The 57,671-nt window shown below is 55.2% G+C and carries 51 protein-coding genes (1 of these 51 running past the window's edge); 18 read left to right on the top strand and 33 right to left on the bottom strand.

The features are described 5' to 3' along the window. Positions 1-117 precede the first annotated feature (117 nt). A complete protein-coding gene (gene gmhB, locus P2R09_RS16985) occupies positions 118-678 on the bottom strand; it encodes a D-glycero-beta-D-manno-heptose 1,7-bisphosphate 7-phosphatase (protein WP_275771451.1) in 561 nt (186 codons plus the stop codon). A 189-nt stretch (positions 679-867) separates the two neighbouring features. Between gmhB and metN the strand changes: the two genes are divergently transcribed. The 6 genes from metN (at position 868) to proS (ending at position 6,427) form a co-directional block, all read left to right on the top strand. Then, entirely contained in the window at positions 868-1,899 is a 1,032-nt protein-coding gene (gene metN, locus P2R09_RS16990; RefSeq protein ID WP_275771453.1) for a methionine ABC transporter ATP-binding protein MetN, read from the top strand. After that, the gene (locus P2R09_RS16995) at positions 1,892-2,545 is read left to right on the top strand and encodes a methionine ABC transporter permease MetI (RefSeq protein WP_003852613.1); all 654 of its coding nucleotides are present in this window, start codon (positions 1,892-1,894) and stop codon (positions 2,543-2,545) included. Before metN ends, P2R09_RS16995 begins: the two co-directional genes overlap by 8 nt. 30 nt (positions 2,546-2,575) lie before the next feature. Beyond that, complete coding sequence (locus P2R09_RS17000; protein WP_003852616.1) at positions 2,576-3,391, top strand: MetQ/NlpA family lipoprotein; 816 nt, start codon at positions 2,576-2,578, stop codon at positions 3,389-3,391. Positions 3,392-3,519: 128 nt separating this feature from the next. Continuing rightward, positions 3,520-3,918, top strand: a complete 399-nt coding sequence (gene rcsF, locus P2R09_RS17005) for an Rcs stress response system protein RcsF (RefSeq protein WP_003852619.1) — start codon at positions 3,520-3,522, stop codon at positions 3,916-3,918. Beyond that, positions 3,915-4,619 carry a tRNA (N6-threonylcarbamoyladenosine(37)-N6)-methyltransferase TrmO gene (tsaA, locus tag P2R09_RS17010; RefSeq protein WP_182629974.1) on the top strand — a complete coding sequence of 235 codons (705 nt, stop codon included), beginning with the start codon at positions 3,915-3,917 and terminating at the stop codon, positions 4,617-4,619. Before rcsF ends, tsaA begins: the two co-directional genes overlap by 4 nt. Before the next feature lie 89 nt (positions 4,620-4,708). Further along, complete coding sequence (proS, locus tag P2R09_RS17015) at positions 4,709-6,427, top strand: proline--tRNA ligase (protein ID WP_275771462.1); 1,719 nt, start codon at positions 4,709-4,711, stop codon at positions 6,425-6,427. Between the two features lie 272 nt (positions 6,428-6,699). Here the strand turns inward: proS and arfB are convergent, their stop codons facing one another. After that, a complete protein-coding gene (gene arfB, locus P2R09_RS17020) occupies positions 6,700-7,110 on the bottom strand; it encodes an alternative ribosome rescue aminoacyl-tRNA hydrolase ArfB (protein ID WP_003852622.1) in 411 nt (136 codons plus the stop codon). Positions 7,111-7,327: 217 nt separating this feature from the next. Here arfB and P2R09_RS17025 point away from each other — a divergent pair, with 217 nt between their 5' ends. Continuing rightward, positions 7,328-7,528 carry a YaeP family protein gene (locus P2R09_RS17025; protein WP_275771464.1) on the top strand — a complete coding sequence of 67 codons (201 nt, stop codon included), beginning with the start codon at positions 7,328-7,330 and terminating at the stop codon, positions 7,526-7,528. Beyond that, positions 7,515-7,775 (top strand): Rho-binding antiterminator, encoded by a 261-nt coding sequence (rof, locus tag P2R09_RS17030; protein WP_008925644.1) that lies wholly within the window; start codon positions 7,515-7,517, stop codon positions 7,773-7,775. The genes P2R09_RS17025 and rof overlap by 14 nt, the downstream gene beginning before the upstream one ends. 40 nt (positions 7,776-7,815) lie before the next feature. On the opposite strand, the gene P2R09_RS17035 is transcribed toward rof, so the two are convergent. The 21 genes from P2R09_RS17035 to rpsB all read right to left on the bottom strand — a co-directional run bounded on the left by P2R09_RS17035 (position 7,816) and on the right by rpsB (position 31,846). Beyond that, complete coding sequence (locus P2R09_RS17035; RefSeq protein WP_275771468.1) at positions 7,816-8,124, bottom strand: cytochrome c; 309 nt, start codon at positions 8,122-8,124, stop codon at positions 7,816-7,818. A 2-nt stretch (positions 8,125-8,126) separates the two neighbouring features. Continuing rightward, positions 8,127-9,443 (bottom strand): tRNA lysidine(34) synthetase TilS, encoded by a 1,317-nt coding sequence (gene tilS / locus P2R09_RS17040; protein ID WP_275771470.1) that lies wholly within the window; start codon positions 9,441-9,443, stop codon positions 8,127-8,129. A 52-nt stretch (positions 9,444-9,495) separates the two neighbouring features. Further along, positions 9,496-9,885 carry a VOC family protein gene (locus tag P2R09_RS17045; RefSeq protein WP_003852628.1) on the bottom strand — a complete coding sequence of 130 codons (390 nt, stop codon included), beginning with the start codon at positions 9,883-9,885 and terminating at the stop codon, positions 9,496-9,498. Between the two features lie 64 nt (positions 9,886-9,949). Beyond that, complete coding sequence (locus tag P2R09_RS17050) at positions 9,950-12,100, bottom strand: lysine decarboxylase LdcC (RefSeq protein ID WP_275771473.1); 2,151 nt, start codon at positions 12,098-12,100, stop codon at positions 9,950-9,952. Between the two features lie 171 nt (positions 12,101-12,271). After that, on the bottom strand, positions 12,272-13,228 hold the full coding sequence (gene accA / locus P2R09_RS17055) for an acetyl-CoA carboxylase carboxyl transferase subunit alpha (protein ID WP_003852630.1): 957 nt from the start codon (positions 13,226-13,228) through the stop codon (positions 12,272-12,274). A gap of 12 nt (positions 13,229-13,240) precedes the next feature. After that, entirely contained in the window at positions 13,241-16,723 is a 3,483-nt protein-coding gene (gene dnaE, locus P2R09_RS17060; RefSeq protein WP_003852631.1) for a DNA polymerase III subunit alpha, read from the bottom strand. 31 nt (positions 16,724-16,754) lie between these two features. Further along, positions 16,755-17,381, bottom strand: a complete 627-nt coding sequence (gene rnhB, locus P2R09_RS17065; protein WP_275771475.1) for a ribonuclease HII — start codon at positions 17,379-17,381, stop codon at positions 16,755-16,757. Further along, a complete protein-coding gene (lpxB, locus tag P2R09_RS17070) occupies positions 17,374-18,522 on the bottom strand; it encodes a lipid-A-disaccharide synthase (protein WP_275771477.1) in 1,149 nt (382 codons plus the stop codon). The genes rnhB and lpxB overlap by 8 nt, the downstream gene beginning before the upstream one ends. 3 nt (positions 18,523-18,525) lie before the next feature. Then, positions 18,526-19,314, bottom strand: a complete 789-nt coding sequence (lpxA, locus tag P2R09_RS17075) for an acyl-ACP--UDP-N-acetylglucosamine O-acyltransferase (protein ID WP_003852636.1) — start codon at positions 19,312-19,314, stop codon at positions 18,526-18,528. A gap of 3 nt (positions 19,315-19,317) precedes the next feature. Continuing rightward, the gene (gene fabZ, locus P2R09_RS17080; protein WP_003852639.1) at positions 19,318-19,773 is read right to left on the bottom strand and encodes a 3-hydroxyacyl-ACP dehydratase FabZ; all 456 of its coding nucleotides are present in this window, start codon (positions 19,771-19,773) and stop codon (positions 19,318-19,320) included. 152 nt (positions 19,774-19,925) lie between these two features. After that, complete coding sequence (lpxD, locus tag P2R09_RS17085; protein ID WP_275771489.1) at positions 19,926-20,951, bottom strand: UDP-3-O-(3-hydroxymyristoyl)glucosamine N-acyltransferase; 1,026 nt, start codon at positions 20,949-20,951, stop codon at positions 19,926-19,928. A gap of 3 nt (positions 20,952-20,954) precedes the next feature. Further along, positions 20,955-21,452 (bottom strand): molecular chaperone Skp, encoded by a 498-nt coding sequence (skp, locus tag P2R09_RS17090; protein WP_003852644.1) that lies wholly within the window; start codon positions 21,450-21,452, stop codon positions 20,955-20,957. Between the two features lie 110 nt (positions 21,453-21,562). Next, positions 21,563-23,974, bottom strand: a complete 2,412-nt coding sequence (gene bamA / locus P2R09_RS17095; RefSeq protein WP_275771491.1) for an outer membrane protein assembly factor BamA — start codon at positions 23,972-23,974, stop codon at positions 21,563-21,565. A 51-nt stretch (positions 23,975-24,025) separates the two neighbouring features. Next, complete coding sequence (gene rseP / locus P2R09_RS17100) at positions 24,026-25,372, bottom strand: sigma E protease regulator RseP (RefSeq protein ID WP_275771492.1); 1,347 nt, start codon at positions 25,370-25,372, stop codon at positions 24,026-24,028. Positions 25,373-25,384: 12 nt separating this feature from the next. Further along, complete coding sequence (gene cdsA / locus P2R09_RS17105) at positions 25,385-26,242, bottom strand: phosphatidate cytidylyltransferase (RefSeq protein ID WP_275771494.1); 858 nt, start codon at positions 26,240-26,242, stop codon at positions 25,385-25,387. Between the two features lie 18 nt (positions 26,243-26,260). Beyond that, complete coding sequence (gene ispU / locus P2R09_RS17110; protein ID WP_003852651.1) at positions 26,261-27,013, bottom strand: (2E,6E)-farnesyl-diphosphate-specific ditrans,polycis-undecaprenyl-diphosphate synthase; 753 nt, start codon at positions 27,011-27,013, stop codon at positions 26,261-26,263. A gap of 181 nt (positions 27,014-27,194) precedes the next feature. Further along, positions 27,195-28,391, bottom strand: coding sequence for a 1-deoxy-D-xylulose-5-phosphate reductoisomerase (ispC, locus tag P2R09_RS17115; protein WP_275771497.1), 1,197 nt, complete (start codon positions 28,389-28,391; stop codon positions 27,195-27,197). A gap of 111 nt (positions 28,392-28,502) precedes the next feature. After that, positions 28,503-29,060 carry a ribosome recycling factor gene (gene frr / locus P2R09_RS17120; RefSeq protein ID WP_003852653.1) on the bottom strand — a complete coding sequence of 186 codons (558 nt, stop codon included), beginning with the start codon at positions 29,058-29,060 and terminating at the stop codon, positions 28,503-28,505. Between the two features lie 143 nt (positions 29,061-29,203). Then, positions 29,204-29,929, bottom strand: coding sequence for a UMP kinase (gene pyrH, locus P2R09_RS17125; protein WP_003852654.1), 726 nt, complete (start codon positions 29,927-29,929; stop codon positions 29,204-29,206). A gap of 157 nt (positions 29,930-30,086) precedes the next feature. After that, a complete protein-coding gene (gene tsf / locus P2R09_RS17130; protein ID WP_008925637.1) occupies positions 30,087-30,938 on the bottom strand; it encodes a translation elongation factor Ts in 852 nt (283 codons plus the stop codon). Between the two features lie 182 nt (positions 30,939-31,120). Further along, positions 31,121-31,846, bottom strand: a complete 726-nt coding sequence (rpsB, locus tag P2R09_RS17135) for a 30S ribosomal protein S2 (protein WP_008925636.1) — start codon at positions 31,844-31,846, stop codon at positions 31,121-31,123. A gap of 317 nt (positions 31,847-32,163) precedes the next feature. Between rpsB and map the strand changes: the two genes are divergently transcribed. The 4 genes from map to P2R09_RS17155 all read left to right on the top strand — a co-directional run bounded on the left by map (position 32,164) and on the right by P2R09_RS17155 (position 37,204). Further along, positions 32,164-32,958 (top strand): type I methionyl aminopeptidase, encoded by a 795-nt coding sequence (map, locus tag P2R09_RS17140; RefSeq protein WP_008925635.1) that lies wholly within the window; start codon positions 32,164-32,166, stop codon positions 32,956-32,958. A 66-nt stretch (positions 32,959-33,024) separates the two neighbouring features. Next, positions 33,025-35,679, top strand: a complete 2,655-nt coding sequence (gene glnD / locus P2R09_RS17145) for a bifunctional uridylyltransferase/uridylyl-removing protein GlnD (RefSeq protein WP_275771500.1) — start codon at positions 33,025-33,027, stop codon at positions 35,677-35,679. An 83-nt stretch (positions 35,680-35,762) separates the two neighbouring features. Beyond that, positions 35,763-36,587 carry a 2,3,4,5-tetrahydropyridine-2,6-dicarboxylate N-succinyltransferase gene (dapD, locus tag P2R09_RS17150; RefSeq protein WP_008925633.1) on the top strand — a complete coding sequence of 275 codons (825 nt, stop codon included), beginning with the start codon at positions 35,763-35,765 and terminating at the stop codon, positions 36,585-36,587. Positions 36,588-36,811: 224 nt separating this feature from the next. Next, positions 36,812-37,204 (top strand): DUF3461 family protein, encoded by a 393-nt coding sequence (locus P2R09_RS17155; RefSeq protein WP_008925632.1) that lies wholly within the window; start codon positions 36,812-36,814, stop codon positions 37,202-37,204. A gap of 60 nt (positions 37,205-37,264) precedes the next feature. Here P2R09_RS17155 and P2R09_RS17160 read toward each other — a convergent pair whose 3' ends face one another. The 3 genes from P2R09_RS17160 to dgt all read right to left on the bottom strand — a co-directional run bounded on the left by P2R09_RS17160 (position 37,265) and on the right by dgt (position 41,677). Beyond that, positions 37,265-38,422 (bottom strand): CdaR family transcriptional regulator, encoded by a 1,158-nt coding sequence (locus P2R09_RS17160; protein ID WP_078804726.1) that lies wholly within the window; start codon positions 38,420-38,422, stop codon positions 37,265-37,267. Between the two features lie 184 nt (positions 38,423-38,606). Beyond that, a complete protein-coding gene (gene degP, locus P2R09_RS17165) occupies positions 38,607-40,052 on the bottom strand; it encodes a serine endoprotease DegP (protein WP_275771503.1) in 1,446 nt (481 codons plus the stop codon). A gap of 134 nt (positions 40,053-40,186) precedes the next feature. After that, positions 40,187-41,677, bottom strand: coding sequence for a dGTPase (gene dgt / locus P2R09_RS17170; RefSeq protein ID WP_275771505.1), 1,491 nt, complete (start codon positions 41,675-41,677; stop codon positions 40,187-40,189). A 92-nt stretch (positions 41,678-41,769) separates the two neighbouring features. On the opposite strand from dgt, the gene mtnN reads away from it, so the two are divergent. From mtnN to P2R09_RS17185, 3 genes are all read left to right on the top strand, one after another. Next, positions 41,770-42,468, top strand: a complete 699-nt coding sequence (mtnN, locus tag P2R09_RS17175) for a 5'-methylthioadenosine/S-adenosylhomocysteine nucleosidase (protein WP_275771507.1) — start codon at positions 41,770-41,772, stop codon at positions 42,466-42,468. Next, complete coding sequence (gene btuF, locus P2R09_RS17180; RefSeq protein WP_275771509.1) at positions 42,461-43,255, top strand: vitamin B12 ABC transporter substrate-binding protein BtuF; 795 nt, start codon at positions 42,461-42,463, stop codon at positions 43,253-43,255. The genes mtnN and btuF overlap by 8 nt, the downstream gene beginning before the upstream one ends. 122 nt (positions 43,256-43,377) lie before the next feature. After that, positions 43,378-43,629 carry a hypothetical protein gene (locus tag P2R09_RS17185; protein WP_008925626.1) on the top strand — a complete coding sequence of 84 codons (252 nt, stop codon included), beginning with the start codon at positions 43,378-43,380 and terminating at the stop codon, positions 43,627-43,629. Between the two features lie 30 nt (positions 43,630-43,659). On the opposite strand, the gene erpA is transcribed toward P2R09_RS17185, so the two are convergent. Further along, entirely contained in the window at positions 43,660-44,007 is a 348-nt protein-coding gene (gene erpA, locus P2R09_RS17190; RefSeq protein ID WP_008925625.1) for an iron-sulfur cluster insertion protein ErpA, read from the bottom strand. A 203-nt stretch (positions 44,008-44,210) separates the two neighbouring features. On the opposite strand from erpA, the gene hemL reads away from it, so the two are divergent. Continuing rightward, a complete protein-coding gene (gene hemL, locus P2R09_RS17195) occupies positions 44,211-45,491 on the top strand; it encodes a glutamate-1-semialdehyde 2,1-aminomutase (RefSeq protein ID WP_275771513.1) in 1,281 nt (426 codons plus the stop codon). 46 nt (positions 45,492-45,537) lie between these two features. On the opposite strand, the gene fhuB is transcribed toward hemL, so the two are convergent. The 6 genes from fhuB to hrpB form a co-directional block, all read right to left on the bottom strand. Beyond that, complete coding sequence (gene fhuB, locus P2R09_RS17200; protein ID WP_275771516.1) at positions 45,538-47,517, bottom strand: Fe(3+)-hydroxamate ABC transporter permease FhuB; 1,980 nt, start codon at positions 47,515-47,517, stop codon at positions 45,538-45,540. Continuing rightward, positions 47,517-48,395, bottom strand: coding sequence for a Fe(3+)-hydroxamate ABC transporter substrate-binding protein FhuD (gene fhuD, locus P2R09_RS17205; RefSeq protein ID WP_275772091.1), 879 nt, complete (start codon positions 48,393-48,395; stop codon positions 47,517-47,519). Before fhuD ends, fhuB begins: the two co-directional genes overlap by 1 nt. A 10-nt stretch (positions 48,396-48,405) precedes the next feature. After that, the gene (gene fhuC, locus P2R09_RS17210; protein WP_275771517.1) at positions 48,406-49,200 is read right to left on the bottom strand and encodes a Fe3+-hydroxamate ABC transporter ATP-binding protein FhuC; all 795 of its coding nucleotides are present in this window, start codon (positions 49,198-49,200) and stop codon (positions 48,406-48,408) included. A gap of 43 nt (positions 49,201-49,243) precedes the next feature. Beyond that, on the bottom strand, positions 49,244-51,460 hold the full coding sequence (gene fhuA / locus P2R09_RS17215) for a ferrichrome porin FhuA (RefSeq protein ID WP_275771518.1): 2,217 nt from the start codon (positions 51,458-51,460) through the stop codon (positions 49,244-49,246). 199 nt (positions 51,461-51,659) lie between these two features. Then, positions 51,660-54,194 (bottom strand): bifunctional glycosyl transferase/transpeptidase, encoded by a 2,535-nt coding sequence (gene mrcB / locus P2R09_RS17220; RefSeq protein ID WP_275771519.1) that lies wholly within the window; start codon positions 54,192-54,194, stop codon positions 51,660-51,662. 97 nt (positions 54,195-54,291) lie between these two features. Continuing rightward, positions 54,292-56,775: an ATP-dependent helicase HrpB gene (gene hrpB / locus P2R09_RS17225; RefSeq protein ID WP_275771520.1), complete on the bottom strand. Its 2,484-nt coding sequence runs from the start codon at positions 56,773-56,775 to the stop codon at positions 54,292-54,294. 30 nt (positions 56,776-56,805) lie between these two features. On the opposite strand from hrpB, the gene thpR reads away from it, so the two are divergent. Both thpR and sfsA read left to right on the top strand, forming a co-directional pair. After that, positions 56,806-57,363 (top strand): RNA 2',3'-cyclic phosphodiesterase, encoded by a 558-nt coding sequence (thpR, locus tag P2R09_RS17230; protein WP_275771521.1) that lies wholly within the window; start codon positions 56,806-56,808, stop codon positions 57,361-57,363. Then, positions 57,341-57,671, top strand: the start of a protein-coding gene (gene sfsA / locus P2R09_RS17235; protein ID WP_008925616.1) for a DNA/RNA nuclease SfsA. 374 nt of this gene lie beyond the right edge of the window; the window shows 331 of its 705 coding nt (coding positions 1-331); it begins with the start codon at positions 57,341-57,343; its stop codon lies off the right edge, out of view. Before thpR ends, sfsA begins: the two co-directional genes overlap by 23 nt.

Below are 57,671 nucleotides of genomic sequence, written 5' to 3' on the forward strand. Positions count from 1 at the left end.
TTTCCGTTTCCGGTTTGCCGTGTCAGTGGAGGCGCATTATAGGGAACGGCTGAGATAGCGCAAGTGCAAATTACAACTTTTTCACTGTTCGCCTGAAATTTGCACAAAAGCGCCGTTTTAAGCCTTTTTAATGCGTCCTGGCAGCTCTGCAAGGCTATTAATTACCCAATCTGCTGCGGCTTCACCTTCAGCGGTAATCGGTTTGCCACTGCGCACCAGCACTTTGGTGCCCACACCGGCAGCCTGCCCGGCCAGCATATCCTCCAGCTTGTCACCCACCATATAAGAAGCAGCCATATCAATGTGCAGCTCTTCCTGTGCCGTCAGCAGCATGCCTGGCTGCGGCTTACGGCAGTCACATTCCTGACGAAACGCTTCAACTGTTGCTTCAGGATGGTGAGGACAGAAATAGATGCCATCAAGATCAACGTCGCGATCGGCCAGCGACCAGTCCATCCACTCAGTCAGCCGCATAAAGGTATCTTCGGTAAACATACCGCGCGCGATACCAGACTGATTGGTCACAACCACCAGCGCATATCCCATTGCCTTCAGTTGTTGCAGCGCTTCAATGGTGCCGTCAATAAACTGGAAGTCATCAATCTCATGGACATAGCCATTATCGACATTAAGGGTGCCATCACGATCAAGAAAAATAGCGGGGACTTTATTCGCCACGTAGAAACTCCTGCTGTAAAAATTGCCGATCAGTATCGCATGATTGCTATAAAAGGGAGAATGTCAGATTGAATCACTTCCATTGATTTAGACGTCTGGATGCCTTAACATCCATCCAGCTTTTATAATGAACAAAAGCGACGAGGTTTCCCACACCACGGACAACGCAATACGATAATTAATAACATAATGATTAAACTTGAAAATATCACCAAAGTGTTTCAGCAAGGCTCGCGGACTATTCCGGCATTAACGGATGTGAGCCTGCATGTGCCTGCCGGACAGATTTATGGCGTTATCGGCGCTTCCGGTGCCGGTAAAAGTACACTGATTCGTTGCGTTAACCTGCTGGAGCGCCCAACCTCGGGCCGCGTACTGGTAGATGGGACGGATTTAACCGCACTCAACGAACGCAAGTTAACCCAGGCGCGCCGCCAGATCGGCATGATCTTCCAGCATTTTAACCTGATGAACTCACGAACGGTTGCGGGCAATGTCTCTCTGCCACTGGAACTGGGTAATCTCTCGCGTGCGCAGATCAACGCTCGCGTCACTGAGTTGCTGGAACTGGTGGGATTATCCGATAAGCATGATGCCTGGCCCGCCAATCTGTCGGGCGGACAAAAGCAGCGCGTCGCGATTGCTCGTGCCCTGGCCAGTAATCCCAAGGTCCTGCTGTGTGATGAAGCGACCAGCGCACTGGATCCCGCGACCACACGCTCAATTCTGGAATTGCTCAAAGACATCAACCGCCGCCTGGGGCTGACGATTCTGCTGATTACCCATGAGATGGATGTCGTTAAACGCATCTGCGATCAGGTTGCTGTCATCAGTCACGGTGAGCTGATTGAGAAAGATAGTGTCAGCGAAGTCTTTTCTCATCCTAAAACGCCGCTGGCGCAGCAGTTTATTCAGTCCACGCTGCATCTGGATATCCCGGATGATTACCAGCAGCGTCTTTCTGCCACCGCATCTGAAAATACCGTGCCGCTGCTGCGACTGGAATTCACCGGTAAATCGGTTGATGCGCCGCTGCTTTCCGAAGCGGCCCGCCGTTACAACGTGAATAACAACATTATCAGTGCGCAGATGGATTACGCCGGTGGCGTGAAGTTCGGCATTATGCTGGCAGAAATGCACGGCACAGAGAGCGATACCCGCGAGGCGATTGCCTGGCTGAAGGAGAATCATGTGAAAGTAGAGGTGTTAGGTTATGTCTGAAGCGATGATGTGGTTGCTGGGACGGGGCGTGTGGGAAACGCTGATGATGACCTTCGTCTCAGGCTTTTTCGGTTTTGTGCTGGGCCTGCCAGTCGGCGTTTTACTCTATGTGACCCGTCCAGGACAGATTCTTCAGAATCAGGGACTTTATCGCGTACTTTCCGCGCTGGTAAATATCTTCCGCTCGATTCCTTTCATTATCCTGCTGGTCTGGATGATTCCCTTTACCCGCGTGATCGTCGGCACCTCAATCGGACTGCAGGCGGCTATCGTGCCGTTGACCGTCGGTGCTGCGCCGTTTATTGCGCGTATGGTTGAAAATGCCTTACTGGAACTGCCAACCGGCCTGATTGAAGCGTCACGTGCCATGGGTGCCACGCCAATGCAGATCATCCGTAAAGTTCTGCTGCCGGAAGCGATGCCGGGCCTGGTGAATGCGGCGACCATCACGCTGATTACGCTGGTCGGTTACTCCGCCATGGGTGGCGCGGTGGGTGCCGGTGGCTTGGGCCAGATCGGTTATCAGTATGGTTATATCGGATATAACGCCACTGTGATGAATACGGTATTAGTGTTGTTAGTGGTTTTAGTGTATCTCATTCAATTCTGTGGCGACCGCATCGTGCATGCTGTGTCCCATAAGTAAGCAATATCACATTATTAAGAAGGAAAGGATATGTCTTTCAGGTTCAAGAAAATTGCCGCTGTGGGTGCACTGATTGGCGCGATTGCGCTGGCAGGTTGCGATCAAAAAGAGAAAGACCCTAACCACATCAAAGTGGGCGTGATTGTCGGTGCTGAGCAGCAGGTTGCTGAAGCCGCGCAGAAAGTAGCGAAAGATAAGTATGGTCTGGACGTTGAGCTGGTCACTTTCAACGACTACGTTCTGCCGAATGAAGCGCTGAGCAAAGGCGATATCGACGTTAACGCCTTCCAGCACAAACCTTACCTTGATCAGCAGATCAAAGATCGTGGCTACAAGCTGGTTTCAGTGGGTAATTCTTTCGTCTACCCAATCGCGGGCTATTCGAAGAAGATCAAATCACTGGATGAGCTGCAGGATGGCGCGCAGGTTGCTATTCCAAACGATCCGACCAACCTGGGCCGTACACTGCTGCTGCTGCAGAAAGTCGGTCTGATCAAACTGAAAGATGGCGTGGGCTTGCTGCCAACCTCACTGGATATCACTGAGAACCCTAAGCATCTGAAAATTGTTGAGCTGGAAGCGCCGCAGCTGCCACGTTCACTGGACGATCAGCAGATTGCTCTGGCGGTGATCAACACCACTTACGCCAGCCAGATTGGCCTGACGCCAGCGAAAGATGGCATTTTCGTCGAAGATAAAGATTCACCTTATGTGAACCTGATTGTCGCGCGTGAAGATAATAAAGATGCGGAAAACGTGAAGAAATTCGTCAAGGCTTACCAGTCTGACGAAGTTAACGCAGAAGCAAATAAAGTCTTTAACGGCGGCGCGGTTAAAGGCTGGTAATTCAGTCCGTGATCTCTCTAAGGGCGGCGCTATGCCGCCCTTTCTGCTATTGGGTGCCCTGCCCGACTTGTTATTTATTCTTGTCCTTGTTTCAATAACGCCACTTTTTGAAACCTGAGGATGTTGCCATGCGTTTTTTACCGCTCTGCTTGTTAGCATTGATGCTGACAGGGTGTGTTCATGAGTATCACCCGATAAGCAGCGCACCGTCCCGGCCGCAGCAATCCAGTGAACCGACCCATAAGCCTGTGGCACGACCCGCACCCGTTAAGCTCTATACCGATGCCGCCGATCTTGTCAGTAAGCCGTTCCGCGATCTGGGTGAAGTCTCCGCTGAAGATTGCCAGATGAGCAATCAGAACTCCCCGGCCAATATCGCTACAGCACGGAAACGTCTGCAGATCAAAGCATCACAGATGAAAGCCAATGCAGTGCTGCTGCATCAGTGTGAAATCGTTACCGGCACACCAGGCTGCTATCGCCAGGCGGTGTGTCAGGGTTCAGCGCTGAAAGTCAGCAATCAATGAGTGAATTCGCCTTTGCGCAAATTGGGGTAATCCGTTCGCCGTGGAAGGAGAAGTTTGCCGTACCGCGTCAGCCAGGCCTGGTGCAGGATGGCGGCGGCGAGCTTCATCTGCAGCCACCTTACAATCAGCCGGAAGCGGTACGTGGACTGGAAGCGTTCAGCCATCTCTGGCTGCTGTTTGTATTCCATCAGACGATGGAAGGTGGCTGGCGTCCCACGGTTCGCCCTCCCCGTCTGGGCGGCAATGCGCGCATGGGTGTTTTTGCGACACGTTCAACATTCCGTCCCAATCCCATTGGGATGTCGCTGGTTGAACTGAAAGGTATCAGGATTGAGAAGCAGCAGGTGATTCTGCAGCTTGGCAGTCTGGACCTGGTCGATGGTACTCCGGTAGTGGATATCAAACCTTATCTGCCTTTTGCCGAAGCGCTGCCTCATGCCCAGGCAGGTTTTGCTCAGGCGGCCCCTGCGGCTGATATGCCGGTTCGCTTCTCCGCACTGGCCCAGCAGCAGCTTCAGCAGCAGTCGCGCTACCCCAATCTGGCACGCTTTATCCGTGAAGTGCTGGCACAGGATCCCCGCCCGGCTTATCGTCAGGGCGAAACGCAGGCGCGGGAATATGCGGCCTGGCTGATGGATTTTAATGTCCGCTGGCGCATTGATGATGCCGGTACTGAAGTGATCGCTATCGACCCGCGTTAAAACCCGCTTTTGAGGCGGTGATCTCACTGGTACACTAGCCGCCAGCAAAATTCTGTCTGTGACTTTCCGATCAACTGGAACCGTAATCAATGCGTACTACTCAATATCTGCTCTCTACTCAGAAAGAGACGCCTTCCGACGCTGAAGTGATCAGCCACCAGCTGATGCTGCGCGCCGGTATGATCCGCAAACTGGCTTCTGGCTTGTACACCTGGTTACCGACCGGGGTTCGCGTGCTGAAAAAAGTCGAAAACATCGTGCGTGAAGAGATGAACAACGCGGGCGCTGTTGAGATTTTAATGCCGGTTGTGCAGCCCGCCGACCTGTGGCAGGAGAGCGGTCGCTGGGAGGAGTATGGCCCGGAACTGTTACGTATTGCCGATCGCCACGAGCGTCCGTTCGTGCTGGGTCCGACGCATGAAGAGGTGGTCACTGACCTGACCCGCAACGAACTGAGCTCTTATAAGCAGTTGCCGCTCAACCTGTATCAGATTCAGACCAAATTCCGTGATGAAGTGCGTCCACGTTTTGGCGTGATGCGTTCACGCGAGTTCATCATGAAAGATGCTTACTCGTTCCATACGTCGCAGGCATCGCTGCAGGAAACCTATGACGCGATGTACCGCGCCTATAGTCAGATCTTCAGCCGTATGGGACTGGATTTCCGTGCTGTGCAGGCCGATACCGGCTCTATCGGCGGCAGCGCATCACATGAGTTCCAGGTGCTGGCGCAGAGCGGTGAGGATGATGTGATTTTCTCTACCGATTCTGATTACGCCGCTAACATTGAGCTGGCCGAAGCCGTCGCACCCGCCGGTGAACGTGCCGCACCGTCGCAGGAGATGCAGCTGGTCGAGACGCCAGACGCAAAAACTATCGCGGAGCTGGTTGAGCAATTCAATGTACCTGTTGAAAAGACAGTGAAAACGCTGATTGTTAAAGGTGCAGAAGAGAGCGGTCACGCGCTGGTTGCCCTGCTGGTTCGCGGCGATCATCAGTTAAACGAGATCAAAGCAGAGAAGTCAGCCATCGTTGCATCGCCGCTGGTGTTCGCGACGGAAGAAGAGATTCGCGCCGCAGTGGGTGCGGGTCCGGGTTCAATCGGGCCTGTGGGTCTGCAGATGCCGATCATTGCTGACCGTACCGTGGCGAAGATGAGCGATTTCAGCGCCGGTGCCAATGTCGATGGTAAACACTACTTCGGCATTAACTGGGAGCGCGATCTGCCGCTGGCCAGCGTTGCGGATATCCGTAACGTGGTCGAAGGCGATTTAAGTCCGGATGGCAAAGGCACGCTGCAGATTAAACGTGGTATTGAAGTCGGTCACATCTTCCAGCTCGGCACTAAGTATTCTGACGCGCTGAAAGCCTCCGTTCAGGGTGAAGATGGCCGTAATCAGGTGATGAGCATGGGCTGCTATGGCATTGGCATCACCCGCGTGGTGGCGGCAGCCATTGAGCAAAACCATGACGATCGTGGCATCATCTGGCCAGCCGCACTGGCACCGTTCGAGGTGGCGATTCTGCCGATGAATATGCAGAAATCGTTCCGTGTTAAAGAGCTGGCAGAAGAGTTATATGCCACGCTGCGTGCCAAAGGCGTTGAAGTTATCCTGGATGACCGTAAAGAGCGTCCGGGCGTGATGTTCGCCGATATGGAACTGATCGGTGTACCACACACCATCGTCATCGGCGATCGCAATCTCGACAACCAGGAGATTGAATACAAATCACGTCGTGCCGGTGAGAAGCAGATGATTAAGCAGGATGAAATTGTTGAATTCCTGCTGAAAGCGCTGAACAAGTAAATTGTGAAGGAAAGGTCAGATAACTTGCTTGTGTGGCCTCTAACAGCTTAAGAGTTTGCCCGGTTGCTGTAATTCCGTATCTGCTCAGGAAACAGGGTCAGATCGGAAAGACGCAAAAGCCCCCATCCATGGCATGCTCGGTCCGCGCCGTCCTGGCGCGGGACGCTTTCCTCTTCTGACACTGTTCCCTTCACCATGCGCTTATTCGTTGCTGCCAGAGTCACGCTGAGCTGCCTGATCAGTACTCAAACGCCCCGCCTGCGGGGCGTTTTTTATTGCACCTTGCCGCGCATCGATTTCGTCGAACTGCGACGGGCTTTTCCTTCCAGACGACGCTCTTTCGAGGCGCGGGTCGGCCGCGTGGCGCGCCGGGCTTTTTCCACGGTACTCAGCTCCTGGATCAGATTGACCAGACGTTGCAGCGCCGCTTCACGATTCATCTCCTGACTGCGATACTCCTGCGCCTTGATCACCACCACGCCATCTCCGGTAATCAAATGATGACTGGCAGTGAGCAGCCGCTCTTTATAAAACGCGGGCAGCGAAGAAGCCGCAATATCAAAGCGCAGATGAATGGCCGTGCTGGCTTTGTTGACATGTTGTCCACCGGCGCCCTGAGCGCGAATAGCCGTCAGCTCGATCTCACTCTCCGGAATCTCAACCGAACGGGATAGCATAATCATCAGCTTGCTCCCCACACCTTAATCACGTTGACCTCCGATAACCTGTTCATCAAATTAACCTTTTGTGCTCTGATTCATTCCGTCCCAGACAGCGGAATCTGTCACTTTAGCAGTGATTCGCGCACTGTTCCTGCTTTACGCAGGCTGATTTCCTCTAAATGGCTATGATATAGTCGCCAGTTAACCAGAGTATCGACGCTCTGCTGAGGGGGGCCATGTGCAAAATTATTGTGAGTTAGTTCGCCGGAAATATGCCGAAATCGGCAGCGGAGACTTAGGTTACATTTCGGATGCGATTGGCTGCGCATTGAAGGCACTTAATGATATTGCCGCAAATACTGAGCTAAACTCTTCTGTCAGGGAACAGGCGGCCTACGCCGCTGCTAACTTATTGGTGAGCGACTATGTTGATAAATGAAGCGTACCAACCTATCAATTGTGATGACTACGATAATCTGGAACTCGCCTGCCAGAACACCTGGATGCTGTCGCTGGAAATGAAAGATGGCGAACAGCTCAAGGCAAAGGCCAAAGAGATTTTTTCACGCAAGAACGTGGAATATCTGGCTATCGATCTTTCCGGTGAACATCGCGAATTACGTCTCGACCATATTGCCAGCTTTACCCATCCCGAACTGGGTACGGTGGTTGTCAGCGCTGAGTAATAGACGCATCACGGGCGGGACCTTCCCGCCCTGTTAACCCTCAGGGCTGCAACGAACTGTAGTACGCCGCCAGATCAGCTATATCACCGTCACTCAATCCCGCTACAAATGCCTTCATCACCTCAGCCTGGCCGCCATTGCGCTCGCCCTTTTTGTAGGCGTGCAAAGCCTGTTCCAGATAAGTTGCGTGCTGCCCGGCCAGATTGGGATAGAGGGGCAAAGCCGCTTTACCTGCTGCACCATGGCAGGCCATGCAGCTCCCTGCTTTTTGTGCGCCGCGTTGCGCATCGCCCGCAGCCCACGCCGGTAATACGGCGCCCACTAAAAAGGCGATAAACCATTGCTTCATTATTATTGTTCCCCTGCGCTGCATGCCCTGTCCCAGACTATCTGCCAGCCCTGTTGATCAACAGCTGCGCCAGCGTGGGTGACAAACAGATTCGGAACACAGACCAGCGTCTGGTTATAAAAGATTAACGGCAGCCGTTCTCGCTCCCACGGAGGTATCTGCAACTCCTGCCACAGCTTTTTCATTTCCCTTCCACCCTGACGGCCCACCAGATGAACGTGACCCTGCGCATGAAAGCGTACGCTGACCTGCTCATCCGGCTGAGGATAACGCAACAGGCTCTGCGCCTGGCTGGCGTGCAACGTGCCGAGATTCTGCGGTAACACCAGCGGCTGGCTGAGATCGGGCCATGCCAGCTCGGTGTCGCGCAGTGAACTGCGCAACGGCAGCCAGTAGAGCTGCTGACGGTAGCGGCGGAGTTCAGCCTGACCGAATCGCAGCTTCGGCTGCGCATCCTCCCGGCTCGCCATGACTTCATCGCGAATACGTTTCAGCGCTTCACGGGAGGGCATCCTGCCGCCCTGCCCGGCGATCCAGCGGCGCAATAACGCATTAGCACGCAACTCACTCATGACCATTAAGGGCGGAAAGTGCAGGCTGCCATCTGGCTGGATGAGCTCATTGAGTTGTCCGGCGAGCAGTTCATCCAGTAACTGCTCCTGCTCACTGCACAACGCCGCACTTCGGGCTGTCGCCTCGGCAAAATGGGGCCAGCGCTGGTAAAGCGCCGGCAGCAGCCGTTGACGAAGGAAGTTACGGTCGTAGCGAAGATCCTGATTACTTTCATCTTCGATCCACAGCAGCTGATGGGTTCTGGCATAGGCTTCAAGCAACTGCCGCGACTGATTCAGCAGTGGACGCAGCAGCTGATGCGAACCCAGCGCACGCGCAGCAGGCATCGCCGCCAGCCCGGCCGGACCGCTGCCGCGCTTCAGCGCCAGCAGAAAGGTTTCACACTGATCGTCGAGGTGCTGCGCGGTCAGTAACACTTCACCCGGCAACAGTGCCGCACTGAGCGCCTGATAACGGGCGGTGCGGGCGGCTGCTTCAATGCCGTTTTCCCTGCCATCCACGGTAACGTGCAGTACCTCACATGGCAATTGCCACTGCTCGCATACCGACAGGCAGTGCGCTGCCCAGCAATCGGCATTCGGGCTAAGCCCATGATGAACATGTAACGCCCGCAGATGGGATTCGGGATGCTGCTGCTGCCAGCCGCGAAGCTGATGCAGCAGCACGGTTGAATCGAGTCCGCCACTGAAGGCGACCACCAGCGCGGCATCAGGTTGCAACATGGCGTCAAAAGCGGGCAAAGGCATGGCAGAATCCAGAAAGTCGGGCCACTGAATGTCGCCCGCTGAGCGCGCTATTTTACGCCTGATAAAGCTCCAGCGGCAAACCATCCGGATCGGCAAAGAACGTACACTGTTTACCCGTCAGTTCATCGATGCGAATCGGCTCGCAGATTACGCCTTTACTGGCCAGCGTTGCGACAGCGGCGGCCACATCCGGCACGGTAAAGGCCAGATGACGCAGGCCACACGCTTCGGGATGACTGACGCGCGCCGGCGGCTCAGGAAAAGAGAACAGCTCAATAGTGTAGCGATCCTCCAGGGCCAGGTCGCCTTTCCAGGAGTCGCGCGCTTCACGGTAATATTCGCCCATGAGACGAAAGCCCAGCACATCACAATAAAACGCTTTGCTGCGCTGATAGTCGGAAGCGATGATGGCGATGTGGTGAATAGCGGTTAACTGCAACATGTTGAATATCCTGATTCGGGCAGGCTGTCCGCAGACACCCTGCCGCTATTAGTCGTTTAAAGGTTTATACGGGATCGTTTTTCAGCACGCGGACGCGATACTCGCCCTCTTCCGTCAGACTGGCACCGTGAATATCGGTCTCGAAGCCCGGATAATGCCGGCCGATACTGCACAGCATCAGCAGGAAATCGAGCACGGCACGGCTCTTCTCCGTAATCATCTCTCCAGGCATCACCAGTGGCACGCCTGGTGGATAAGGCAGAATCATGTTGGCTGACACCCGCCCGACCAGTTCGCTGAGATCCACCGTTTCGATGTTGCCCTTCACCTGTTGCTGAAACGCCTGATGCGGCGTCATCTTCATTTCGGGCAGGACATCAAATGCCTGCAGCATCAGTCGCGGCAGGTCATGATGACGGATCAGTTGATGGATCCCCTGTGCCAGCGTCTGAATGCGCATGTTGCGATAGAAGTCGGGATCTTCAGCGTAGAGATCAGGCAGCATGTTCTTTACCCGCAGATTGAGATCGTAGGCGCGTTTGAACTCAGTCAGACCGCGCAGCACGCTCATCGCTTTGGTTTTGTCGATGCCAATACTGAAAAGGAACAGCAGGTTGTAGGGGCCGGTTTTCTCGACCACGATGCCGCGCTCATCAAGAAATTTCGCCACCAGCGCTGCCGGGATCCCTTCGTCTGCCATCTCTCCCAGCTCGCTCATTCCTGGCGTCAGGATAGTGACTTTGATCGGATCGAGGTACATGTGATCGCGATCGGCCTGCGTAAATCCGTGCCAATCCTCGTCGCCGGGCTGGATCGCCCAGCATTGCGCTTCGTCGACCTGTTCCGGCTGCCAGATATCGAAAAACCAGCTGTCGGACTCTTCACGCAGGCGCTGAATCTCACGACGAAAGTGCAGCGCACGCTCCACCGAGCGATTGATCAGCCGCTTGCCGGGATTACCGCGCAGCATCGCAGCAGCAGTTTCAATGGAGGAGACGATGGCGTAATTGGGCGACGTGGTGGTGTGCATCATATAGGCTTCGTTAAACGTCTGTTCGTCGTAGTCGCCTTTAATGTGAATCATGGATGCCTGCGAAAACGCCGCCAGCAGTTTATGGGTCGATTGCGTTTCATACACCACTTTGCCCGGGGTGCGCTCGCCACTCATACCACTTTTCCCGGCATAAATCGGATGGAAATTGGTGTAAGGCACCCAGGCTGAATCGAAGTGAATCGACGGCACATCCAGCGTCTCTTTAATGTACTGGGTGTTATAGAGCAGCCCATCGTAAGTGGAGTTGGTGATTACCGCATGAACCGGCCACGTGGCGCGATCGGTCGTCGCGACTTTTTGTGTAATGCTCTCGCGGGTGAATTCATGCTTTGGAATCCCGCCGAGAATCCCCAGTGCATTGCGGGTCGGCTTCAGCCAGATGGGGATCAGATCGCTCATCATCAGCAGATGCGTCAGTGACTTGTGGCAGTTGCGATCGATCAGTACGGTGCTGCCCGACGGTGCCGCATACATGCCGACAATTTTGTTCGACGTTGAGGTGCCGTTGGTCACCATGTAACTCTGTTCAGCACCAAAAGTGCGTGCGATATACTCTTCCGCTTCAAGATGTGGACCGGTGTGGTCCAGCAGCGAACCCAGCTCTGTAACGGAAATTGAGATATCTGACTTCAGGGTATTGGCCCCGAAGAAATCATAAAACAGGCAGCCTACCGGGCTCTTCTGAAACGCGGTACCCGCCATATGGCCCGGCGTGCAGAAGGTGTACTTGCCCTCTTTCACATAGGTGAACAGCGCTTTAGTCAGCGGCGGCGTAATGTGGTCGAGATAGTCATCGGTATACTGCCGGATATGCAGCGCGATATCCTCGGCAGCATTCAGCGCATATTCAAAAAAGTGCAGTGGCATGCGCATCTCATTGATGCTGATGTCCATCTGCGAGTGGGTGTTGATAAAGGCATACAGTGGCAGGTATTCATTGAGCTGATTAATCTCACCGCACAGTTCCGGGCTGTTGTGCGCGTCCCAGTCGAAGATGACGCCGCTGATACGCGGATTGTGTTCGATCAGTTTCAGCAGATCGTCACTGTTTTTCGGGTAAAGCAGCTGGAAGCCTTGCAGATTTAACGCCGCGTCGAGTTCGCGTAACGGTTCATCTTTATAAAACACGCCGTGCGCGCCCATGATCGCCAGAATATTCAATGCCCATCTCCGTGATTGTTGTGCAACCGGACAAGCATAACCGCTAACCAGGGGAAGGTGTAGCAAGGGGACGATCAGATGAGGCTGAAAGGCATCAGGCAGCGTACCGCGATAAACCCACGGCATAAAAAAAGCGGACCGAAGTCCGCTTGCTGATTGGTTGAGTCTGAATCAGGCGTAGCCGTAGCTCATCAGGCGCTGATAACGACGATCCAGCAGCTCTTCAGTGCTTAATCCATCGAGATCGGCCAGATCAGCCAGCAGCTGTTGCTTCAGAGACTGCGCCATATCAACCGGACGGCGATGTGCACCACCCAGCGGCTCAGGGATCACTGAGTCAATCAGCTTCAGCTCTTTCAGACGGTGAGCGGTAATGCCCATCGCTTCAGCAGCCAGCGGCGCTTTGTCCGCGCTTTTCCATAGAATGGAGGCACAGCCTTCCGGCGAGATCACTGAATAGGTGCTGTACTGAAGCATATTCACTTTATCGCCCACGCCAATCGCCAGCGCACCGCCCGAACCGCCCTCACCGATAACCGTACAGATAACCGGTACTTTCAGGCCAGACATTTCACGCAGGTTGCGGGCGATCGCTTCAGACTGCCCACGCTCTTCCGCGCCCACGCCAGGATACGCACCCGGTGTGTCGATGAAGGTGATGATTGGCATTTTGAAACGCTCAGCCATCTCCATCAGGCGCAGCGCTTTGCGATAGCCTTCCGGTGCTGGCATGCCGAAGTTACGGCGAATCTTCTCTTTGGTTTCACGGCCTTTCTGGTGCCCGATGATCATCACCGGACGTCCATCAAGACGCGCAATCCCGCCCACAATCGCTTTGTCATCCGCATAAGCACGGTCGCCCGCCAGCTCATCGAAATCGTCGAAGGCGTTGCGAACATAGTCAAAGGTGTAAGGACGTAACGGATGACGCGCCAGTTGAGCAATCTGCCATGCGCCCAAATCAGCGAAGATTTTACGGGTCAGCTCAACACTTTTCTCACGCAGACGCTGAACTTCTTCATCCAGATTAACGTGTTTATCATCCTGACGACCAATTGAAGTCAGCGAATCGATCTTCGCTTCCAGTTCTGCAATTGGCTGTTCAAAATCCAGGTAATTAAGACTCATAATGTTCCTGTTCTAGTCAAACTCCAGTTCCACCTGCTCCGATCCAATCAACGAGCGCAGATCGTTAAGTAAACGATCGCTGGGCGAAATTCGCCACGCTGCACCAAAGCGCAGTTTCGCTCGCGCGTCGGCTCTCTGATAGTAGAGATTCACCGGAATAGTCCCTGAACGATGAGGTTCCAGGGACTGACGGAGCCGGTTTAATAGCTGGTCATCAATTTGCCTGTCCGTCAGCGAGATAGCAAGTCCGCGCGCGTATTTTTCGCGAGCTTCGTCGATGTCCATGACTTCACGCGCGGTCATTTTAAGCCCGCCACTGAAGTCATCAAAGCTGACCTGTCCGCTGACGATCAGGATTCGGTCTTTCTCCAGCAACTGCTGGTATTTATCTAACGCATCGGTAAATAACATCACCTCAAGACGACCGGAGCGATCGTCCAGAGTACAGATACCAATTCGGTTGCCGCGCTTGGTGACCATTACCCGCGCGGCGATCACCAGACCAGCCGCCACGGTAATTTTACCCCGATCGGTAGGATGCATATCTTTCAGACGCACCCCGCCAACATAACGCTCAATTTCTTTCAGATACTGATTAATCGGGTGGCCGGTAAGATATAGCCCCAGCGTTTCCCGCTCACCATCCAGCTGCACCTGCTCAGGCCACGGCGTGACGCTAGCGTATGATTTCTCAACCTGCTCCGGCTCCTCCGCCAGCACGCCAAACATATCTGCCTGGCCAATCGCCTCCGCTTTCGCGTGTTGATCGGCGGCTTTTAACGCGTCACTGAGTGAACTCATCAGGGCGGCGCGGTGCGGCCCAAGGCGATCGAAAGCCCCGGACATAATCAGTTTTTCCATCACCCGACGGTTGATCTTTTTAGTGTCAGTACGGGCACAGAGATCAAACAGTTCGCGGAAATAGCCACCTTCGTTACGGGCGTCGATAATCGCTTCAATCGGGCCTTCACCCACGCCTTTGATCGCGCCGATGCCGTAAACGATCTCGCCCGCGTCATTAACATGGAAGGGATAGAGACCTGAGTTAATATCGGGCGGCAGGACTTTCAGCCCCATCCGCCAGCACTCATCGACCAGGCCCACCACTTTCTCGGTGTTATCCATATCGGCGGTCATCACCGCTGCCATGAACTCGGCCGGATAGTGCGCTTTCAGCCACAGGGTCTGATAGGAGACCAGTGCGTAAGCCGCAGAGTGTGACTTGTTAAAGCCATAACCTGCAAATTTTTCTACCAGATCGAAGATCTTCATCGACAGTTCGCCGTCGATGCCCATGCTTTCGGCACCATCGCGGAATATGGAGCGCTGTTTGGCCATCTCCTCGGGTTTCTTTTTACCCATGGCGCGTCGCAGCATATCTGCGCCGCCCAGGGTGTAACCGGAGAGAACCTGGGCGATCTGCATCACCTGTTCCTGATAGAGGATGATGCCGTAAGTCGGTTCCAGTACTGGCTTCAGGCTTTCGTGCTGCCACTGAATGTCGGGATAAGAGATCGCTTCACGGCCATGCTTACGGTCGATAAAGTTATCTACCATGCCAGATTGCAGTGGGCCAGGACGGAACAGCGCCACCAGTGCGATCATATCTTCGAAGCAGTCGGGCTTCAGACGCTTAATCAGATCTTTCATGCCGCGCGATTCAAGCTGGAATACCGCTGTGGTTTCCGAGCGCTGCAGCATATCGAAGCTTTTCTTATCATCAAGCGGGATTGAGGCGATATCGATCGGCTCCAGCCCCTGCTTCTCCCGGCGCGGGTTGATCATCTTCAGCGCCCAGTCGATGATGGTCAGCGTACGCAGACCCAGGAAGTCGAACTTCACCAGGCCGGCATATTCCACATCATTTTTATCGAACTGGGTGACCGGGAACTGCCCGTGTTCATCGCAGTAAAGCGGCGCGAAATCCGTGATTTTCGTTGGCGCAATGACCACGCCACCCGCATGTTTACCGGCGTTTCGCGTGACCCCTTCCAGCTTACGCGCCATATCGATCAGCGCTTTCACCTCTTCATCTGCGTCATACATCGCAGGAAGTTGCGGTTCAGCAATAAAGGCTTTTTCCAGCGTCATGCCGGGATCGGGCGGGATCAGTTTTGAAATGCGATCAACAAAGCCGTAAGGATGACCCAGCACGCGGCCCACATCGCGGATAACCGCTTTCGCCGCCATGGTGCCGAAGGTGATAATCTGGGAAACCGCTTCACGTCCGTACATATCAGCGACGTGTTCGATTACCTGATCGCGCTTCTCCATGCAGAAATCGACGTCGAAGTCGGGCATCGAGACGCGTTCCGGGTTCAGGAAACGTTCGAACAGCAGGTCAAATTCCAGCGGATCGATATCGGTGATTTTCAGCGCATAGGCCACCAGCGAACCGGCACCGGAACCACGACCCGGACCGACCGGCACGCCGTTATCTTTAGACCACTGGATGAACTCCATTACGATCAGGAAGTAACCAGGGAATCCCATCTGGTTAATAACGGTGAGCTCAATCTCCAGACGCTCATCATATTCCGGACGTTTTTCTGCGCGCTCAGCTTCGTCCGGGAACAGGAACGCCAGGCGCTCTTCCAGCCCCTCGCGGGATTTCACCACCAGATAATCTTCGGTAGTCATGTCACCGGTCGGGAACTGTGGCAGGAAATATTCGCCCAGTCGCACCGTCACGTTACAACGCTTAGCAATCTCTACACTGTTCTCCAGCGCTTCCGGGATGTCCGAGAACAGCTCGCACATCTCCTCTTCGCTGCGCATATATTGCTGAGGACTGTAGTTGCGCGGACGCTTGGGATCATCCAGCGTATAGCCGTCATGAATGGCAACGCGAATTTCGTGCGCATCGAAATCTTCTGCATTGATAAAGCAGACTTCGTTGGTGGCAACGACCGGTATTCCCTCTGCAATCGCCAGTTCAACGGCCGCATGCAGATAGCTCTCTTCGTCCTGTCGGCCAGTACGGATCAGCTCCAGGTAGTAGCGATCGGGGAAATGTTGCTGGTAAAACGACAGGCACTGCGACACCAGCGCATTGTTACCGCGCAGCAGGCTACGACCTACATCGCCGCGTCGCCCACCCGACAACAGTATTAATCCTTCCTGCAATTCGATCAGCCAGTCGCGATCAATAATGGGTCCGTCCACGCCATAACCGCGCTGATAGGCACGGGAGATCAGCAGCGTCAGGTTCTGATATCCGGTATTACTGGATGCCAGCACGGTAAGCTGTGTCAGCTCATCCCCCATCAGCTCACTGGCAACATTAAAATCGGCACCAATGACTGGCTTTATCCCTGCGCTGTGTGCGCCACCGTAAAATTTCACCAGGCCACAGAGGTTAGTGAAGTCGGTAATCGCTATCGCCGGCATGCCAAGGGCAGCCGCTTTCTTGATTAGCGGCCCGGTTTTTGCCAGGCCATCAACCATCGAATAGTCACTGTGGACACGCAGATGTATAAAACGGGGTTCAGCCATATCAGTTTCCGGTTAAAACAGCGTCAGGCTATTAAAGCGTAAGGGTCTGGCGGGCAGCCAGTACTTCAGCATCGAGCAGCGCATTACGTACAGGCGCAAAACTGCGACGATGGTGCGGCGTGGCGCCATATTGCGTCAGTTTTTCCATATGCAGCGCCGTCGGGTAACCTTTGTGCTGCGCAAAACCATACTGCGGGAACAGCAGGTCCAGTTCGGCCATCTCACGGTCACGCGAGACTTTGGCGATGATCGATGCTGCACTGATTTCGGCAACCAGGCTATCCCCTTTGACGACGGCCTGTGAAGGCATGGGCAGTGCCGGACAACGATTACCATCTATCAGGACATAGTTGGGCTGAATACTCAAGCCGGCAACAGCGCGCTGCATCGCCAGCATCGTGGCATGCAAAATGTTGAGCTGATCGATCTCTTCAGGTTCTGCGCGTCCCAGACTCCATGCCAGCGCTTTCTCTTTGATTTCGTCGTACAACGCCAGGCGGCGCTTTTCCGACAGTTTCTTCGAGTCCGCCAGGCCGGTAATCGGATTTGCCGGATCGAGGATCACCGCAGCAGTGACCACCGCGCCAACCAGCGGACCGCGCCCCACTTCGTCCACACCGGCAATCAGTCTGGCGACAGGATAGATAAAATCAGGCATTCACCAGCTCCAGTACCGCATCCGCTGCCTGCTCATCGGCGTTCCAGCGGATCTGTTGATGTAATTCATGAAACGTCTGCAGCAATGTTTCGCGCTCAGGTCCGGCATGCAACAGCGGATCTAACGCTGCAGCCAGGGCTTCAGGTTGACACGCATCCTGCAGTAACTCTTTGACCAGCTCACGCCCTGCCAGCAGGTTTGGCAGCGAGACGTAAGGGGTTTTCACCAGCCGTTTCGCCAGCCAGTAAGTGGCCGGTTTCATGCGATAACCGACGACCATCGGGCATTTTGCCAGCATGCACTCCAGTGCGGCAGTCCCTGATGCCAGAAGTGCGGCATCGCTTGCAATCATCGCCTCACGTGCCTGTCCATCCAGCAGATGCATCGGCAGTTCAGGCGCAACGTCAGCTTTAATCTTCTCAAACTGTTCACGGCGACGGGCGTTAACCAGAGGCACCACGATTTCCAGCGCCGGATAGTGACGACGCAATAATTGGGCTGTTTTCAGGAAGTCAGCACTGAGCATTTCCACTTCCGCACCACGACTGCCAGGCAGCAGGGCCAGACAGAGCGCATCGTCCGCAATGCCGAGATGACGGCGCGCAGCCTGCTTATCAGGTTGCAGCGGCATGGCATCCGCCATGGTGTGACCGATAAAGCGGCAGGGAACGTTATAACGATCGTAGAAGGCTTTTTCAAACGGCAGGAAGGCCAGCACCAGATCGGTATTTCGGCCGATCTTAAACACGCGCTTTTGCCGCCATGCCCACACCGAAGGACTGACATAGTGGATCGTACGGATGCCCGTACGTTTGAGATTGCCTTCCAGCGTGATATTAAAATCGGGCGCATCAATGCCGACAAAGACGTCGGGTCTGAGCTCGGTAAAGCGTCGGGTGAGATCGCGGCGGATTGTCAGCAGGCGTCGCAGGCGACCCAGCACCTCGACAATGCCCATTACCGCTAACTCTTCCATCTCATACCAGGCTTCACACCCTTCAGCCTGCATCAGTGGACCCGCCACACCGACAAAGCGTGCATCAGGATGGCGCACTTTCAGGGCACGGATCAGACCTGCACCAAGAATATCGCCGGAGGTTTCTCCGGCGACCAGGGCAATCGTTAAAGGACGCGCTGACATGGATTAACGAATTAATCCACGGGTTGAACGGGTAAAGAAGTCGTAGAAAGGCTGCACTTCGCTGTGCTGTTGCGCAATGGCTTCGATCTCCGGCTTCACTTCTTCCAGCGTTCTGCCACTGCGATAGAGCAGCTTGTAAGCGTTGCGAATCGCATGCAACGACTCTTTGCTGAAGCCACGACGCTTAAGACCCTCAATATTGATACCGAACGGCGTCGCATGGTTACCCTGCGCAATAACGTAAGGCGGAACATCCTGCGCCACGCCGGAACAGCCACCAACCATCACGTGCGCACCGATGATGCACCACTGATGTACCGCTGTCATGCCGCCAATAATGGCGAAATCATCGACCGTCACGTGACCACCCAGGGTGGCGTTGTTCGCGAAGATACAGCGGTTACCAATCACGCAGTCATGCGCAATGTGGACATTGACCATCAGCAGATTATCGCTGCCCACTGTGGTGACATGGCCACCCTGCGTGGTGCCGCGATGAATCGTCACGCTTTCACGGATGCGGTTGCGATCACCGATCTCAACCCGTGTTGGCTCACCGGCATATTTCAGATCCTGATTCACTTCGCCAATTGAGGCAAACTGGTAGATCTGATTATCTTTACCGATACGCGTGTGGCCATTCACCACAACGTGTGACTTCAGTACTGTTCCTTCACCAATCTCAACATTCGCGCCGATAAAGCAAAACGGGCCAATGTGAACACGGGCGCCAATGATAGCGCCCTCTTCGATGACAGAACTGGGATGGATAGTGGCGGTTGGATCAATCACGAATTATGCCTCCCGGCTGCGGGCACACATCATGGTCGCTTCACAAACGATTTTACCGTCAACAGTCGCCACGCCTTTAAAGCGGGTCAGACCACGGCGGGTTTTCTCGAAAGTGACTTCCATGATCATTTGGTCGCCTGGTACCACAGGACGCTTAAAGCGGGCACTGTCGATACCAGCAAAGTAATAGAGTTCGCCTGGCTCCAGTTTACCTACGCTTTTAAACGCCAGAATACCGGTGGCCTGCGCCATCGCTTCCAGGATTAGAACGCCAGGAAAAATCGGTTTACCAGGGAAGTGCCCCTGGAAAAACGGTTCATTAACAGAAACGTTCTTCACTGCACGCAGGTATTTGTGCTCTTCAAATTCCAGCACACGGTCTACCAGCAGAAACGGATAGCGATGCGGCAGCAGCTCTAAAATCTCTTCAATTTTCAGAGTATGAGTTTCAGTAGTCAAAATACTCTTCCTGTCCTAAAAATCTGATGACATCAATAACACGGCCTGCACAGATCAAAATGATCTTCCGCAGGCCGCAAATAGGCACTGTGGCGCCGGGCTTCCCTGCTTAACATTTTTATTATGAAAGCCGGTCAGTTTTGGGATGGCGGTTAGTCGTCTTTGCCGACCTTGCGCTCGATGGCTTTTAAGCGTTTGCTCATATCATCGATGTTCATCACCAGCGCTGCAGTTTTACGCCAGGTTTTGTTGGGTTGCAGCGGAATGCCTGACGAATAAACGCCTGGCTCTGTGATAGGACGCATGACCATACCCATACCGGTCACCGTTACTTTGTCACAGATTTCCATATGGCCGTTAATGACGCTGGCACCGCCAATCATACAGTAACGTCCAATCTTCAGACTACCCGCCATGATCACACCGCCTGCAACCGCAGTATTGTCACCAATAACTACGTTGTGAGCGATCTGGCACTGGTTGTCTATGATAACACCATTGCCGATCAGAGTGTTATCAAGCGCACCGCGATCGATGGTGGTGCAGGCCCCTATTTCGACGCGATCGCCGATAATTACCGCGCCTAACTGCGGGATTTTCACCCAGTTACCGCGATCGTTGGCATAGCCGAAACCATCAGAACCGATGACGGTACCTGACTGAATCAGACAATCCTGGCCAATTTCGATCTCGTGATAAACCGAGACGTTGGCCCAGAGACGGGTGCCGCTGCCAATACGGGTTTTTTTGCCAACAAAACATCCCGCACCAATAACTACGTTGTCACCCAGCTCAACATCCGCTTCGATCACTGCATTGGCGCCAATGGCGACATTGCTGCCGAGTCGGGCTGAGGGGTCAATTACCGCGCTGGGGGCGATATTTTGCGCCGGCTGTGGCGTGGTATCGAGTATTTGTGCCATACGCGCATAAGTCAGGTAGGGATTTTTCACTACCAGCGCTGCGGTATTACACCACTCCAGATCCGCTTCCGTCAGCACCACGGCTGAGGCCTTAATCAGGGCGAGTTGCTCGCGGTAACGGCTGTTTGCAAGAAAAGTGATTTGGCCAGTTGTGGCGGATTGCATAGAAGCAATGCCGGAGATGGCGATATCGCCATCTCCGTGCAATTCTGCATCCAACTGCTGGGCTAAATCAGCCAGTCGAATAGATGACATGAATTATTTAACCTGTTTCAGCACGTCAGCTGTGATGTCTTTTGCGTTTGATGCATAAGCCACCGCGTTGGCGTCGATCACGACGTCGTAACCATCGCTGTCAGCGACTTTCTTAACGGCATCCTGAATACGGCTCAGCAGCTTGTTACGCTCTTCCATCTGACGACGACGGTTATCCTGCTCAAAAGCCTGTGCTTTTGAAGAGAACGCTTCACGCTGAGACATGACATCTTTTTCCATGCGGCTGCGTTCGCTCGCCTTCATGGTAGAACCGTCACGCTGCAGACGCTGCATTTTAGTTTGCAGATCGCGCTCCTGGCTCTGCAACTCAGTTGCACGGCCTTTGAACTCGTTTTCCAGCTGTTTAGCAACAGTCGCACGTTGCGGTAACTGTTGGAAAATGCTGGACACGTTTACCACTGCAATTTTGTCAGCAGCCTGAACACCAGCGGAAACCGCTAAAGCAAGACCCAGACCTGCGGCACACAACAACTTTTTCACTATAAACTCCTTACCATCAACGTTTGTGTCAGCGACACAGTGTTTGCGCCGGAACAGCAACAGGTGCTGCCCGGCAGCAATACTTCAGCTATGCATCCTTGCTCAGAACATTACCAGGTTTTACCAATGTTAAACTGGAACTGCTCTGACTTGTCTCCATCGACTTTCTTGAACGGCTGGGCGTAAGAGAACACCAGCGGGCCAAGCGGTGACATCCACTGCAACGCAACACCGCTTGATACACGGATGTTGTTTGGATCGCTGTAGTCAGGAATGCCTGCCGCACGCGTTTCCGCTGTATTTTCCCAATGGGTATCCCACGCGGTACCGGCATCGACAAACACCGAGGTACGCACCGAGTTAGCATACTTCTCGCTCAGGAACGGCGTTGGCGTGATCAGCTCAAGGCTGGCGATCGCCATGGCGTTACCGCCCACCGCATCGTCAGACTTACAAACGCCATTTGGATCAGCGATTCGGCAGTTCGACGAGTTGTTATTAAAGTAGGCCGCTTTCGGTCCAATGGTGTTGGACTGGAAGCCGCGAACCGTGCTTGAACCACCGGCGTAGAAGTTCTCGTAGAACGGCATCTCTTTGCCGCCGAGTCCATCGCCATAGCCGATACGACCACGTCCCAACAGCACCCAGGTACGATCCTGATTAATCGGCACATACTGCTGACTATCCAGCGTGGCCTTATAGAAGCTGTTATCTGAACCCGGAATCGTCACTTTACCATTCAGGTTGGTGCGGTTACCGGATGTCGGGAAGAATCCGCGGTCCAGGGTGTTGTAAGTCCAGCCGTAGTTAAAGGTGAAGTCATCTGCTGAGAATTCGCCTCTGTCATTAAGCTGCTGCGGCTTACCAACCGAATCAAGGTAACGCCACATCGCAACCTGCGGCTGCATGTTTGACAGGTCATTGTGGACATAGCCCAGACCGACACGCAGGGTGTTGTTTTCGTTAACCGGGAAGCCAAGTGTGCCATCCAGACCATAGCTCTTGTTGGTATAGTCAGAAAGGTCAGCATTGTCTGCTTTGAAGTCGTTGTAGAACAGACGACCACCCAGACTCACACCGTCAACGGTGAAGTAAGGGTCAGTAAGCGAGAATTCAGCATAGGTCTGGTAATCGTTTTTGGTCCCGCTGATGCCCACGGTATTACCGGTGCCCAGCCAGTTATCCTGCGTTACGCCAACCTGGAAACTCACACCACTTTCAGTGCCGTAACCGACGCCGAAGTTGAAAGTACCGGTGTTACGCTCTTTAACTTTGTAGACCACGTCAACCTGGTCAGGCGAGCCTGGTACACGCTGGGTATCCACATCCACGGTTTCAAAGTAACCGGTGCGGTTCAGACGCTCTTTACCCTGTTCAACCAGATCGCTGCCCAGCCATGCGCCTTCCATCTGACGCATTTCGCGACGTAACACCGAGTCTTTTGACGTGTCATTACCTTCGAAACGAACATTACGCACGTAGTAACGGTTCCCCGCATCCACGTTGATGTGCAGTTTCACGGTTTTGTCGGCGTCGTTGATTTCTGGCTGTGTGACGACACGCGGATAGGCATAGCCGTAGCGGCCCAGCAGTTTCTTGATGTCATCTTCCATTTTCGTGACTTTGGCGCCGTTATAGAGCTCGCCTGCCGGAATTTTGGTCAGATGTTCAATTTCTGCGGAGTGGCCCGCCATGCTGCCATTGACGATTACGCCAGCAATTTTGTACTGGTCACCCTCGGTGATGTTCACCGTGATGTAGATGCCCTTTTTATCTGGCGTCAGGCTGACCTGCGTCGAATCGATATTGAAGCGTGCATAGCCGCGATCCAGATAGAAGCTGCGCAGAGTCTCAAGGTCACCTGCCAGTTTCTGCTTCTGGTATTTACGATCGCCGACCACGTTCCACCACGGCACTTCATCACGCAACTGGAAACGGGAGATCAGTTCATCAGAGCTAAAGGCTTTATTACCGACAATGTTGATCTGCTGAATTTTGGCAGAGACACCTTCGGTAAAGACCAGCTTCAGATCAACACGGTTACGCGGCAGGGGTGTCACCACCGCTTTCACGTTGGCGGTGTATTTACCGACGCTGTAGTAGAAATCCTCAAGGCCTTTCTCAATAGAAGAGATAGTGGTGCGGTCCAGCGCTTCGCCGACACGCACACCTGAGGCTTCCAGATTTTGTTTGAGCTGATCCTCTTTCACCGCTTTGTTACCGGTGAAGGTAATGCTGGCAATGGTAGGACGTTCTTTGACCTGGACAATCAGCGTTGTACCGTCTCGCAGGACCTGAACATCCTCAAAGTTGCCAGTAGCGAACAGCGAGCGAATGGTATTTCTGACATCATCGTCATTCACCGTATCGCCAACCCGTACTGGCATGCTCAGCAGAGCCGCGCCGACGGCGACTCGCTGCAGCCCTTCGAAATGAATATCCTTCACCACGAAATCGTCTGCACCGTAAACGGTGGCGCTGCTAAACAGCAGCGACGCTATGAGCAACTTTTTCATCGCCATCGTTGTTATGCGTTTTCCTAACACATCCCTCGAATGTTCGCGTTCCAGCGGTTACAAACGTGAGAAATCATTGAAAAGTGCAAGCCCCATTAACAGCACCAGTAAAATCGAACCGATGCGATAACTAAAGTCCTGAACTCGCTCGGACACCGGTCCACCTTTGATCTTTTCGATCGCAAGGAAGAGCAAGTGCCCACCATCTAAAACCGGCAAAGGGAACAGGTTGATGATGCCCAGGTTGACGCTAATCAACGCCAGGAACATCAGGTAGTAAATCAACCCGTACTCAGCTGACAATCCTGCACCCTGCGCAATCGAAATTGGCCCGCTCAGGTTGTTCAGCTTCACATCACCCGTTATTAACTTGCCCAGCATGGAAACAGTGAGCTTCATCAATTGCCAGGTTTTTACACTGGCCTCACCGATTGCCGCAAATGCGCCATACTGCCTTACCGTCTTGTACTCTTCTGGCAGCGGGACGATACGCGGAATCACTCCCGCAAAGCCCGCCTTACTGCCATTTTTCGCTTCTGGCGTCATCGTCAGCGCAATTGATTCACCGCCGCGATCCACTTCAAGCGCCATGCTTTTACCGGGATTATCCCGGACCTGCGTGACAAAAGTCTGCCACTGCGATAATGGCTGACCATCGACTTTAACGATCCTGTCGCCTGCTTGCAAACCGGCTTCACTCGCTGGCGAGTTCGCCTGCACTTCTGCCAGTGTGGTCTCAATTTGCGGACCGCGTGGCTGAATCCCTAATGCAACGACCGGATCCTGCTTATCAGGCTCAAACTGCCAGTTACGCAAATCCAGCAGCTTCTGCTGGGTTGCATCTTCGCCAAATCGGGCCACGGTTAACGTGGTGCTGCTATCGCCGATTTTACCCACCAGCGCCATACGCACAGCATTCCAGTCAGGCGTTTCGATACCGTCAACAGCCTTAAGTTCCATGCCGGGCGTAATTTGCGCTTCTGCAGCGACCGAACCGTTTAAAATTTCACCGATTACCGGGCGTACACCCGGTACGCCGTGAATAAACACAACCCAGTAGGCAAAGATGGCAAAGATAAAGTTAGCGACAGGCCCTGCCGCAATAATGGAGGCGCGTTGCCAGACGGCTTTGTTATTAAAAGCCTGATGACGCAACTCGGCGGGCACGCTTTCGACACGTTCGTCGAGCATTTTAACGTAGCCGCCGAGAGGGATCAGCGCGATGACAAATTCGGTGCCGTGGCGGTCACGGCGCTGCCAGAGCGCCTTACCAAATCCAATAGAAAAGCGCTCAACTTTGACACCACAGCGACGAGCGACCCAGAAGTGGCCAAACTCATGCACGGTAATCAACACGCCCAGCGCAACGATAAAGGCGAAGAAACTCCAGATTATGCTCAACATCTTTGCCTGTCCTTAAAGGGTGCGGAACACCAGCAGCAATAAACAGGCAAACACCGGCACCGCCGCAGTCAGACTATCAATACGATCAAGCATGCCGCCATGACCAGGAATCAGATTACCACTGTCTTTAATGCCCGCTTCACGTTTAAACATACTCTCGGTGAGGTCACCCAGAACAGAGGCCAGCGTCGCGATAACCGCGCAAATCACCAGCGTACCGGTGGAGACCGTCAGCGGCGCCAGCGTGGCAAACAGCAGCGCAATCAGCGCCGATGAAACCAGGCCGCCCAGGAAGCCTTCCCAGGTTTTGCCTGGTGAGACTTTCGGCGCCAGCTTGTGCTTGCCGAACATCTTGCCAAACATGTAGGCACCGGAATCCGCTCCCCACACCAGCAGCAGCACAAACAGCAGCCACCAGGCTCCGGCGAAGTGGTCGGTTTCATAGTGATACTGGCGCAGCGCCACCATGCCCCAGAAAAAGGGCACCAGCGTTAATACGCCAAACAGTAAGCGAAGTGGACGCGAATGACGCCAGAAGGCCGCAGAAGCGGGATAGGTAAGCACCAGCAGCAGTGCCACGACCCACCACACCAGCGACGCCCAAAGCGATGTCGCAATCTGTGGCAGATGCACTGTGTGTTGATAAGGTGGCAGCGTAAACTGCATCAGCGCCAGCAACAGACCACAAAGTACAGCCAGCCAGACACGCTGTTGCCGTGATGCCATGCCTGCAAACTGACCCCATTCCCAGGCTGCCAGCATGCAGATAACAATCGTTGTCAGGGCGAAACCAACAGGCGGTAACCAGAATAGTGCAGCTATTACCAGCGGAATTAATATCAACGCGGTAATAAGACGAGACTTCAGCAAAGGTTACCCCCAGATTGCTCAGGCGCCGCCTGGTGCAGCGCCGCCAAAACGACGCTCCCGCAGAGAGAATGCATTCAGTGCACCTTCAAAAACGTGTTCATCGAAATCCGGCCAGAGCACATCGGTAAAATAGAATTCAGCATAGGCAATCTGCCACAGCAGGAAGTTGCTAATCCGATGCTCTCCCCCGGTCCTTATCACTAAATCCACTGGCGCCAGCTCCTGCATGCAGAGCTGCGACGTCAGGCTCTCTTCGGTAATCTGGTCAGGTCGCAGTAATCCTTCCTGAACCTGTTCAGCCAGTTTTTTCACGCCTTCGATAATATCCCAACGACCGCCATAGTTGGCAGCAATGTTGAGCGTCAGACGGGTATTATTTGCAGTCAGGGTCTCAGAACGACGAATACGTTCCTGAATGCGCGGGCTGAAACGGCTGGTATCGCCAATGACACGTAAGCGAACGTTGTGTTTATGCAGGCTCTTTACTTCACTGTCGAGTGCCCAGACAAACAGTTCCATTAACGCGGTGACTTCCTGCGCAGGACGGCTCCAGTTTTCACTACTGAAGGCATAAAGCGTCAGGGCTTCAAGATTGTTATTGACAGCAAAGCTGACGGCACGACGCACCGATTTAACACCGGCTTTGTGGCCTGAAATACGCAATTTTCCCTGATTTTTGGCCCAGCGACCATTGCCATCCATGATGATAGCGACGTGGCGCGGACCGTTTCCCTGCTGGTCATCAGTGTTGTTGTGATTGTTAGACGACATAACGCTTAACCAATTCCTTTCATCAGAAATGCTGTGTTTTCTGAATACATTGCGCCCGATTCAAATCCCGGCACACGCTTAGTGCCGGGCCACACCGAATTCGGTGACAGACCGTGAAACGCGAGCCAGCGACTATACCATTTTCACCTGAAGCGAACAAATGGCCTCATAACGATCGGTTTCACGACGTGAAGCGCGGCAACATTTCTGTTGCCAGCGCGCGCGCAGTGCGATCGATGTCAAGGACAGCGTCCACCGAATCCGGCTCCGGACACACTTGTGCCGCCATCACTGCACTATTAAGCGCGGCAATGTCGGTGAAGCGGATCTGGTGATTCAGGAAAGCCGCGACGGCAACCTCATTGGCAGCATTTAGCGTGGTGGTCGCCGCCTGCCCTGCCTCACAGGCATCAATGGCCAGTTTCAGACAGGGATAGCGACTAAAGTCAGGTTCTGCAAAAGAGAGCGCCGACATGCGGGTAAAATCCAGCGGCGTCACACCTGCATTGATGCGCGATGGCCAGGCCATGCTGTGGGCAATAGGCGTACGCATATCGGGAGAACCTAACTGAGCCAGCACGCTGCCATCGCAGTATCGCACCATGGAGTGAATCACCGACTGTGGGTGAAGTATCACTTCCATCTGCGCTGCGCTGGCATTAAACAACCAACGGGCTTCAATGTACTCAAGACCTTTATTCATCATGGTGGCCGAATCAACAGAGATTTTTCTCCCCATCGACCAGTTCGGATGTGCACAGGCCTGATCCGGCGACATGGCGCTAAGATCAGCTAAATCTGTGTCACGAAAAGGACCACCCGATCCCGTAAGGATAATCGACTCAATGCCATTATCCCGCAGGTCAGCGTAACCTAACTGATGCTGGATGGTAGCCGGTAAACTCTGAAAAATGGCGTTATGCTCACTGTCGACCGGTAGTAACTGCGCGTTATGATGACGCACCGCCTCCATAAACAAACGGCCGCAGGTGACAAGCGATTCTTTGTTGGCCAGCAGCACCGTTTTTCCGGCGCGAATGGCTGCCAGCGTCGGCAGCAAACCGGATGCGCCGACAATCGCCGCCATCACCTGATCCACGTCATCCAGCGCAGCCAGCTCACAGGCAGCCTGAACGCCGGAGAGCACTTCAGTATCGACCCTGATTGCTCTCAGTCGCTCACGCAGCGCAGCGGCGGATGCCTCATCTGCCATGCAGGCGTAGCGCGGCGTAAAAGCCGCACACTGTTCGGCCATCAGCGCCACATTGTGGCCAGCGACCAGCGCAGTAATCTGATAAAGCGCCGGGTTGGCGCGAACCACTGCCAGCGTACTGGTGCCGATCGAGCCGGTGGATCCCAGCAGAGTTAATCGCTTCATGAGGCTATCCGTGTGAAGTCAGCGTGCCCTCAGGCACAATGTAAAACGCCGCCAGATGTCGCATTCATACGAATACCTCTCTGTACGGCGTTTTGTCCGGCAGTGATGGGATTAGAAATCCATCAGCTCCGACTCTTTTTCAGACAGTGCGGCATCAACTTTCTTGATGTACGCATCGGTCATTTTTTGCACTTCATCCTGCGCACGACGTTCGTCGTCTTCGCTGATCTCTTTGTCTTTCAGCAGCGCTTTGATTTTATCGTTGGCATCGCGACGGACGTTACGTACCGACACACGGCCCTGCTCGGCTTCGCCGCGCACGATTTTAATCAGATCTTTACGACGCTCTTCTGTCAGGGCAGGCAGCGGAACACGGATGTCGGTACCGGCTGAACTTGGGTTCAGACCGAGATCAGACTTCATGATCGCTTTTTCGACTGCCGGACTCAGTGAACGGTCAAACACGTTGATTTTCAGCGTGCGTGAATCTTCCACAGTGACAGAAGCCAGCTGACGCAGTGGCGTCGGCGTGCCGTAATATTCGACGACGATGCCGTCAAGCAGCGAAGGTGAAGCACGACCGGTGCGCACTTTGCTGATGGTAGTTTTGAATGCTTCAACGCATTTTTCCATGCGCGTGTCAGCATCTTTTTTGATGTCGTTAATCACGTTGAAACCCTTGGATTCGGTTTGACCTGGCCAGTTCCGGCATAACCGGAAGCGGGATCGATAATCATCGATAATCCTGACTGGTGCGCGATGCATTCTCATCGCGCTGACAGAATATACCTTATTTTATCTCGCCTCGGGTATTAATGCGTAATCAGAGTCCCTTCTTTTTCACCCATCACTACGCGACGCAGTGCACCAGGTTTATTCATGTTGAAAACACGGATAGGCAATTTGTGGTCACGCGCCAGGGTAAAGGCCGCCAGATCCATCACTTTCAGCTCTTTATCCAGTACTTCAGCATAGCTCAGTTGCTCATACAGCGTCGCGTCCGGGCTTTTCACCGGGTCGGCAGAGTAGACGCCGTCAACTTTGGTCGCTTTCAGCACCACGTCCGCTTCAATCTCAATGCCGCGCAAACACGCCGCAGAGTCGGTGGTAAAGAACGGGTTACCGGTACCGGCGGAGAAAATCACCACGCGGTTGTTACGCAGCAGGCTGATCGCTTCTGCCCAGCTGTAGTTGTCGCAGACGCCATTCAGTGGAATCGCTGACATCAGGCGTGCGTTCACATAGGCGCGGTGCAGTGCATCACGCATCGCCAGGCCGTTCATCACGGTTGCCAGCATACCCATGTGGTCACCCACGACGCGGTTCATCCCTGCCTGCTGCAGGCTTGCGCCACGGAACAGGTTCCCTCCGCCAATCACTACGCCAACCTGGATGCCCAGTTCAACCAGCTCTTTTACCTCTTGTGCCATGCGGTCAAGCACACTCGCGTCGATACCAAAACCTTCAGCGCCTTGCAGAGCTTCGCCGCTGAGTTTAAGCAGGATACGTTGATAAACAGGTTTTGCGTTGGTCGCCATGGTCAGTTCTTCCTGGAAGATTGGGTGTAAAGGAGAAGTAAATTCTGATCGATCATCCGCTTACCGCAAAGAAAATGCTATTGGGATGAAACTGAAAACGTGTCTGTTGCGATTCACAGACAAAAAAGAACCGCCGGATGGCGGTTCTTTCAAAGCATTAAGACTGTTTGGACATTGCTGCAACTTCTGCAGCGAAGTCAGACTCAACTTTCTCGATGCCTTCACCCACTTCGAAGCGGATGAAGTTGATCACGTCAGCGCCCTGCTCTTTCAGAGCCTGGCCAACGGTTTTGCTTGGGTCGATTACGAAAGCCTGACCTGTCAGAGAGACTTCGCCGGTGAATTTCTTCATACGGCCTTCAACCATCTTCTCTGCGATCTCTTTTGGCTTGCCAGACTGCATCGCGATGTCCAGCTGAACCTGGTACTCTTTATCAACCACGTCAGCAGAAACGTCTTCTGGCTTAACGAATTCAGGTTTGCTTGCTGCAACGTGCATTGCGATCTGTTTGATCAGATCTTCATTAGCGCCTTTCGCTGAAACCAGAACGCCAATACGTGCGCCGTGCAGGTAGCTGCCCAGCTCTGCGCCTTCCAGGATTGCAACGCGACGGATGTTGATGTTCTCACCGATTTTAGCAACCAGTGCAACGCGCTCTTCTTCGAACTGCGCTTTCAGAACTTCAACGTCGGTAACGCGATTAGCGGCAGCCGCTTCCAGAACTTTGTCTGCGAACGCCTGGAAACCGCCATCTTTTGCAACGAAGTCAGTCTGGCAGTTCACTTCCAGAATCACGCCGTAGTCGCCAACGATCTTGGTTTTGATTACGCCATCAGCAGCAACGTTGCCTGCTTTTTTCGCTGCTTTGATTGCGCCAGACTTACGCATGTTCTCAATCGCCAGCTCAATGTCGCCGTTCGCTTCAGTCAGCGCTTTTTTGCAATCCATCATGCCAGCGCCAGTACGCTCGCGCAGTTCTTTTACCAATGCAGCGGTAATGTCAGCCATTCCAGAATCCTCGGTTCGTGCCTGAGTACGTTTGCACCAGCAGACACTTATTTGCGGAAAATTTACTCTGTCCCGCCGTCCGGTTGGGAGCGTGACAGACTTAGATAAAATAAAGGGGCCAGTATAGGCCCCTTACAGATCACATCTGAATGCTAAGGGCTCTTATGCAGAGCAAACCTTAATTAAGCGTTTTCTAAAGACGCTTCTTCAGCTTGCTCAGCCAGGTCCTGAGAGCGGCCTTCGCGAACGGTAGTCGCAACGGCAGTCAGGTACAGGTTTACAGCACGGATCGCATCGTCGTTACCTGGGATAACGAAATCAACGCCATCTGGATCTGAGTTGGTATCAACGATAGCAAATACCGGGATACCCAGGTTGTTTGCTTCTTTGATTGCGATGTGTTCGTGATCAGCATCAACAACAAACAGTGCGTCTGGCAGACCGCCCATGTCTTTGATACCGCCCAGGCTGTTTTCCAGCTTGGCCAGCTCACGCGCACGCATCAGCGCTTCTTTTTTGGTCAGTTTGTCGAAAGTGCCATCCTGAGACTGAATCTCCAGATCTTTCAGACGCTTGATTGACTGACGCACGGTTTTCCAGTTAGTCAGCATGCCACCCAACCAGCGGTGGTTTACGAAGAACTGGTCGCAGCTCAGTGCAGACTCTTTTACTGCCTGGGCAGCAGCGCGCTTAGTACCTACGATCAGGATCTTACCTTTACGGGAAGAGATCTTGTTCAGTTCAGCCAGAGCTTCGTTGAACATAGGTACAGTTTTTTCCAGGTTGATGATGTGAACCTTGTTACGTGCACCAAAGATGAATGGCTTCATTTTTGGGTTCCAGTAACGGGTCTGGTGACCGAAGTGAACACCAGCCTGGAGCATGTCGCGCATGGAAACAGTTGCCATGATAAAACCTCTAAAGTTTGATTGGGGTTGGGCCTCCATGTATCCCATACGACCGACCTCTTTCAAGGCACCCCGGCGTATGTGTCGATACATGTGTGTTTTATTACACATAATGAGAGTTATGCGTTTCCTGCTGACCGAAACAGCCATACAGAGAATCGTCGGCGCGCTTTATACCACAAACCGCCATGGGACGCCAATAAATGATCACTGATGAGCGCCAGCGCGTTCTCTATTTGGCAGCCCATTTGCTGGCTGCTAACATGACAGCACAGACCTTATTATTGTCGAAAATTTCGACAACTGCGGATTAATTAATGGCAATTTCAATCAAAACCCCTGAAGAAATCGAAAAAATGCGCGTCGCGGGCCGACTGGCCGCCGAAGTGCTGGAGATGATCGAGCCTCATGTTCAACCGGGTGTCACCACCGGCGAACTGGACCGCATCTGCCACGAGCACATCACGCAGAAGCAGCAGGCCGTCTCTGCCTGCCTTGGCTATCACGGTTTTCCGAAATCAGTCTGCATCTCGGTGAATGAAGTGGTTTGCCACGGGATTCCCAGTGATGATCGCCCTCTGAAAGATGGCGATATCGTCAATATCGATGTCACCGTCATTAAAGATGAGTACCACGGTGATACCTCAAAGATGTTTATTGTTGGTAAACCCACTATTCAGGGTGAGCGCCTGTGCCGCGTCACGCAGGAGAGCCTCTATCTTTCCCTGCGTCTGATTAAGCCCGGCATCCGCCTGCGCGAGTTGGGTCGTGCCATTCAGAAGTATGTTGAAGCAAACGACTTCTCAGTCGTGCGCGAATATTGCGGTCACGGCATCGGCAAGGGATTCCACGAAGAGCCTCAGGTATTGCATTACGATGCTGATGATAGCGGCGTCGTGTTACAGGCAGGTATGACCTTTACAGTAGAACCGATGGTCAATGCCGGGGATTACCGCATCCGCACCATGAAAGATGGCTGGACGGTAAAAACCAAAGATCGCAGCTTGTCCGCGCAGTATGAGCATACTATTGTGGTGACGGAAAACGGCTGTGAGATTTTAACCCTGCGCAAAGACGACACGCTGCCCGCTGTGCTCGTCGCCGAAGGGTAATTCCCCCAAAACAGATCAAGCCGGCGCTGAGCCGGCTTTTTTTTGGCTAAAAAAGAGAAGAGCTGTATGAGCGTGAGTCTGTCGGAAGATGTGAAAAACGGTCTGGTTGATTCGCCAGCCGAATGGGGTGACGACCAGCTGACCCGCGACATTCTGAAGCCGAGGCTGGAGCTGTTTCAGCAACATCTGGCTGCCGCGTTTGATGCCGGTGAACCCGTTGAGCCGCTGATCGATGCCCGCACGCTGTTTATTGATCGGCTTCTGCGTCGCCTGTGGCGCTTCTTTGGCTTTGATGAAATGCCGTCTATCGCGCTGGTTGCCGTAGGCGGCTATGGCCGTGCCGAACTGCATCCGCTCTCTGATATCGATGTTCTGATCCTCAGCCGCCAGCCGCTGGATGAACAGGCTGCGCAACGCACCAGCGATCTCTTAACGCTGATGTGGGATCTTAAACTGGAAGTGGGCCACAGCGTCCGCACGCTGGAAGAGTGTCTGCTGGAGGGATTGTCTGATCTGACCGTCGCCACTAACCTGATCGAATCACGGATGCTGACTGGCGATGTGGCGCTGTTTCTGGAACTGCAGAAAAATATCTTCAGCGACGGTTTCTGGCCCTCATCCCGCTTTTTCGCCGCCAAAATTGATGAGCAGCAGGAGCGCCACAAGCGTTACCATGGCACCAGCTATAACCTCGAGCCGGATATCAAAAGCAGTCCCGGTGGCCTGCGAGACATACATACGCTGCAGTGGGTTGCCCGACGCCATTTTGGTGCCACTACACTGGATGAGATGGTCGGCTTTGGTTTCCTTACCGACGCTGAGCGCAGCGAACTCAACGAATGCCAGGAATTTCTCTGGCGCATCCGCTTTGCCCTGCATCTTTCCCTCCCCCGCTACGATAACCGCCTGCTATTCGATCGCCAGCTCAGTGTGGCGCAGCGCCTGAATTACCAGGGCGAAGGCAATGAGCCGGTCGAACGCATGATGAAGGATTTCTATCGGGTCACACGGCGAATCGGTGAACTGAATCAGATGCTGCTGCAGCTGTTTGATGAGGCGATTCTGGCGCTCTCCACCAGTGAAAAACCCAGGCCTATCGACGACGATTTCCAGCTGCGGGGTGATTTGATCGACCTGCGCGACGAAACGCTGTTCACCCGCGAGCCGCAGGCGATTCTGCGTATGTTTTACGTGATGGTGCGTAACGACAGTATCAAAGGGATCTACTCCACCACCCTGCGTCACCTGCGCCATGCACGTCGACATCTTAAACAGCCGCTGTGTCAGATTCCGGAAGCGCGACGCACGTTTATGTCAATTCTGCGCCATCCCGGCGCGGTGAGCCGGGCGCTGGTGCCGATGCATCGTCATAGCGTGCTGTGGGCTTATACACCGTTGTGGGGGCATATCGTCGGACAGATGCAGTTCGATCTGTTCCATGCCTATACCGTGGATGAGCATACTATTCGTGTCCTGCAGAAGCTGGAAAGCTTCGCCAATGAAGCCACCCGTCCGCAGCATCCACTGTGTGTCGAGTTATGGCCACGCCTGCCGCAGCAGGAGCTGTTACTGATGGCTGCGCTGCTGCATGACATTGCCAAAGGGCGCGGCGGCGATCACTCTATTCTTGGCGCGCAGGATGCGCTTGAGTTCGCTGAAATGCATGGCCTGAACTCGCGTGAAACTCAACTGGTGGCCTGGCTGGTTCGTCATCACCTGCTGATGTCTGTCACGGCGCAGCGTCGCGATATTCAGGATCCGACGGTGATCCAGCAGTTTGCTGAGGTGATGCAGAATGAGAACCGGCTGCGCTATCTGGTTTGTCTGACCGTGGCCGATATCTGCGCCACCAATGAAAGTCTGTGGAACAGCTGGAAGCAGAGCCTGTTACGCGAGCTGTTTTTCGCCACCGAGAAGCAGTTACGACGCGGTATGGAAAACAGTCCGGATTTGCGGGAACGGGTGCGTCATCATCGCCTGCAGGCACTGGCACTGCTGCGGATGGATAACATTGATGAAGAGCGTCTGCACCAGATCTGGAATCGTTGCCGCGCGGACTACTTCCTGCGCCATACGCCGAATCAGATTGCGTGGCATGCCCGTCACCTGCTGGTTCACGATCTGAAAAAACCGCTGGTGCTTGTCAGCCCGCAGGCCACCCGTGGCGGGACCGAAATTTTTATCTGGAGTCCCGATCGGCCTCATCTGTTTGCTGCCGTGGCCGGTGAACTCGACCGTCGTAACCTTAGCGTTCACGACGCGCAGATCTTCACCAGCCGGGACGGCATGGCAATGGATACCTTTATTGTGCTGGAACCGGATGGCAGCCCGCTCTCCCCCGATCGCCATCCAATGATCATTCAGGCGCTGGAGCAGGCAATCACTCAGTCAGATTGGGTGCCGCCGCGTACCCGTCGTCCGTCGGCCAAACTGCGGCATTTCAGCGTGGATACCGAAGTGAATTTCCTGCCAACGCATACTGACCGTCGCAGCTACCTGGAACTGGTGGCGCTGGATCAGCCAGGCCTGCTGGCGCGGGTCGGCGAAGTCTTTGCCGATCTGGGTGTCTCACTGCACGGTGCACGCATCAGCACCATCGGCGAGCGGGTCGAAGATTTATTTATTCTGGCCAACAGCGAACGTCAGGCGCTGGATGAAGAAATGCGCAAAGCGTTGCAACAACGGTTGACAGAGGCCCTTAATCCAAACGATAAAGTGTGACCAGATTCAATTTGTAGACATTACTCTATTTACTTGTGTCGGGCTGTTGCCCGGCACCGCACATGACAGATCAGGAAAAAAATATGCAACAGTTACAGAGCGTTATTGAATCCGCCTTCGAACGTCGCGCTGACATTACACCTGCCAGCGTTGACAGCGAAACCCGCGATGCCATCAACCAGGTTATCTCCCTGCTGGACAGCGGTGAGCTGCGCGTTGCTGAGAAGATCGACGGCGAGTGGGTAACGCATCAGTGGCTGAAGAAAGCAGTGCTGCTCTCTTTCCGCATCAATGACAATCAGGTAATGGAAGGTTCAGAAACCCGCTTTTACGATAAGGTCCCGATGAAATTTGCTGGCTGGGATGAAGCGCGTTTCAAAGAAGCGGGTTTCCGCGTCGTGCCGCCTGCAGCTGTTCGTCAGGGTGCTTATATCGCCCGCAACACGGTCCTGATGCCTTCTTACGTCAACATCGGTGCCTTCGTGGATGAAGGCACTATGGTAGACACCTGGGCGACTGTCGGCTCCTGTGCGCAGATTGGTAAAAACGTTCACCTTTCTGGCGGCGTGGGTATCGGTGGCGTGCTGGAACCGTTGCAGGCAAACCCGACCATTATCGAAGACAACTGCTTCATCGGTGCACGCTCTGAAATCGTTGAAGGCGTGATTGTTGAAGCAGGCTCAGTGATCTCAATGGGCGTTTACATCGGTCAGAGCACCAAAATCTATGACCGCGAAACCGGTGAAGTCCACTACGGCCGTGTTCCTGCCGGTTCCGTCGTGGTCTCAGGTAACCTGCCGTCTAAAGATGGCAGCTACAGCCTCTACTGTGCCGTGATCGTGAAGAAAGTGGATGCCAAGACGCTGGGTAAAACCGGCATCAACGAACTGCTACGCACCATCGACTGAATAAAATGACGGGCTGGAAAGCAGCCCGTCATCTTTTCTTTACAGCTATTCCTGAACAACATGCTTCGCGTCGCGAATTAACTGGTGCGTTTAGTTTTCATCCAGGTCATAATCCGCGCCAGTTAAATCCTGTCGCGCAATGTTCATCCCGCTTATTTATGTCTACAGTTGACGGACGTCATGAACAAGTCTGCGCGCTTCTCACTTTTGATGGAAACAACGCTATGTATGACAATCTGAAAAGCTTAGGTATCAGTAACCCGGACGACATTGACCGCTACAGCCTGCGTCAGGAAGCCAACAACGACATTCTGAAGATTTACTTCCGCAAAGATAAAGGCGAGTTTTTCGCAAAGAGCGTCAAATTCAAATATCCGCGTCAGCGCAAAACTGTTGTTGCCGATCACGCAACCCAGGGCTACAAAGAAGTTCAGGAAATCAGCCCGAATCTGCGTTATGTCATCGATGAACTGGACCAGATTTGCCAGCGTGACCAGGTTGAAGTGGATCTGAAACGCAAAATTCTGGATGACCTGCGTCACCTGGAAAGCGTGGTTTCCCACAAGATCACTGAAATTGAATCGGATCTGGAAAAATTAACCCGTAACAGCCGTTAATTTTTTGTCCGACGAGAGAGGCCAGCTTTGCTGGCCTTTTTTATGCCCTGAATTCGGCTCCTACCCCTGCTCATCCAGCTGTAAAGCCACATAGAGCAACAGCCTGTCATCGAAATGGCCAAGATTCAGTCCGGTGAGTTCAGAAATCCGGTTTAGCCGATATTCCAGCGTATTGCGATGAATGAAAAGCGCACGCGCGGTGGCGCTTGGCTGAACATTATGGGTGAACCACGCGATTAACGTGCGTCGCAGCAAGCCGTTGTTATCCATGCTCTTGAGCTTCGCCAGTGGCCGGGCCAGTTCGTTAGCCTGCCAGCCGCCACGCAGGCTGTCGAGCAGCACCGGCAACACCAGATCCTGATAAAAATAGCTGCGTAACTCAGGCATACGTTGCTTGCCCACCATCATCGTGGTGCGTGCGGTCCGGTAAGAGCGTGCAATGCTGCCAGGCCCGGTAAAGAAGTTGCCCAGTGCAATACGCATCCGTAAATGTCCGCTTTCTTTCATCCTCTGCAGTAACTGTTCCACGCGGCGGCGGTGATCCTCCTGGTCGTAGCGTCCATGTCCATTCAGTGCGGGCTTCAGCACCACCATTTCGGTCAGCGACACAATAGCGATCAGATTATCGCGCTCTGGCGTGGTCAGCAGCGTTTGCAGCTGCTGTAACTCTGACATCGCGCTGTCGACGCCGAGCTGACCGCTGTCCACTTCCAGCACGGCGACCACACGCGGCTGATTGAGATCGATGCCCAACCGCTGGGCCCATTCAGTCAGTTGCGGCGACAGGGTGTCGCTGCGGATCAGGTTCAGCACCAGCTCTTCACGCAGACGGCTGTCCTGCGCCAGCATATGCAGCAATCGCGCCTGTTCCAGCATCATCTCTGCGGTCATGCAGACCAGTTCGCCATAATGCCGCAGCGCCAGTGGCTCGCCCGTCAGCCCAATCACCCCGACAATGTCACCGTCGATGCGCAGCGGCAGATTAATGCCGGGCCGCACACCATGAAGATGTTTGGCCACCGCCTCATCAATATCGACAACACGCCCCTGAGAAAGCACCAGCAACGCACCTTCGTGCAACTCCCCAATACGCTCCCGGTCACCGCTGCCGATGATCCGGCCGCGCGCATCCATCACGTTGACATTACTGTCAATAATTTTCATGGTGCGTGCCACGATATCCTGCGCCAGCCGGGCATCAAGGTGATAGGTAGCCATCCATTACTCCTGGAAAAGAGGGTGAGAAACAGAATACGCATGGGTTGCGCGCAGAGCATTGTGCAACTGCACAGAGCCGGGCAATCATTTACCGAATTTGCGGAGAGCATCACACTCTGGCGGCGCGGAAAGCGGACATAAAAAAGGCGGACCGCAGTCCGCCTCATGAACAGTTGTTATACCGTTACTGCATCAGCAGATAGATATTGCTGTCACCACGTTTCACATTCAGCGCCAGAACGGCTGGTTTGGTGTCGAGGACTTTTCGCAGCTCACCGAGGTTGGTTACCGGCTGCTGGTTAACTCCCTGGATCACGTCACCCTTTTTCAGGCCGATACGCGCTGCGGCGCTGCCGGGTTTCACATTATCCACGCGAACACCTTTATCACCGGTTTCAACATTGCTGAGGTCAGCCCCTTCAATGCCGTTGTAAATGGTGGCGGACTGCACTTTCGCCTGGCTGCTCTGCTGCAATGTAACCGAGACATCAACGGGTTTGCCGTCGCGCAGCAGCCCCAGTTTCAGGGTGGTGCCAACCGGCAGCGAACCCACTTCCGCACGCAGAGAAGCAAAGCTGCTCAGCGGTTTGCCGTTCATTGAAACAATCACGTCACCCGCTTTAATACCCGCTTTAGCCGCCGCAGAGTCTGGCAGCACCTGGCTGACAAAGGCACCACGCTGTGCATCAACCTTCATCGCTTTTGCCAGCTCGGAGTTCAGTTCAGTCCCCTGCACGCCCAGCTCGCCACGTTTCACCTGACCAAACTCAACCATCTGAGCCGTCAGGTTTTTAACCATGTTGCTTGGGATAGCAAAGCCGATACCGATGTTGCCGCCATCCGGCGCCAGAATAGCGGTGTTAATCCCTATCAGTTCACCATTAAGGTTAACCAGCGCACCACCAGAGTTACCCCGGTTAATTGCCGCATCCGTCTGGATAAAGTTTTCGTAGTTTTCCACGTTCAGGCCGCTCCGTCCCAGCGCCGAGACGATCCCGGAGGTGACGGTCTCACCCAGACCATACGGGTTGCCGATCGCCACGGTGTAGTCACCGACGCGCAGGCTGTCGGAGTCAGCGATTTTCACAGCGGTCAGATTTTTAGCGTCCTTCAGCTGAATCAGTGCAATGTCAGAGCTGGGATCTTTACCGATGACTTTGGCGTCATAGCGACGACCATCGCTGAGCTGCACCTGAATTTTGGTGGCGTTGTTCACCACGTGGTTGTTCGTCACCACATAGCCTTTTTCAGCGTTGATGATGACGCCCGATCCCAGAGCCCGGAATTTTTCCTGCTGGGTATCAGGGCCAGGTGCGCCGCCGTTACCGCCCGCGCCGTCACCGCTCTGACACATGGGTGAACCCTGGAACGGGGAACCGTCCTGGCAGAAGGGCGAATTGTCGCCAAAGAATTGCTGAAACTGCTGCGGCATACGCGGGGTTTTCACCGTGGTGGTACCCTCAACGCTGATACTGACCACAGACGGCATTACCTTTTCCAGCATGGGGGCCAGACTAGGGAGTTGCTGGCTATCGGAAGAAGCCGTTTGCGCAGCAAAAACAGTAACTGGGGCGAGCGCCATGCTCAGGCTCAACGCCAGCGCACTTAACACTAAAGTCTTTTTTTTCATTTTTCATTTCTCGATAAGATTACTGTTCAGACCATTGCTGTGGTCGAAAGGTGAGATAAATGTTTTAGCGCGAAGTTCCTTTAAAAGTTTAAGTCAAAGGTAAAAATTTATTCGCGCTCTTTACAATCGCCGGCTTATTCTACAGCCATCAGTCGGCGATACTCATCCCAGGCATAGAGATCGGTCATTCCACTGATATAATCCTGAATAAGCCGGAAGCGATAATAACGTTCCCATAGCAGCCGCTGATATTTATGCTCTACCACAAGGGTACGCATCTTTTGCAAATAGGCTTTACGGTGTTTACCAGAAAGCTTATGAAAAAGCCGGGTTTCAATCGGATGCTGACGCAGGAAGTCTTCATTTATAAGCGTGGTGAAAGCCTCATAGTTCAGGCGCATCAGCGGCTGATAGATCTCCAGCAGCCCTTTAATTACGCGGTATCCCTGCAACTCCAGCTGCTCGACTTCAGAGTGATTAAAGACCTGCTGGCGCGCAACAGTTTTAAACAGTTGCAGTAACCGGCCCTCTTCACCCTCATCTTCCAGCAGCGCGTGATTGAAACTGCCATCGAATATAGCAGGCAGATTATCAACGAAACGTTTCACGGCATAACTTACCAGCACGCTCTGAACATTTACGCGTAATGACATAAAAAATTGATCGCTGCGGCTTCGCCGTTTTTTACTGCAGGCTTCGCGCCAGGCTTCACCAATAGTCCGGCTGAAGGCGTCATTATTTTTAACCGGTCCCCAGGCTTTATTGAGAAACTCAAACAAACTCTCAACATTAAAGATATCTTTTTCTACAGCGTCGTCCAAATCGGCAATACAATAGGAGATATCATCCGCCGCTTCCATTATATAGGTAAGCGGAAAGCGATGGTGTTCTTCCATATTGGTGGCAGCACGTAAATCCGCAATATACTCCTGCTCAGAGAGATAAAAGCCAGGTTTCTTCATTAAGGCGCTAAATTCGGCAGGTTTATCACCCTGCCACCAGGCGGGTGCGGTATATTTCAGGATGCAGGCGACCTGGGAATAACTGAGATTGAGTTGCAGTAGCGTATGCACCATACGAATGGCCTGCGCATTGCCCTCAAAATGGCAGAGGTCCTGGCGGATCATGGCATTAAGCTGATCAAAAGCTTTCCGCTGTTCTTCTCCTTCAACGCCCGCTACCAGCGGATCCACCAGTTCGGCTGAGAGGTTCTCCTCAAACCAGTCGTTAATGGCGGCCTCGCCAAAATGGCCAAACGGCGGATTACCGACGTCATGCAGCAGACACGCCATCTCGATCAGACTTTCAAACGCGCCCTCCATCTCATCCAGCCCATACTGCGCCAGCCCGCCCTGCATCTTCAGGGTTTGCAGGATCTCTTTGGTGATGTAGCGCCCGGTTTGCTGCACCTCCAGCGAGTGCGTCAGGCGGGAGCGGACGGCGGCGTTGCGCTCCAGTGGAAAGACCTGGGTTTTTTGCTGCAAACGCCGGATGGCGGCCGAGTTGATAATTCGTCCACGGTCGCTCTCAAAATGGCGGGTAATATAATATTCACCTTCCGGATCTTTTCGACTGTTATAAGGGCGTGAGAAGCTGATCTTCTTCCTGAAATTGATCGCCGACATGAATTACCCCTGACTTTTTCGTGAATTAATCCCCTGAATGCCATGGTAGACTATGCCCTAAATTTTGATTCTTTACATTAGCGGAACTCACTATGAAAGCAGGCATTATTGGCGCGATGGAGCAGGAAGTCACACTGCTGCGCGACAAAATTGAAAACCGTCAAACGCTGACACTGGCGGGTTGTGAAATCTATACCGGCACTCTGCAGGGCGTTGAAGTGGCACTGCTGAAATCGGGCATTGGTAAAACCTCTGCAGCGCTGGGTACCACGCTGCTGCTGCAGCTCTGCAAGCCGGATGTGGTGATCAACACCGGGTCGGCAGGCGGTTTAGCACCGTCACTGAGCGTCGGCGATATCGTGGTATCAGATGAAGTGCGTTATCACGATGCTGACGTCACCGCTTTTGGTTATGAGCCAGGTCAGATGGCGGGTTGCCCGGCTGCGTTTGTGGCAGACAGCAAGCTTATCGCGGCTGCCGAAGCCTGCATTAAGCAGCTGGACCTGAATGCTGTACGCGGTCTGGTGGTGAGCGGTGATGCCTTTATCAATGGCGCTGAGCCGCTGGCGCGCATTCGTAGTCTGTTCCCGCAGGCGATTGCGGTTGAGATGGAAGCGACCGCTATCGGTCACGTCTGTCATCAGTTCCAGGTGCCGTTTGTGGTGGTCCGTGCGATTTCTGACGTGGCCGATAAAGAATCGCACCTGAGCTTTGATGAATTCCTGAACGTTGCAGCGAAGCAATCGTCGCTGATGGTGGAGAACCTGCTGGCGCATCTGGCGCGTGGCTAAAACGCTGCTGTTCTGCTGGCTGCTGCTGTTGAGCGGCAGCCTGCTCGCTTCCCCACCGCGTGTTATCACCCTCGCTCCACACCTTACCGAACTCGCCTTTGCTGCCGGGATTACGCCGATTGCAGTCAGCGCCTGGTCCGACTATCCGCCGCAGGCGAAACAGATTGAACAGGTCGCCAACTGGCAGGGCATCAAAGCCGAGCGTATTCTGCAGCTCAAGCCGGATCTGGTCCTGGCCTGGCGCGGCGGTAATCCGCAGCGGCAGATTGAGCAGTTGCAGCAGCTCGGCGTACCCATTAAATGGATTGATCCACTGACACTGGATGAGATGTTCACGGCACTGGCCGATCTGGGCCGCTGGAGTTCCAGGCCAGAGCAGGCCGCCAGCGCGGCCAGAGCGCTACGACAGCAGGCAGCGGCGCTGCGACAGCGCTATACTCATCTGACTGCGGTTCCGCTTTTTTTGCAGTTTGGTCAGCAGCCGCTTTTTACCGCCGCCAGAGCCACGCTGCAAAATGAAGTTATTACGTTATGTGGTGGCAGGAATATTTTTGCTGACAGCCGCGTCAGCTGGCCGCAGGTCAGCCGTGAGCAGGTGCTGATGCGCCATCCTCAGGCCGTGGTTATAGCCGGAGGTGCACAGCAGGCGGAGAACATTCGTACTTTCTGGCGGCCACAGCTCACGGTGCCAGTGATCGCCATTAACGAGGACTGGTTAAGCCGGCCGGGTCCGCGGCTGCTGCTGGCGGCGCAGCAACTCTGTTCCGCGTTGCATCCCGCACAATAAGTCCACGCATCGATTAAAGAAACAGCCTTTTTTGCCGTTAATCAATACCAGAGACGAGCGGGCCACGTATGCTCACCGTCCTTTTAGCGCCGCGGCGCTTTTTAAAACACCAGGAACCTTATATGACCAGAGCACTGCTGCTGGCCATAGGGCTTTTGATCACCGGATCTGCTTTTGCGGGATCGATAAATGGCTCTATAGGCGCCAGGCTTGTCATCTATTCACGCTGTGAAATCAACACGGCTAACGGTCCGCTTTTGCCGCAAATCAACTGTGGCAGACAGGCGAGTGCGCAGCCACGCGTAACCCAAAGTCAGATTCAATCGCAGGGAAGCCTGAAGCAGAGTAACCGGCTGGTCACAATAGAGTGGTAAATGAGGCCGTCGGAATGACGGCCTGCGCGATCAGATACTGAAGGATGAGCCACAGCCACAGGTGGTTTTGGCATTCGGGTTGGTCACGATAAAGCGCGATCCCTCCAGGCCTTCCGTATAATCAACCGAACCGCCCACCAGATATTGCAGGCTCATTGGGTCAACGACCAGTGAAACGCCCTGCTTTTCAATTGTCATATCGCCATCGTTCAGCTGGTCGTCAAACGTAAAGCCATACTGGAAACCACTGCAACCGCCACCGGTGATATAGACGCGAAGTTTCAGCGCCGGGTTCTCTTCGTCGGCAATCAGGTTTTTCACCTTGGTGGCTGCGGCGTCGGTAAACTGCAACGGCAGTGCTACTACTTCATCACTCATGTTTTACTCCGGTAAACGCCCAGGTCAGAAAACGACCTTAATAACGCTATTATCAGTCAGCACCTCAGCGCAATCAAGCTCTGCCCTTCGCACTCTGTGCCGCTTTCCCCTCCGTTCAGGACGCTGCGGGTGAATCCACCTTTCGTCTGCTGCTGCTCTTCCGTAGAATGGCGCAATATTTTTCTGAAACGCTGGAGCCGAAAATGAGTAAGTCCGAACAACTGTTTGCCGAGGCACAACGCCTGATTCCGGGTGGGGTAAACTCGCCAGTACGCGCATTTACCGGTGTGGGCGGCGTTCCACTGTTTATTGAACATGCTGATGGTGCGTATCTTTATGACGCTGATGGCAAAGCCTATATCGACTATGTCGGCTCATGGGGACCGATGGTGCTGGGCCATAACAACGCGGCGATCCGTAATGCGGTGATCGAAGCAGCCCAGCGCGGCCTGAGCTTTGGCGCACCGACCGAAATGGAAGTGACCATGGCGCAGCTGGTGTGTGAGCTGGTGCCGAGCATGGAGATGGTACGGATGGTTAACTCCGGTACCGAAGCGACCATGAGCGCAATCCGTCTGGCTCGAGGCTTTACCGGCCGCGATAAAATTATTAAGTTTGAAGGCTGCTATCACGGCCATGCCGATCATTTGCTGGTGAAAGCCGGTTCTGGTGCCTTAACGCTGGGTCAGCCAAACTCGCCGGGCGTACCGGCAGACTTCGCAAAACATACCCTGACCTGCACTTTCAACGATCTCGACTCAGTGCGCAGCGCCTTCGGGCAATATCCTGATGCCATCGCTGCCATCATCGTTGAGCCGGTTGCCGGCAATATGAACTGCATTCCGCCGCAGCCAGAATTCCTGCCGGGTCTGCGCGCGCTCTGTGATGAGTTCGGCGCACTGCTGATTATCGATGAAGTGATGACCGGCTTCCGTGTGGCGCTGGGTGGCGCGCAGGCTCACTACAATGTGCGTCCTGATCTGACCTGCCTCGGAAAAATTATCGGTGGCGGCATGCCAGTCGGTGCATTCGGTGGCCGTCGCGACGTGATGGCTGCACTGGCGCCGACCGGCCCGGTTTATCAGGCAGGAACGCTCTCCGGTAACCCGATCGCGATGGCTGCCGGTTTTGCCTGCCTGACGCAGATCGCGCAGCCGGGCACGCACGAGAAGCTCGATACCCTGACCCGCAAGCTGGCAGAGGGTCTGCGCGAAGCCGCACAACAGCAAAATATTCCGCTGGTGATTAACCATGTTGGCGGGATGTTTGGCCTGTTCTTCACCGAGGCTGACAGCGTGACCTGTTACGCCGATGTGACCCGCTGCGATGTGGAACGCTTTAAAACCTTCTTCCATCTGATGTTGGAGGAAGGCGTTTACTTTGCGCCATCAGCTTATGAAGCGGGCTTCATGTCACTGGCGCACAGCGAAGAGGATATTCAGCGCACGGTTGATGCCGCGCGTCGTTGTTTCGCGAAGCTGTAATTTCGGTAACGTTAAAGATGAAGACCGGCTTGCGCCGGTCTTTTTTTTAACCTGAACGACGCAGCAGCCAGATAAAGTAAGGTGCACCTAAAAACATCGCCATCAGCCCGGCAGGAATTTGATCCGGGAATGCCAGCATTCGCCCGCACCAGTCAGCCAGCACCATCAGTCCCGCCCCCAGTAATCCCGACAGCAGCAGTTGCGGCAAGGCACGCCGGAACCCCAGCATGCGCGCCATGTGCGGCGCCATTAATCCAACAAAACTCAGCGGACCAATAGTCAGCGTTGCGCTGGCGGTCAGCGCGGCTGCCAGCAGCAGCAGACTCAGCCGCGCGGGCGTTAGTGCCATGCCGGCCGAGCGTGCGGTAGCACTTCCCAGCGGCAGCAGCGTCAGCCAGCGGCTCGCCATTGGTGCCAGCGAGACCAGCAGCAGCGCACAGATTGCGCTCTGTATCGCCTGACTGCCGCTGATGTTATAGGTCGAGCCAGAAATCCAGCTCAGCAGCCCGCCCATGCGGGGATCGCCGCTCGCCAGCAGCAGCATCAGCAGGGTGACAAAGGCGCTGTTAAGCGCCATACCCGCCAGCAGCATTCTCTCAGGTGAGAAGCCGCCACGACTGGCTACCGCCATGATCACCAGCAGCGTCAGCGCGGCACCCATCGCACCGGCGGGCAGCAGCCATGCCATCGCATCGCCCGGCACAAAGAACATCATGACGACGACGCCACAGGCGGCACCTGAACTGATGCCCAGCACTTCCGGGCTGGCCATAGGATTACCGGTCAGCCGCTGAATCAGGCTCCCCGCCACGCCAAGCATCAGGCCGGTCACCAGCGCAGCCAGCACGCGCGGTGCACGCCACGGAAGCAAAGAGTGCAGCATCTCACCCGATGACCCGACCCAGCCCAGCGCATCACGCCCAAACGCCAGCGCACCCCACACCAGCAGGGCAAGCACCGCGAGCCCCGTCAGCGTCCAGCGCAGCAGGTTTTGTCTCTCTGCGGGCACGTTGTCGCCCTGATTCAGGGCGGGCGGCACTGAACCCGTTCGCAGTCGCGGCAGCAGCCACAGCAAAATGGGTACACCGAGCAGTGCCGTGGCCGTTCCGGTCGGGATATCGCGCCAGTGTGCGCTAAGCCATAACACGCAACTGTCGGCCAGCCACAGCAGCAGCGCGCCGGTAAGCGGTGCCAGCAGCATCCGGCTGAGGAGCCGTCGACCACCCAGCAGCTTCGCCAGCAGCGGCGCAAACAGCCCGATAAAACCGATGATACCGGCGGCATTCACCAGCTGTGCGCTGAGCAGGATTGCCAGCCCGAGGCCACCGACACGCGCCATAGAGAGCGCCAGCCCCAGATTTTTTGCTACACCATCATCCAGCCCCATCAGTGTCAGCGGACGCAGCAGCGCCAGCGCCAGCAGAAACGCCAGCAGCAGGCGCGGCCAGAGCTGCTGCACATTTTCCCAGCTCATCTGATTCAGCGCGCCGGTGCTCCACAGAAACATGTTCTGCAGCTGATCGTGATTGAAGATAGCGAAGATTTGATTTACCGCGCCGCTGTAGAAGCTCAGCACCAGCCCGGCCAGAATCAGCGTCACCGGCGACAGCCGTTTGCCCCATGCCACACCAAACACCAGCGCGGCCACCAGCAACGCTCCGCCAAGCGCGGCAAACTGCTGTGTCAGCGCGCCGCCCGGCAGATGCCACAGCGTCGCCACGGTAATACCCAGCTGCGCGCCGGAAGAGACACCCAGTGTGGTGGGTTCGGCCAGCGGGTTCCGCAATATCTGCTGAAACAACAGGCCGGCAAGCCCCAGCCCGGCGCCCACCAGCAGCGCCAGCGCCGTGCGCGGCAGCAGGCTGTAGTGAAACACCATCTGCGGCAGGCTATCGACCGTTGGTGACCAGAATGCCTGCCACCACTCCTGCTGCGGCAGCGCATGGTGCAGATTAACCAGCGTCAGGCTGAGTGAGAGCATAAACAGCAGGCTGAGAAGACCTGCGGGAAACAGAGCATGGCGCATCAGTGCGTCTCCAGCGCGCGTTCCAGCACGCGAACAAAGTGCAGCGCCGAGAGCGTTGCACCGTAATACCAGACTGCAGGGACGCGCTGAAAGCGTCCGGTGCGAACAAACGGCATGGCCTGCCACAGCGGGCTGCGCATCAACTGCTGCATCTCTGCGTCGTTGTCATGATCAAAACAGATGACATCCACATTTCCAGCCTGAGCCAGCTGCTCAATGCCGATTACCGCGCTGCCCCAGAAATTTGTTTCGCCCTGCCAGCCATTTTTCAGGCCCAGCAGCGTCATTACTTCCAGGAACAGACTGTTTTTACCAAAGGTGATGGCGTGACGACTGTCGAGCAGCGACATCAGCAGAATCGTGCGTCCGGCATAGGGCGCCAGCCGCTGACGCGCCTGTGCCAGTTGCGCATCGACCTCGCGCAGATGCTGCTCCGCCCGATCGCGTAATCCAAGTCTCGCCGCCAGCTTACGCAGCGATGCCCGCGCGGCAGTGAAGGGTTTCCCGTCGCCGCTGTGAAGGTCAAAGCCCATGATCGGTGCGATGCGTGTAAGTTTCTCTTCAGGCGGGCCATAGCCATTTGAACAGAGGATCAGCGACGGCTGCATTTGTGCCATCAGCTCAAGATTAGGTTCGGTGCGCAGACCCACATCGATCACATCCGCAGGCAGCGGCGGCTCCCCGACCCAGATATTGTAGTTGTGCAAATCAGCCACGCCCCAGGGCATAACGCCCAGAGCGATCAACAGTTCGGTGGGAAGCCACTCCAGTGCAATAATCCGGCCCGGATTGGGCGTGGCAGCACGCAGGGGAAGTGCACAAAACAGTGGCGAGGCCGCGAGTGCCAGCAACAGTCGGCGGCGATAAAGATCGGGCATCATCCTTTCCTTAACAAACAAAACTGACCGGCGCGCCGCCCTGCGGATGCGGTAAAATGCCCATCGGGATGCCATAGATCGCGCCGAGCACCTCAGGCTGCATAATCGTCTGCGCGTTACCTTCGGCAATCATCGCGCCCTGACGCAGCGCCACCAGATGATCGCAGTAGCGGGCTGCCATATTGATATCGTGCAGCACCGCAATCACGGTTAAGCCGCGCTGCTGGCTCAGATCTTTTATCAGCGCCAGCACCTCAACCTGATGAGCGATATCCAGCGCCGACGTCGGTTCATCCAGCAGCAGACAGCGACTGTTCTGCGCCACCATCATCGCCAGCCAGGCGCGCTGACGCTCACCGCCCGACAGACTGTCCACCAGCCGCCCGGCAAAGGGCTTTAGCCCGACCTGGGCAATCGCATCTTCTACCCTGTCCCGATCGTCCTGACCGAAACGGCCCAGCGCGCCGTGCCAGGGATAGCGACCAATCGCCACCAGTTCACGCACCGTCATCCCTTCGGCTGCCGGTAACTGCTGCGGCAGATAGGCCACCTCGCGGGCAAACGCTTTGCTGTTCCAGCGCCCGACCGGCTGTTGATTAAGCAGCACCTCTCCGCCGCTGGCCACGTGATGACGGCCCAGCATTTTCAACAGCGTCGACTTACCGGAACCGTTGTGACCAATCAGCGCGGTCATTTTGCCCGGTGGAAAGGTCAGCGAGAGGGGCTGAAGGAGAGTTCGGCCGGGCACTTCAAAACTGGCGTTTGCCAGCGTAAAAGTCGCCTCTTCTGCGTGCGGATGCGGCATGGTTATCCCTGTGAACGAACGGGCGCCGAAGCGCCCGGTTAAATCAGAATCTGAAGGTTGCGGTGCCGACAATCTTACGCTCCGCGCCCCAGTAGCAGGCGTATTCCCGGTAGCAGCTGGCGACATACTCGCGGTTGAACAGATTGTTGACGTTAACGCCCACCGTTGAGCCCGGTAGACCGAAACGACCGAGGTCATATTTAAGCGCCGCATCTACCGTGGTGTAACCGGCAACCTTAAAGTTCTGGTTCGAGAGTCCGGCAGCACTATTATCTGTGGTAACAGAATAGAGTCCCTGGCTTTCACCCACGTAGCGAACCCCAGCGCCGATCGTCACACCTGAAAGCGCGGTCTCGTGGAAGGTGTAGTCGCCCCACAGTGAGGCCATATTTTTAGGGACGCTCACCGGCGTTTTGCCTTTCAGCAACGTGTCTTCGGTATACTCCGCATCGGTATAGGTGTAAGACGCCGTCAGGTTAACGTTGGCGTTCAGCGCCGCTTTCGCTTCAAGCTCTACGCCGCGCGACCGGATTTCACCGCTTTGAACGCTGAAAAGAACATTCCCAGGTTCGGCGGTCAGGTTTTTGGTTTTGGTCAGCTGATAAAGCGCTGCGGTGAGCACAACCGGGCGATCTTTCGGTACATATTTCACGCCCGCTTCATACTGCTTCGCGCGGGACGGATCAAAAGGCTGCCCGTCGGATGTTGTGCCTGCAGTAGGAATAAAGGATTCGCTATAGCTGAAATAAGGTGCGATGCCATTGTCGAAGACATAGTTCAGCCCACCCCGCCAGGTGAAAGCCTGATCGTGATTTTTAACTTCAGTATCTTCATTACGATTAAACGCGGATGTCATGGCATAGTCGTAGCGGCCACCCAGGGTCAGAACCCAGCGATTCCATTCCATCTGATCCTGCGTATACAGGCCAGTCTGCTCCAGCTTATTCAGGTACTGATAAGGGAAAGGAGCCCCAACATTTGCATCGTTACCGTACTGCGGATTAATGGCATTCAGAGGGGCAGCGCTACCAAATGCTGCATCAATATCATTACGTGTTCGCTGATAATCCACGCCCAGCAACAGCGTATGATCAACCTGACCCGTGGCAAACTTCGCCTGCGCTTGGTTATCTACCGCAAACTGGTTTAGCTTCTCATGGGACACCGCTGACCCACGGGTAATCTCCTGCGTCGCCGTATCGAACCCATTACCGTAAATACTACGGTAATCGGTGCGCAGGTCGGCGTAACGCAGGTTCTGGCGCAGCGTCCAGGTGTCATTGAAGCTATGCTCGGCGTTATAGCCGATCATTTTGGTGGTGCGTGAAATCTTGTTGCTCTGCTCGCCTTCATCGAAGTTGGTCGGCAGTTTATACTGGCTGCCATCGGCACGCGTGATGGGGACGACCGTGCCCTGACGCGGTAGCCAGCCGTAATAGCCGGTTTCGGGTTCGTTCTGGAAATAGGTCAGCAGGTCAACGCGGGTGCGATCGTCGGGACGCCAGCTGAAAGCCGGCGCGATGGTGTAGCGCTTCTCTTTGTTCATCGCCTGCTGTGCATCCTGACTGCGCGCCTGGCCGGTCAGGCGATAGCTGTAGACGCCGTCATCATCCAGCGCCCCACCGAGGTCAAATCCCGTTGAGAAGAGGTTATCGTTGCCCATCTGGAACTGCACTTCACGCAGAGTTTCCTGGGTCGGACGCTTGCTCACCAGCGAGACCACACCGCCAGGATTGCTTTTGCCGTAGAGCACCGACACCGGACCGCGCAGCAGTTCGGCGCGCTCCAGAAAATAAGGATCGATGGCAAATTCAGAGTAGTTATCCCCCTGCAGTTTCAGGCCATCCATATACTGATTGGTATTAGTTTCGCTGAAGCCGCGAATCGACAACGCATCAATCACATCTGAGCTGCCACGGTTACCGGTCAGTACGCCAGGCGTATAGTTAAACGCCCCTTTTACGCTGGTGACATTGCGCATTTCCATCTCTTCGCGGGTGACCACGGAGACAGACTGCGGATTTTTTTCAATCGGCGTATCCGTTTTGGTGCCGGTGGCGCTGCGTTTGGCTGCCACAGTGGGTGCCGGGCCCCAGGCGCTTTCCGCCTCGGCGGCGCTGCCGCCATCCGCTGAAACCACCATCGTCTCCGCCTGTGCGGCGTAAAGCGAGGTGCTCAGACTGAGAGAGATCATGATGCCCAGAAGCGGTCGGGAAAATGTTTTTTTGGTGTCGGTTGCAAAAGTCGTTCGCGCATTCATAAATGTGTCTCAGAAAATAGGCCCACAAGGGCGAATCGAAACGATAATGATTATTATAACGGATTAGATAATATGCGAACTTCAGCGGACACTGCAAGAAGAAATCCCAGTCGTGACGCCGTTTGCAGGGCGATTGATACGTATTAATCAGCAACAAAAAAAGGGCGCCGAAGCGCCCTTTTAAACCTGTCTGACTGATTTATTTGCCAAACATATCTTTGATCCAGCCTGCTACGCCGTCGCTGTCTTTCTGCTCCTGCGGTTGCTGGGCCGGTTGTTGTTGCGGCTGCTGCTGTTGCTGCTGTTGATCAAACAGCTGTTGCTGCTGCTGAACCTGCTGCTGCTGTTGCTGACACAGCGCATTCGGATCCAGCGCCCACACCGGCAGAGAACGCCAGGTGCTGCTGCCCGTACCACAGACAAAATTACCGGCTGAATCGACATTCATCATCGACACATCTTCCGGTGGCGTCAGCTGCAACGGCATCGGTGCCTGAATGTCGAGGTAACGACGATAAAGCTGCATCGCGCCACTGGCACCATAGAGTTTGGTCGGCTGGTTGTTATCGCGTCCCACCCAGGTGATCGCGACTTCTTTGCCATCAATACCGGCAAACCAGCTGTCGACCAGATCATTGGTGGTACCGGTTTTACCGGCCAGATGCGCATTCGGGAAGCGCGCACCCAGTGCACGGGCGGTACCGTGATCAGCAACCTGCTGCATGGTGTAGAGCGTCAGATAGGCCGCCTGCGCGGGTTCAACCCGTTCTGCCTGCGGATAGCTCTGATAGAGCACGCTACCATCTTCCGCAATCACCGAACGCACTGCAGAGAGCGATGCGCGGTTACCGCCGCTGGCGATTGACTGGAACGCCTGCGCCACTTCAACCGGCGTCAGGTTCATGGCACCCAGCAGCATCGCCGGAACCGGATGCAGCTGATCTTTCGGCACACCCAGCTTGCTCCAGGTATCCACCACCGCATCCAGCCCCAGCGTCATACCGAGGTTAACCGTCGGCACGTTCATGGAGTTGGTCAGCGCATCCACCAGCATCACTTTTCCGCTGAAGCGACGATCGTCGTTCATCGGTTTCCAGATGCTGCCGTTTGGCTGCTTCAGCGCAATCGGCTCATCGGCGATCCAGCTGTTCAGCCGGTAGCTGTTTGGCTGGCTCAGCGCGGTGAGGTAGGTGGCGGGTTTTGCCAGTGAACCAATAGAGCGGCGCGCCTGTAACGCACGGTTATAACCGGCATACTGCGGATCGGCACCGCCGACCATGGCGCGGACTTCACCGCTAAAGCGGTCAACCACCACCATCGCGGTTTCCAGATCTTTCAGACCACGCTGTTTTTTCAGCGTCGGAATGCCATCAATGACCGCTTTTTCGGCTGCATCCTGTGACACCGGATCCAGCGTGGTGAAAATTTTCACGCCGGAGAGATCTTTAATCTTATCGCCCAGTTTCGCCTGAAGCTCATTACGCACCATCTGCATAAAGGCAGGCTGCGGCGTGATCACGCCCCCTTTCGGCTGCACGCCCAGCGGACGCGCCGACAGCATGTCATACAGCTCCTGGTCGATCACTTTCTGCTGCTGCAACAGGCGCAGCACCAGGTTGCGTCGTTCCAGCGCCAGTTTCGGGTTACGCCACGGGTTATAGAGCGACGCACCTTTTACCATGCCAACCAGCATCGCCTGCTGATCCAGGCTCAGCTCATCCACCGGGCGGCCAAAGTAGTAAAGGCTCGCCAGCGGGAAGCCGCGAATCTGATCGCTCCCTGCCTGGCCGAGATAGACCTCGTTCAGGTAGAGCTCCAGGATACGATCTTTGCTGTAGCGCGCATCCATGATCACCGCCATATAGGCTTCACGCGCTTTACGCCACAGCGAACGCTCGTTGGTGAGGAACAGGTTCTTCACCAGCTGCTGGGTCAGCGTACTGCCGCCCTGCACCGCTTTCCCGGCCGTGATGTTCGCCAGGAAGGCGCGACCAATGGAGTACGGGCTGATGCCATCGTGCTCATAGAAATGGCGATCTTCGGTGGCGATCAGCGTATCGACCAGCAGATCCGGGAAACCGGCGCGTGGCACAAAGAGACGCTGTTCACCATTCGGCGACTGCAGCATGGTGATCAGGCGTGGATCGAGGCGGAAAAAGCCAAAATCACGGCCGGTTTCGAGGTTTTTAATCTCGCTCAGCTCATCTTTCGTGAAGCTCATGCGCGCGTGGATCTGTCCCTCTTTACTGTCGGGGAAATCAAACGGGCGACGCAGCAGATCGATGGTGTTGCCCTTCACCGAAAACTCGCCAGGGCGGGTAATTCGGGAGACTTCGCGATACTGGGTTCCTTCCAGCAGCGCCACCATTTCACTTTTGTTGTAGGCCATACCCGGTTCCAGGCTGACCATGCGACCATAGACGGTCGCGGGCAGTTGCCACACTTTACCGTCAATACGGCTGCGAATTTCTGAGTCGAGGTAGATGCCCCATGCGACCATGACCACCACAAACACCAGGAACAGTTTAATTAACCATCCCAGCCAACGGCGTTTGCCGCGCGGCGGTTTTCCACCTTTACCTTTACGTGGCACCGGCGCTTCCTCCTCGTCATCATTAAAATCGTCCTGATCGATATCCTGTTCGATATCCCTGCGTCGTCCCCGGCCCGCACTGCTGCGCGGCGGCAACGGTTTACCTTTGCGCCCTATTGGTTCGCGATCGTTCCCAGACATTACTTTTTTCTCCAGGCAGTGCTTACGGCAGCGCCGCTACTCTAACTGCTTTCTCGCGTGCCGCATGGCAGAACCCTCTGAATTCGATCCAGCGGACTCAACCCTGCGGGGACATTTTTTTGGTTCGCCTTGTTGGCAAGGCATTGGCCGGATCCTCTGGCCAGGGATGTTTAGGATAACGTCCCTTCATCTCTTTCCTGACTTCAGGCCAGGCACCGCGCCAGAACGCCGCCAAATCGCGGGTGATCTGCAATGGGCGCTGGGCGGGCGATAACAGCTCCAGCACCAGCGGAATACGTCCTTCCGCCACGGCAGGATTCGTCGCCTCACCAAACATCTCCTGAATCCTGACCGCCAGCGCGGGCGGCTTGTCCGCATCATAGCGGATCGGCAGCCGGCTTCCGGTCGGCACAGTGTAATGAGTTGGCAGCACAGTATCCAGCCGCTGACGTTGCGACCATGTGAGTAAATGTAAGAGTGCCGTCGTCAGGTTCACCGCCTGCAGGCTGCGGAGATCGCGCACTGCCGACATCTGCGGCAATAGCCACTGTGGCAGGCTCTCAATCAGGCTCTCATCGTCCGTGGCGGGCCAGCTCTCTTCCGGCAACCACTGCGCCGCACACTGGATGCGCAGGCGCAGCTGCTCGGCATCGGGCGTCCAGCCCAGCACCGACAGACCTTTTTCGGCAATCCAGCGCAACATGGCCGCGTGCAGCACCGCCGGTTCCGGGCGCGCCATCGGCTGGGTATTCAGTATCAGCGCGCCAATCTGCTCGCGTCTGAACGCACGCAGTGTGCCTTTCTCTTCGTCCCACTCCACTTCAGTGCGGCGCTCAATCAATGCGGGCTGCTGCTGGCACAACGTCTCAATGTCGACCGGTAGCGCCAGCAACATTCGGGCATCCGGCGTGGCGCTGCCCTGTAACAGGGCGGGCGCAATCAGCCATTCATTGCGTGTCAGGCCATCCTGCTCATCCAGTCTGGCACCCAGGCCATTGGCCAGTTGATAACGGCCACTCTGGTCACGTCGCCGCGCCAGTCGATCGCCAAAACCTGCCGCCAGCAAGCCAGCGAAACGATCTTCATCGATCCGTCCGCCACGAATTTTGAGTCGTTGCTGCCACTGCTGCGCGCGTCGCTGCCATTGAGACTGTGGCCGATGCAGGGCATCCCGCAGATCGGCACTGCCGCTACGCGGAGGATCTTCCAGAATCGCCACCAATAGCGCGGCGCTGGCAACCGCATCCGGTTCATCGCCTGCGGCACAGAGCATAGCAGCCAGTCGGGGATCGCAGCCCAGCTGCGCCATGCGCCGTCCCAGCGTGTTGAGCAGGCCGTTGCTGTCCAGCGCACCCAGGCGAGTCAGCTGCTGTTTTGCGGCATCCAGATTTCTGGCAGGCGGCTGATCCAGCCACTGCAGCTGGTGCGGCTCGATACAGCCCCACTGCAGCAGATCCAGCCACAGCGACGAGAGATCGCTGTTCACAATTTCTGGTTCGCTCTGCGCCGCCGCACGGGATGCCTGCTCCTGCGGTAACAGATGCAGACAGAGCCCCGGCATCAGTCGCCCGGCGCGACCTGCACGCTGGATCATGGATGCCTGGCTGATTCGCTGGGTCTGCAGCCGCGTAACGCCGCTGCGCGCGTCAAACAGAGCGCTGCGCTCAAGCGCGCTGTCGACCACCAGCCGGATCCCCTCAATAGTCAGGCTGGTCTCAGCGATGTTGGTGGCAAGCACCACTTTGCGGCGTCCGGCAGCAGCGGGAAGAATCGCCCGGCGCTGCGCCGCCAGCGGCAGTGCCCCATAGAGCGGTGTCAGGTCCACGTCGTCGCTGATGCGTGATTCCAGTTCGCGTTTCACCCGTTCAATTTCCGCCACGCCCGGCAGAAACAGCAGCAGCGAACCGGCTTCATCGAGCAGCAACTGAGCGACTTCACGCGCGACCGCCTCTTCAAAACGCACGTTCTGATTCAGCGACGCATAACGGCGCTCAACCGGATAGCTGCGCCCTTCTGAGACAATCAATGGCGCGTCCGGCAGCAGCGCCGCCAGCCGGGCATTATCCAGCGTGGCGGACATCAGCATGATTTTAAGGTCGTCGCGCAGCCCCTGCTGCACATCGAGCAGCAGCGCCAGCGCCAGATCGGCCTGCAGGCTGCGCTCGTGAAACTCATCAAGGATCACCAGCGACACGCCCTCCAGCATCGGATCGTGCTGAAGCATGCGCGTGAGCATGCCTTCGGTCACCACTTCAAGCCGGGTCTGTGGCCCGACGCAGCTTTCGCCACGCATCCTGAAACCCACCGTGGCTCCCGGCTGCTCACCGAGCTGCTCCGCCAGCCGCTGCGCCACATTACGCGCCGCCAGCCGGCGCGGCTCCAGCATAATGATTCGTCCCGGCAGCGCTGCCTGCTGTAGCAACTGCAAGGGCAACCATGTCGATTTTCCCGCGCCAGTGGGCGCGGCCAGCAGGACTTGAGAGGCGTCACGCAGCGCCGCCAGGATGTCAGGCAGCACCACGCTGACCGGTAAATCGCTCACAGCAAACTCCGCTTCTGCCTGTGATAAGATGGCGCGCATTGTAGCACGTGATATTTGCCGGAGAGCGCCATGGCGACACAACGCTTATTTTTTGCCATCAGCCTGCCTGACGAGATGCAGCAGCAGCTGGTGCACTGGCGGGCCGACAACTTTCCTGCCGAGGCGGGCCAGCCAGTGGTCGCAGCGAATCTGCATCTGACGCTGGCATTTCTGGGTGAGGTCGCGCCGCAAACCTCACAGCAACTGCAAACGCTGGCTTCCCGCATTATCCAGCCCGGTTTTGATCTCGACCTGGATGATGCCGGACACTGGCCACGTCCGGGCGTGGTCTGGCTCGGCTGCCAGCGCGCACCACGGGGTCTGCTGCAGCTCGCCAGCCTGCTACGTGCGCAGGCAGCCCGACATGGCTGTTACCAGAGTCCGCAGCCGTTTCATCCGCATATCACGTTGTTACGCCATGCCACTCAGCCGGTTGCGCTACCGCCACGCGGCTTTCGCTGGCGTTTTCACGTCTCCACGTTTTCCCTGTTTGCCTCTGAATATTCCCGGGGCCGCACCCGCTATCGCGCTCTGGCCAGCTGGCCATTAACGTCTCAGGATCCGCATGCACTTCTCTCCTCCTCTTAAACCCGCACGCCTGATTGCCCGTTACAAACGTTTCCTTGCCGATGTTATGACGCCGGACGGTGAGGTTCTGACGATCCACTGTGCCAACACCGGCGCCATGACGGGCTGTGCTACGCCGGGCGATCGGGTCTGGTATTCAACGTCCGACAGCCTGACCCGCAAATACCCTCACAGCTGGGAGCTGACCGAAACGCAGCAGGGCCACTGGATTTGTGTCAATACTCTGCGCGCTAACCAGCTGGTGGCTGAAGCGCTGGATCAAAACAGGCTGCCCGCGCTGGCGGGGTATTCCCAGCGTCAGGCGGAAG

The organism is Pantoea sp. Cr_R13, assembly GCF_029222565.1.
GTDB classification, from domain to species: domain Bacteria; phylum Pseudomonadota; class Gammaproteobacteria; order Enterobacterales; family Enterobacteriaceae; genus Pantoea; species Pantoea eucalypti.

Bases quoted from the DNA above. Each gene is read 5' to 3' on its own strand.
- ispC (WP_275771497.1), bottom strand. From the start codon at position 28,391: ATGAAGCGATTAACTCTGCTGGGATCCACCGGCTCGATCGGCACCAGT.
- rof (WP_008925644.1), top strand. From the start codon at position 7,515: ATGTTGATAAATGAAGCGTACCAACCTATCAATTGTGATGACTACGAT.
- degP (WP_275771503.1), bottom strand. From the start codon at position 40,052: ATGAAAAAAAAGACTTTAGTGTTAAGTGCGCTGGCGTTGAGCCTGAGC.
- tilS (WP_275771470.1), bottom strand. From the start codon at position 9,443: ATGCCTTTGCCCGCTTTTGACGCCATGTTGCAACCTGATGCCGCGCTG.
- metN (WP_275771453.1), top strand. From the start codon at position 868: ATGATTAAACTTGAAAATATCACCAAAGTGTTTCAGCAAGGCTCGCGG.
- map (WP_008925635.1), top strand. From the start codon at position 32,164: ATGGCAATTTCAATCAAAACCCCTGAAGAAATCGAAAAAATGCGCGTC.
- mrcB (WP_275771519.1), bottom strand. From the start codon at position 54,194: ATGTCTGGGAACGATCGCGAACCAATAGGGCGCAAAGGTAAACCGTTG.
- dgt (WP_275771505.1), bottom strand. From the start codon at position 41,677: ATGTCGGCGATCAATTTCAGGAAGAAGATCAGCTTCTCACGCCCTTAT.
- accA (WP_003852630.1), bottom strand. From the start codon at position 13,228: ATGAGTCTTAATTACCTGGATTTTGAACAGCCAATTGCAGAACTGGAA.
- proS (WP_275771462.1), top strand. From the start codon at position 4,709: ATGCGTACTACTCAATATCTGCTCTCTACTCAGAAAGAGACGCCTTCC.
- mtnN (WP_275771507.1), top strand. From the start codon at position 41,770: ATGAAAGCAGGCATTATTGGCGCGATGGAGCAGGAAGTCACACTGCTG.
- P2R09_RS17155 (WP_008925632.1), top strand. From the start codon at position 36,812: ATGTATGACAATCTGAAAAGCTTAGGTATCAGTAACCCGGACGACATT.
- ispU (WP_003852651.1), bottom strand. From the start codon at position 27,013: ATGTCGTCTAACAATCACAACAACACTGATGACCAGCAGGGAAACGGT.
- rcsF (WP_003852619.1), top strand. From the start codon at position 3,520: ATGCGTTTTTTACCGCTCTGCTTGTTAGCATTGATGCTGACAGGGTGT.
- hemL (WP_275771513.1), top strand. From the start codon at position 44,211: ATGAGTAAGTCCGAACAACTGTTTGCCGAGGCACAACGCCTGATTCCG.
- P2R09_RS16995 (WP_003852613.1), top strand. From the start codon at position 1,892: ATGTCTGAAGCGATGATGTGGTTGCTGGGACGGGGCGTGTGGGAAACG.
- tsaA (WP_182629974.1), top strand. From the start codon at position 3,915: ATGAGTGAATTCGCCTTTGCGCAAATTGGGGTAATCCGTTCGCCGTGG.
- bamA (WP_275771491.1), bottom strand. From the start codon at position 23,974: ATGGCGATGAAAAAGTTGCTCATAGCGTCGCTGCTGTTTAGCAGCGCC.
- pyrH (WP_003852654.1), bottom strand. From the start codon at position 29,929: ATGGCGACCAACGCAAAACCTGTTTATCAACGTATCCTGCTTAAACTC.
- P2R09_RS17000 (WP_003852616.1), top strand. From the start codon at position 2,576: ATGTCTTTCAGGTTCAAGAAAATTGCCGCTGTGGGTGCACTGATTGGC.
- dnaE (WP_003852631.1), bottom strand. From the start codon at position 16,723: ATGGCTGAACCCCGTTTTATACATCTGCGTGTCCACAGTGACTATTCG.
- P2R09_RS17035 (WP_275771468.1), bottom strand. From the start codon at position 8,124: ATGAAGCAATGGTTTATCGCCTTTTTAGTGGGCGCCGTATTACCGGCG.
- tsf (WP_008925637.1), bottom strand. From the start codon at position 30,938: ATGGCTGACATTACCGCTGCATTGGTAAAAGAACTGCGCGAGCGTACT.
- erpA (WP_008925625.1), bottom strand. From the start codon at position 44,007: ATGAGTGATGAAGTAGTAGCACTGCCGTTGCAGTTTACCGACGCCGCA.
- P2R09_RS17185 (WP_008925626.1), top strand. From the start codon at position 43,378: ATGACCAGAGCACTGCTGCTGGCCATAGGGCTTTTGATCACCGGATCT.
- rseP (WP_275771492.1), bottom strand. From the start codon at position 25,372: ATGTTGAGCATAATCTGGAGTTTCTTCGCCTTTATCGTTGCGCTGGGC.
- thpR (WP_275771521.1), top strand. From the start codon at position 56,806: ATGGCGACACAACGCTTATTTTTTGCCATCAGCCTGCCTGACGAGATG.
- lpxB (WP_275771477.1), bottom strand. From the start codon at position 18,522: ATGTCAGCGCGTCCTTTAACGATTGCCCTGGTCGCCGGAGAAACCTCC.
- dapD (WP_008925633.1), top strand. From the start codon at position 35,763: ATGCAACAGTTACAGAGCGTTATTGAATCCGCCTTCGAACGTCGCGCT.
- P2R09_RS17045 (WP_003852628.1), bottom strand. From the start codon at position 9,885: ATGTTGCAGTTAACCGCTATTCACCACATCGCCATCATCGCTTCCGAC.
- glnD (WP_275771500.1), top strand. From the start codon at position 33,025: ATGAGCGTGAGTCTGTCGGAAGATGTGAAAAACGGTCTGGTTGATTCG.
- rnhB (WP_275771475.1), bottom strand. From the start codon at position 17,381: ATGCCTGATTTTATCTATCCTGTCGCCAGACTGATTGCCGGTGTGGAC.
- fhuC (WP_275771517.1), bottom strand. From the start codon at position 49,200: ATGCCGCATCCGCACGCAGAAGAGGCGACTTTTACGCTGGCAAACGCC.
- lpxD (WP_275771489.1), bottom strand. From the start codon at position 20,951: ATGTCATCTATTCGACTGGCTGATTTAGCCCAGCAGTTGGATGCAGAA.
- hrpB (WP_275771520.1), bottom strand. From the start codon at position 56,775: ATGCGCGCCATCTTATCACAGGCAGAAGCGGAGTTTGCTGTGAGCGAT.
- fhuA (WP_275771518.1), bottom strand. From the start codon at position 51,460: ATGAATGCGCGAACGACTTTTGCAACCGACACCAAAAAAACATTTTCC.
- P2R09_RS17160 (WP_078804726.1), bottom strand. From the start codon at position 38,422: ATGGCTACCTATCACCTTGATGCCCGGCTGGCGCAGGATATCGTGGCA.
- fhuB (WP_275771516.1), bottom strand. From the start codon at position 47,517: ATGCGCCATGCTCTGTTTCCCGCAGGTCTTCTCAGCCTGCTGTTTATG.
- rpsB (WP_008925636.1), bottom strand. From the start codon at position 31,846: ATGGCAACTGTTTCCATGCGCGACATGCTCCAGGCTGGTGTTCACTTC.
- fhuD (WP_275772091.1), bottom strand. From the start codon at position 48,395: ATGCCCGATCTTTATCGCCGCCGACTGTTGCTGGCACTCGCGGCCTCG.
- arfB (WP_003852622.1), bottom strand. From the start codon at position 7,110: ATGATTATGCTATCCCGTTCGGTTGAGATTCCGGAGAGTGAGATCGAG.